43 protein-coding genes (2 of these 43 cut by a window edge) are annotated in these 57,671 nt (G+C 70.1%); 30 read left to right on the top strand and 13 right to left on the bottom strand.

What is annotated here, in order from left to right; genetic code table 11:
• The 6 genes from OHO83_RS14080 to OHO83_RS14055 all read left to right on the top strand — a co-directional run.
• Positions 1-566, top strand: the 3' portion of a protein-coding gene (locus OHO83_RS14080; RefSeq protein WP_330279565.1) for an ABC transporter ATP-binding protein. The gene continues 235 nt to the left of window position 1, outside the view; only the last 566 of its 801 coding nucleotides appear in the window; the start codon falls outside the window, past its left edge; it ends in the stop codon at positions 564-566.
• 3 nt (positions 567-569) lie between these two features.
• Complete coding sequence (locus OHO83_RS14075; protein WP_330279564.1) at positions 570-1,907, top strand: ABC transporter permease; 1,338 nt, start codon at positions 570-572, stop codon at positions 1,905-1,907.
• A gap of 139 nt (positions 1,908-2,046) precedes the next feature.
• The gene (locus OHO83_RS14070; protein WP_266675000.1) at positions 2,047-2,433 is read left to right on the top strand and encodes a cell division protein SepF; all 387 of its coding nucleotides are present in this window, start codon (positions 2,047-2,049) and stop codon (positions 2,431-2,433) included.
• Between the two features lie 278 nt (positions 2,434-2,711).
• On the top strand, positions 2,712-3,869 hold the full coding sequence (locus OHO83_RS14065; RefSeq protein WP_330279563.1) for an AAA family ATPase: 1,158 nt from the start codon (positions 2,712-2,714) through the stop codon (positions 3,867-3,869).
• Entirely contained in the window at positions 3,866-4,198 is a 333-nt protein-coding gene (locus OHO83_RS14060; RefSeq protein WP_227297874.1) for a nucleotide pyrophosphohydrolase, read from the top strand. The genes OHO83_RS14065 and OHO83_RS14060 overlap by 4 nt, the downstream gene beginning before the upstream one ends.
• 163 nt (positions 4,199-4,361) lie before the next feature.
• The gene (locus OHO83_RS14055; protein WP_266675003.1) at positions 4,362-4,835 is read left to right on the top strand and encodes a DUF6099 family protein; all 474 of its coding nucleotides are present in this window, start codon (positions 4,362-4,364) and stop codon (positions 4,833-4,835) included.
• Positions 4,836-4,911: 76 nt separating this feature from the next.
• On the opposite strand, the gene OHO83_RS14050 is transcribed toward OHO83_RS14055, so the two are convergent.
• A complete protein-coding gene (locus tag OHO83_RS14050) occupies positions 4,912-5,109 on the bottom strand; it encodes a hypothetical protein (protein WP_266675004.1) in 198 nt (65 codons plus the stop codon).
• 251 nt (positions 5,110-5,360) lie between these two features.
• A complete protein-coding gene (locus tag OHO83_RS14045; RefSeq protein ID WP_266675005.1) occupies positions 5,361-6,308 on the bottom strand; it encodes an LLM class F420-dependent oxidoreductase in 948 nt (315 codons plus the stop codon).
• 104 nt (positions 6,309-6,412) lie between these two features.
• Here OHO83_RS14045 and OHO83_RS14040 point away from each other — a divergent pair, with 104 nt between their 5' ends.
• From OHO83_RS14040 to argF, 4 genes are all read left to right on the top strand, one after another.
• Entirely contained in the window at positions 6,413-7,897 is a 1,485-nt protein-coding gene (locus OHO83_RS14040) for a 3' terminal RNA ribose 2'-O-methyltransferase Hen1 (protein WP_330279562.1), read from the top strand.
• On the top strand, positions 7,894-10,464 hold the full coding sequence (locus tag OHO83_RS14035) for a polynucleotide kinase-phosphatase (RefSeq protein ID WP_266675007.1): 2,571 nt from the start codon (positions 7,894-7,896) through the stop codon (positions 10,462-10,464). The genes OHO83_RS14040 and OHO83_RS14035 overlap by 4 nt, the downstream gene beginning before the upstream one ends.
• 75 nt (positions 10,465-10,539) lie before the next feature.
• Entirely contained in the window at positions 10,540-11,763 is a 1,224-nt protein-coding gene (locus OHO83_RS14030) for an arginine deiminase (protein WP_266675008.1), read from the top strand.
• A gap of 146 nt (positions 11,764-11,909) precedes the next feature.
• Positions 11,910-12,917, top strand: a complete 1,008-nt coding sequence (gene argF / locus OHO83_RS14025) for an ornithine carbamoyltransferase (protein WP_266675009.1) — start codon at positions 11,910-11,912, stop codon at positions 12,915-12,917.
• Positions 12,918-12,944: 27 nt separating this feature from the next.
• Here argF and OHO83_RS14020 read toward each other — a convergent pair whose 3' ends face one another.
• Positions 12,945-13,469 (bottom strand): ATP-binding protein, encoded by a 525-nt coding sequence (locus tag OHO83_RS14020; RefSeq protein ID WP_330279561.1) that lies wholly within the window; start codon positions 13,467-13,469, stop codon positions 12,945-12,947.
• 221 nt (positions 13,470-13,690) lie between these two features.
• Between OHO83_RS14020 and OHO83_RS14015 the strand changes: the two genes are divergently transcribed.
• Positions 13,691-14,518 carry an enoyl-CoA hydratase family protein gene (locus OHO83_RS14015; RefSeq protein WP_266558869.1) on the top strand — a complete coding sequence of 276 codons (828 nt, stop codon included), beginning with the start codon at positions 13,691-13,693 and terminating at the stop codon, positions 14,516-14,518.
• 2 nt (positions 14,519-14,520) lie between these two features.
• Positions 14,521-16,797 (top strand): bifunctional salicylyl-CoA 5-hydroxylase/oxidoreductase, encoded by a 2,277-nt coding sequence (locus tag OHO83_RS14010; RefSeq protein WP_329433718.1) that lies wholly within the window; start codon positions 14,521-14,523, stop codon positions 16,795-16,797.
• Here OHO83_RS14010 and OHO83_RS14005 read toward each other — a convergent pair.
• Both OHO83_RS14005 and OHO83_RS14000 read right to left on the bottom strand, forming a co-directional pair.
• Positions 16,781-17,602 (bottom strand): PaaX family transcriptional regulator, encoded by an 822-nt coding sequence (locus tag OHO83_RS14005; RefSeq protein ID WP_266675012.1) that lies wholly within the window; start codon positions 17,600-17,602, stop codon positions 16,781-16,783. The genes OHO83_RS14010 and OHO83_RS14005 overlap by 17 nt on opposite strands.
• Positions 17,603-17,606: 4 nt before the next feature.
• Positions 17,607-19,232 carry an AMP-binding protein gene (locus OHO83_RS14000; RefSeq protein WP_329433714.1) on the bottom strand — a complete coding sequence of 542 codons (1,626 nt, stop codon included), beginning with the start codon at positions 19,230-19,232 and terminating at the stop codon, positions 17,607-17,609.
• A gap of 143 nt (positions 19,233-19,375) precedes the next feature.
• Between OHO83_RS14000 and OHO83_RS13995 the strand changes: the two genes are divergently transcribed.
• Positions 19,376-20,506, top strand: coding sequence for an acyl-CoA dehydrogenase family protein (locus OHO83_RS13995; RefSeq protein WP_266675013.1), 1,131 nt, complete (start codon positions 19,376-19,378; stop codon positions 20,504-20,506).
• Complete coding sequence (locus OHO83_RS13990) at positions 20,503-20,907, top strand: RidA family protein (protein WP_266558861.1); 405 nt, start codon at positions 20,503-20,505, stop codon at positions 20,905-20,907. The genes OHO83_RS13995 and OHO83_RS13990 overlap by 4 nt, the downstream gene beginning before the upstream one ends.
• Positions 20,908-20,983: 76 nt before the next feature.
• Here OHO83_RS13990 and OHO83_RS13985 read toward each other — a convergent pair whose 3' ends face one another.
• The 3 genes from OHO83_RS13985 to OHO83_RS13975 form a co-directional block, all read right to left on the bottom strand.
• Positions 20,984-22,024, bottom strand: coding sequence for an NAD(P)-dependent alcohol dehydrogenase (locus OHO83_RS13985; protein ID WP_329437716.1), 1,041 nt, complete (start codon positions 22,022-22,024; stop codon positions 20,984-20,986).
• Positions 22,025-22,130: 106 nt separating this feature from the next.
• Entirely contained in the window at positions 22,131-22,892 is a 762-nt protein-coding gene (locus tag OHO83_RS13980) for an IclR family transcriptional regulator (RefSeq protein WP_330279560.1), read from the bottom strand.
• 54 nt (positions 22,893-22,946) lie between these two features.
• A complete protein-coding gene (locus tag OHO83_RS13975; RefSeq protein WP_266675016.1) occupies positions 22,947-24,275 on the bottom strand; it encodes an MFS transporter in 1,329 nt (442 codons plus the stop codon).
• A gap of 130 nt (positions 24,276-24,405) precedes the next feature.
• On the opposite strand from OHO83_RS13975, the gene OHO83_RS13970 reads away from it, so the two are divergent.
• Positions 24,406-25,338 (top strand): 2-hydroxyacid dehydrogenase, encoded by a 933-nt coding sequence (locus tag OHO83_RS13970; protein ID WP_330279559.1) that lies wholly within the window; start codon positions 24,406-24,408, stop codon positions 25,336-25,338.
• A gap of 15 nt (positions 25,339-25,353) precedes the next feature.
• Here the strand turns inward: OHO83_RS13970 and OHO83_RS13965 are convergent, their stop codons facing one another.
• Positions 25,354-26,883, bottom strand: a complete 1,530-nt coding sequence (locus tag OHO83_RS13965) for a helix-turn-helix domain-containing protein (protein WP_330279558.1) — start codon at positions 26,881-26,883, stop codon at positions 25,354-25,356.
• A 333-nt stretch (positions 26,884-27,216) separates the two neighbouring features.
• Here OHO83_RS13965 and acnA point away from each other — a divergent pair, with 333 nt between their 5' ends.
• Complete coding sequence (acnA, locus tag OHO83_RS13960; protein WP_330279557.1) at positions 27,217-29,934, top strand: aconitate hydratase AcnA; 2,718 nt, start codon at positions 27,217-27,219, stop codon at positions 29,932-29,934.
• Between the two features lie 142 nt (positions 29,935-30,076).
• Positions 30,077-30,727, top strand: a complete 651-nt coding sequence (locus OHO83_RS13955) for a dihydrofolate reductase family protein (protein ID WP_266675020.1) — start codon at positions 30,077-30,079, stop codon at positions 30,725-30,727.
• A gap of 18 nt (positions 30,728-30,745) precedes the next feature.
• On the opposite strand, the gene infA is transcribed toward OHO83_RS13955, so the two are convergent.
• The 3 genes from infA to OHO83_RS13940 form a co-directional block, all read right to left on the bottom strand.
• A complete protein-coding gene (gene infA / locus OHO83_RS13950; protein WP_266675021.1) occupies positions 30,746-30,970 on the bottom strand; it encodes a translation initiation factor IF-1 in 225 nt (74 codons plus the stop codon).
• Entirely contained in the window at positions 30,970-31,734 is a 765-nt protein-coding gene (locus OHO83_RS13945) for a GNAT family N-acetyltransferase (protein ID WP_330279556.1), read from the bottom strand. Before OHO83_RS13945 ends, infA begins: the two co-directional genes overlap by 1 nt.
• Positions 31,735-31,974: 240 nt before the next feature.
• Complete coding sequence (locus OHO83_RS13940) at positions 31,975-35,784, bottom strand: GH92 family glycosyl hydrolase (protein WP_330279555.1); 3,810 nt, start codon at positions 35,782-35,784, stop codon at positions 31,975-31,977.
• Positions 35,785-36,573: 789 nt separating this feature from the next.
• Between OHO83_RS13940 and ngcE the strand changes: the two genes are divergently transcribed.
• From ngcE to OHO83_RS13895, 9 genes are all read left to right on the top strand, one after another.
• Positions 36,574-37,980 carry an N-acetylglucosamine/diacetylchitobiose ABC transporter substrate-binding protein gene (ngcE, locus tag OHO83_RS13935; RefSeq protein WP_266675024.1) on the top strand — a complete coding sequence of 469 codons (1,407 nt, stop codon included), beginning with the start codon at positions 36,574-36,576 and terminating at the stop codon, positions 37,978-37,980.
• Positions 37,981-37,987: 7 nt separating this feature from the next.
• The gene (locus OHO83_RS13930) at positions 37,988-39,046 is read left to right on the top strand and encodes a carbohydrate ABC transporter permease (protein WP_329569420.1); all 1,059 of its coding nucleotides are present in this window, start codon (positions 37,988-37,990) and stop codon (positions 39,044-39,046) included.
• Positions 39,043-39,951: a carbohydrate ABC transporter permease gene (locus OHO83_RS13925; protein ID WP_266558836.1), complete on the top strand. Its 909-nt coding sequence runs from the start codon at positions 39,043-39,045 to the stop codon at positions 39,949-39,951. The genes OHO83_RS13930 and OHO83_RS13925 overlap by 4 nt, the downstream gene beginning before the upstream one ends.
• Before the next feature lie 278 nt (positions 39,952-40,229).
• A complete protein-coding gene (locus OHO83_RS13920; protein WP_227297903.1) occupies positions 40,230-41,429 on the top strand; it encodes an ROK family transcriptional regulator in 1,200 nt (399 codons plus the stop codon).
• Positions 41,430-41,550: 121 nt separating this feature from the next.
• Entirely contained in the window at positions 41,551-42,672 is a 1,122-nt protein-coding gene (locus OHO83_RS13915; RefSeq protein WP_330279554.1) for a sugar ABC transporter substrate-binding protein, read from the top strand.
• A 232-nt stretch (positions 42,673-42,904) separates the two neighbouring features.
• Positions 42,905-43,696 carry an ATP-binding cassette domain-containing protein gene (locus tag OHO83_RS13910; protein ID WP_227297905.1) on the top strand — a complete coding sequence of 264 codons (792 nt, stop codon included), beginning with the start codon at positions 42,905-42,907 and terminating at the stop codon, positions 43,694-43,696.
• Positions 43,693-44,979 (top strand): sugar ABC transporter permease, encoded by a 1,287-nt coding sequence (locus tag OHO83_RS13905; RefSeq protein WP_266675027.1) that lies wholly within the window; start codon positions 43,693-43,695, stop codon positions 44,977-44,979. Before OHO83_RS13910 ends, OHO83_RS13905 begins: the two co-directional genes overlap by 4 nt.
• Before the next feature lie 266 nt (positions 44,980-45,245).
• Positions 45,246-47,171, top strand: coding sequence for a 1-deoxy-D-xylulose-5-phosphate synthase (gene dxs, locus OHO83_RS13900; RefSeq protein WP_330279553.1), 1,926 nt, complete (start codon positions 45,246-45,248; stop codon positions 47,169-47,171).
• A gap of 149 nt (positions 47,172-47,320) precedes the next feature.
• Positions 47,321-48,811 (top strand): amino acid permease, encoded by a 1,491-nt coding sequence (locus OHO83_RS13895; RefSeq protein ID WP_330279552.1) that lies wholly within the window; start codon positions 47,321-47,323, stop codon positions 48,809-48,811.
• A gap of 35 nt (positions 48,812-48,846) precedes the next feature.
• On the opposite strand, the gene OHO83_RS13890 is transcribed toward OHO83_RS13895, so the two are convergent.
• Positions 48,847-49,935, bottom strand: coding sequence for an LCP family protein (locus OHO83_RS13890; RefSeq protein ID WP_266675030.1), 1,089 nt, complete (start codon positions 49,933-49,935; stop codon positions 48,847-48,849).
• Positions 49,936-50,266: 331 nt separating this feature from the next.
• Between OHO83_RS13890 and OHO83_RS13885 the strand changes: the two genes are divergently transcribed.
• From OHO83_RS13885 to OHO83_RS13870, 4 genes are all read left to right on the top strand, one after another.
• Entirely contained in the window at positions 50,267-51,394 is a 1,128-nt protein-coding gene (locus tag OHO83_RS13885) for a hypothetical protein (RefSeq protein ID WP_266675031.1), read from the top strand.
• A gap of 228 nt (positions 51,395-51,622) precedes the next feature.
• Positions 51,623-53,431 carry a stealth family protein gene (locus OHO83_RS13880; protein WP_266675032.1) on the top strand — a complete coding sequence of 603 codons (1,809 nt, stop codon included), beginning with the start codon at positions 51,623-51,625 and terminating at the stop codon, positions 53,429-53,431.
• A 46-nt stretch (positions 53,432-53,477) separates the two neighbouring features.
• A complete protein-coding gene (locus OHO83_RS13875; RefSeq protein WP_330279551.1) occupies positions 53,478-56,219 on the top strand; it encodes a bifunctional glycosyltransferase/CDP-glycerol:glycerophosphate glycerophosphotransferase in 2,742 nt (913 codons plus the stop codon).
• 21 nt (positions 56,220-56,240) lie between these two features.
• Positions 56,241-57,671, top strand: the 5' portion of a protein-coding gene (locus OHO83_RS13870; RefSeq protein ID WP_266675034.1) for a glycosyltransferase family 2 protein. It continues 45 nt past the right edge of the window; the window shows 1,431 of its 1,476 coding nt (coding positions 1-1,431); the start codon lies at positions 56,241-56,243; its stop codon lies off the right edge, out of view.

Raw genomic sequence — 57,671 nt, 5'->3', positions numbered from 1 at the left:
CCGACAGCGGCATCGTGATGGTCGACGGCGAGGAGATGACGGGCGGCACCGAGGCGGCCCTCACCAGGTTCCGCCGCCGCCGGATCGGCTTCGTCTTCCAGCAGTACAACCTGCTGCCGACGCTGACCGTCGCCCAGAACACCACTCTGCCGCTCCGGCTCGCCGGGCGCCGCGTGAACCGGGCCCGCGCCCAGGAGATCCTCACCCAGGTCGGCCTCGGCGACCGGCTCGGCCATCGCCCCGACCAGCTCTCCGGCGGCCAGCGCCAGCGCGTCGCCATCGCCCGCGCCCTCGTCACCGAACCCGCCGTGATCTTCGCGGACGAACCGACCGGCGCCCTCGACACCCGCAGCGCGCGCGACGTCCTGCGCCTCCTCCAGGAAGCCGTGCGCCTGCACGGCAGGACCGTCGTCATGGTGACGCACGACCCGGTCGCCGCGTCGTACGCGGACTCCGTGCTCTTCCTCGCGGACGGCCGCCTCGCGGGCGAGATGACCGCACCCACCGCCGACGCCGTGGCCGAACGCCTCGCGCACCTCGGCGACACCACGCCGGCGGGGGTGTGAGCCGTGTTCGCACTCGCCCTGCGCTCCGTCCGGCTGCGCCCCGGCCGCCTCCTCGCGACGCTCCTGTCCGCCTTCCTCGGCGCGGCGATCATCATGACATTCAACTCGCTGCACGACACGGCGGGCGCTCCCGGCGTCGATCACGTCAGCGCGGACACCCTCACCACCGCGGCGAGCGTCGTCGGCGGCTACGGCACCCTCCTCGTGTTCTTCGCCGTCGCCTCCACCCTGACCGTCAACGTCCGCCGACGCACCGACGAGATCACCCTCCTGCGCCACACCGGCGCCACCCCCGCCCAGATCAAGCGCATGATCGTCGGCGAGTCCGTCATCGTCGCCCTCGCCGGTACGGTGCTCGCCGCCGGGCCCGCCGTGCTCGGCGGCCACGCTCTGCTCGACGTGTTCAAGGACAGCGGCCAGGTCGCCGACGGCGTCGACCACGTCTTCGGTCCCGTCGCCCTCGTGTCCGGCCTCGCCGTCACCCTGCTCGCCTCCGCGGGCGCCGCGTTCCTCGCGGTGCGGCGCGCCACGAGGGCCGCCGCCGGAACGGGCCAAGGGCGCGGCAGGGCACGGAAGTTCGCGGCCTGGGGCGCGCTCGCCGGCGGCGCCGCCGGTGTCCTGAGCACCTTCGCGATGAAGGCCACCGACGCGGCCCTCATGGCGGCGCCCGCCTACGGCGCGATCCTGCTCTCCATCGGCTTCGCGCTCCTGTCCCCGGCCCTGCTGCGCGCCCTCCTCGGCCGCGCCGAACCCCTTCTCACCGCACTCACCGGCGCGAGCGGCTATCTGACGGTACGGAACATGCGGCAGCGTGCCGAGCAGCTCTCCGGCGTCCTGATGCCGCTGATCCTCTTCACCGGCATGGCCACGGCCACCCTCTCCATGCAGGCTGTCGAGAACGACGCGATCAAGGCGTCCGGTCTCGCCAGGTCCGTCGAGGACAAGAACCTGGAGACCCTCAACTTCGTGGTCGTCGGCATCATCGTCGTCTTCGCCTGCGTGATGCTCGTCAACACCCTGTACGCGGCGACCTCCTACCGGGTCCGCGAGTTCGGACAGCAGCGCCTCGCCGGAGCCACTCCGGGGCAGGTCCTCGGGACGGTCGCGGTCGAGAGCCTCGTACTCACGGTGACGGGTGTGTTCTTCGGCACGGTCGCGGGCCTCGCGGGAATCGTCCCCTTCACCGCCGTCCGCACCGACTCGGCCCTGCCCGGCCAGGTCCTCGGAATCTGGCTCACGGTCGTGGCGTCGGCGGCCACGGCGACGTTCGTGACCAGTCTGGGAACGGCCCGCAGGACCCTGCGCGTCAAGGCCGTGGACGCCGTCGCGATCGCCGCCTGACACCGGATCCGCCCGCCCGGCACGGTCCGCGCCCGCCACCACGGCGGACGCGGACCGTGTCGCTGTTGGGCTGAACGGGTGACTTGGCGTAAGAATGGCGGGTGCAGACAAAAGTACGAGCCCGGACGGGGTGGGGGCAGTGAACAGCCACGACGTCACTGACGAACAATGGGAAGGGCTCGCCCAGGTCGTACCTCTGCGCGGCCGTAACGCATGGCCGTCGGCGGTCGACCACAGGGCCGTTCCCGAAGCGGAGACCGAGACGCGGCGACGGTTCGTCGTGCTGCGGGTCAACGTGTTCGCGGACGCCCGCGAGGTCGCCGAGACCGTGATGACGGGCATCCCCGTGCTGCTCGACCTGAGCGGCGCCGAGTCCGATGTCGCCAAGCGCGTCCTGGACTTCAGCAGCGGCGTGGTCCTCGGCCTCGGCTGCGGCATGCACCGTGTCGACCGCAATGTCTTCCTGCTCGCCCCTCCCGGCACCGAGGTGCAGGACTTCGTGGCGGGGGCCGTTCCCCGGGCCTAGGGCCTGTCCGGCGGATCTTGTCGCGGGCGCGGGGTCTGGCACGCCGACCTGCGGCGTTGTCGTCGGTTGCCAACGCTCCGCGTTGTCGCCCTCCTCCGCCTTGCATCTCGACGCGCCAGACCCCGCTCACCAGCACAGATCAGCGCGGGCCCCCGAGCGCGACCTGATCCGCCGGACAGACCCCAGTCACCCGGCCCGGGCCTTCGGGTCCCCCGATCGTAGGAAGGTCCGCCCGGAAGAACGGTTCTCCGGGCGGAGTGCCGCCTACCGTCCGGGACATGACCTTGTTCGCGCGGGGCGGCGGTGCACCCCCGGCCCCCCAGAACCGGCCGAGCCTCACCGAACTGCGGCTCTCCGCCTTCGCCGCGCACCGGGGCGCCGGCTTCCCGCTCGGCCCGCTGACCCTCTTCGCCGGGCCGAGCGGCAGCGGCAAGTCCAGTGCCCTGAAGGCCTACGAAGGTCTGGCCCGGCTCGGCGGCGGCGCGGCCCTCGACGAGGTGTTCCCCGACCCGTCCGCCTGCGTCCCCGACCGGGCGCGGCCCGACGCGCAGCGACGCCGCGGCTTCCGCATCGGCTGCACCGTCACCGGGCCCGTCGGCCCGGTCCGCCTCGACCTCGCGATCCAGGCGGAGCCCGAACTGCGCATCGTCGGCGAACGATTGACCCGCGACGGCCGCACTCTCCTGGAAACCGCCCTGCGCGACCCCGGACGCCACGTCGTCCAGGCCGCCTGGCACACGGCGGGGGCGACCTCCGTGACCCGCGCGCCCCTGCCGGACGACCTGCTCGGCACGGCACTCCTGCCGCTGCGCGTCGCGGGCAGGACGGAAGGCCAGCGGCTCGTCGTCGCCGCCGCCGAACAGGTCGTGGTCGCCCTGCGCTCCGTCTTCTCCTGCGACCCCCGGCCCGACCGCATGCGCCGCCCCGCCCCGGCCACCGCCGACCGTCTCCGGAGCGACTGCGACAACCTCGCCGCCGTCCTGTGGCGCACACGCTCCGAGTGCGGCACCCGGCACGCGCTGCTCGTCGCCGCGGCCCGCGCCGGCTGCGCGGGACCCGTCGTCGACGTCCTGTCGGAGGACCTCGGCAACGGCACGGTACGGGCCGTGCTCGACCGCGGCGACGGGCTGCGCACCCCCGTCGACCGGCTCGGGGACGGGGAGTTGAGGTACCTGGCGCTCGCCGCCCTGGTCCTGCTCACCGGCCCCCGGGTGCTCGCGGTCGACACGGCGGCGGAGGTCCCCGAGGCGTACCAGACGCTCACCGTCCTTGCTGACGGCCTCGACCGCAGCCTCGACCCGCGCCAGCTGAGGGAGCTGACGGCGCTCGCGGTGCGGATGTGCGGACGTGGGCACATCCGGCTGGCGGGGGCGGTCGGCGACGGGACGTGGGTGGCACGGGAGCACGGCGCGGCGGTGGTAGACCTGGGGCCGTGACAGAACTTGATGTGGCGGGGCTGCAGCGCCGGCTGGCCCGATTCGCGGCGGCCAGGAACTGGGAGCAGTACCACACGCCGAAGAACCTGGTGGCCGCGCTGAGCGTGGAGGCGTCCGAACTGGTCGAGATCTTCCAGTGGTTGACCCCGGAGGAGTCGGCCGGCGTGATGACGGACCCGGACACGGCGCATCGGGTGCGCGACGAGGTCGCGGACGTCCTCGCGTATCTGCTGCAACTGTGCGAGGTGCTCGGGATCGACGCGCTGGCGGCCCTGTCGGCGAAGATCGACCGCAACGAGGACCGGTTTCCGGTGCCCGGGGAGGGCTGAGACCGGCTGCAGGGAGCCGCCCGACCGGTCTTGTCACTCTATGGAGTCACGAAATTATCAACATTGGACTCCGTGTCCACAGATTTCGGTCGTCCTCTGGCTTTTCGCCACCCGGACCCTCACTCTGGGTAGTGGTCAAGGGAGTTCAGGACGGGGGCTGCGCATGGACGCGGTGCGACTCATCAGGGCGAGCCGACGGGCCCTGGCGGAGAGCCAGGACGCGCCGGCCATCACGCGGGAGGCATGGCAGGCCCAGGCCCTCGCGCAAGCCATGGGGAACAGGCTGGCGAGAGAGGGCCCGCCGGAGCTGAGGGGGGAAGCGCTGGGACTGAGCGAGGCGGGCGGCAGAGGCTGCTCGGGCTCGGCGATCCCGGTCATCGGGTCGGGCGGCATACGGGCGGCGCAGCTCACGGAACTGCCGGAGGCGCACCAGGCGCTGATCGGTCTGGCCGCGCTGCTCGGCGAAGTGGGGATCGCCCTGGTGGGCATAGCCAGCGAGGCGGAGGAGGAGGGTGCCTACTGGCACTGCATGGACGCCATTGACGCCGCCGACGAATCACGCGACAGGGTCCTCGAGATAATCCGCCGGCTCGGCCTGCGCCGCGACACCATGTCGGAGCCGGACTCGGCGGCGTAGGGGCCACCAGTTGATGCCGCTGCGGCAGCGGCCTTCGGGGGCGCACCGGCACCGGTGCGACGCGCCCCCGGCGGGGTCAGAGGCGGTGGCCCTCGTCGGCGGACGGGGCGCCGGGTCCGGTGGACTGCTGAAGGTCGGCGTCGAGTTGCGACAGATCCGCGTTGAGCGCGGCCATCAGCTCTTCCATCTGCTGGAGCAGACCCTTGGGTGCGCCGTCCTCAACCGGTGCGGCCGGTTCGTGCACGACCTGCTCGGACATGGCTTCCTGGGACATGACGGCCTCCTCGGCCCTCGCCCTCCCCACGGGGGAGAGCAGGTGACGCAAGCGTCGCCCGGCCGCGGCAGCCGCCGCCGGTGCGGGTGCCGGGCGGTCCGGCTCCGCCCGAGCCAACGATCACTCGCGTGGCCGGTCACTGGCGCGCGCCCCGGCCACGTGCCCGGTTGACGGATATTCACCCGACAGGGGCGGGGCCGGAGCGGCCGGACCAGCGGAGCCGACGCTCAGCCGGGCAGCCGATCAGCTGCTCAGTCGGCCGGGTGGTGCGTGGGCCGGGAAAGCTGGGGCATCACCTCGGTGGCGATCAGCTCCAAGTGGTCCAGGTCGTCCAGGTCGAGCATCTGGAGATACATCCGCTGCGAGCCGACGGCCTGGTACGCGGCGATCCGCTCGACGACCTCGGCGGGCGAGCCGGCGAGCCCGTTCGCCTTCAGCTCGTCCACATCACGGCCGATCGTCGCGGCGCGGCGCCTGACGTGCGCGTCGGTCTTGCCGACGCACGCGACCAGGGCGTTGGAGTAGACGAGGCTGCCGGCACTGCGCCCGTGCTCCTCCGCCACCGCACGGACCCGCTTGAACTGCTGCTCCGTGTCGCTGAGCGACGCGAACGGGATGTTGAACTCGTCGGCGTACTGCGCGGCGAGCGCCGGGGTCCGCTTGGCGCCGTGCCCGCCGATCAGGACCGGCACCTTGTTCTGCGCCGGCTTCGGCAGCGCGGGGGAGTCCTTCAGCTGGTAGTACGTGCCGTTGAAGCTGAAGCGCTCTCCGACGGGCGTGCGCCACAGGCCCGTGACAATGGCGAGTTGCTCCTCGAGGCGGCCGAACTTCTCCTTGGGGAAGGGGATGCCGTAAGCCTCGTGCTCCGCTCCGTACCAGCCGGAGCCGAGGCCCAACTCCACGCGTCCGCCCGACATCTGGTCGACCTGCGCGACCTGGATCGCGAGGACGCCCGGGAGGCGGAAGGTGCCGGCGGTCATCAGTGTGCCCAGGCGGATCCGCTTGGTCTCGCGGGCGAGGCCGGCCAGCGTGATCCAGGCATCGGTGGGGCCGGGGAGCCCGTCGGCGGAGCCCATGTGCAAGTAGTGGTCGGACCGGAAAAACGCTCCATAACTGAGGTCTTCAGCGGCCTTCGCCACGCGGAGAAGTGTCTCGTAGGTGGCGCCCTGCTGCGGTTCTGTGAATACTCGAAGATCCATTCAGCCATCATGCACCGGTCACTTCTGGTGACCTTTTAGAACCGCAGCGTCCCCGGGGACAAATGCGTGGTCGGGGGCGGTACTGGCGGACCATACTCGGACGCGTGTTCCTGACGATCAGCACGACCGGCACCCCTGAACGCCCCGCGACCGACCTCGGGTTTCTGCTGCACAAGCATCCCGGCAACGCGCAGGCGTTCTCCACCTCGCACGGAACCGCGCACGTCCTGTACCCGGAGGCGTCCGCGGAGCGTTGCACCGCGGCGCTGCTCCTGGAGGTGGATCCGGTCGCGCTCGTGCGCCGCGGCAAGGGCAAGGGCCGTGGCGGCGCCCCCGACGCGGCGCTCGCGCAGTACGTGAACGACCGGCCGTACGCCGCCTCGTCCCTGCTCGCCGTGGCGATCGGCAGTGTGTTCTCCAGCGCCCTGCGCGGACAGTGCAAGGCCATGCCCGAGCGGGCCGGGCAGCCGATGCCGCTCCGTATCGAGGTGCCGGCGGTGCCCGCGCGCGGCGGGGCGGCGCTGGTGCGCCGGCTCTTCGAGCCCCTCGGCTGGGCCACGGTGACGGCCGACCCGGTGGCGCTCGACGAGCGGTTCCCCGAGTGGGGCGACTCGCGCTATGTACGTCTCGTCCTGGAGGGCGAGCTGCGCCTCTACGAAGCGCTGCGGCATCTGTACGTGCTGCTGCCCGTGCTCGACGACGCCAAGCACTACTGGGTCTCGGCCGACGAGGTCGACAAGCTGCTCCGGGCGGGTGAGGGCTGGCTGCCCACGCACCCCGAGCAGAACCTGATCACCAGCCGCTACCTCTCGCGGCGCCGGGCGCTCACCCGCAGCGCCATGGAGCGCCTGGAGCTGGTGCGGCTCGCCGACGCGGACGACACCGACATGGAGGACATCGACAACGCGGTCGACGAGGCGACGGACACCGAGGAGCAGCCCGTACCGCTGGCCGTCCAGCGGCGCGACGCGATCACCGCAGCGCTCAGGGCCGCCGGGGCCGGGCGCGTGCTCGACCTGGGCTGCGGACAGGGCCAGTTGGTGCACGAGCTGCTCAAGGACACCCGGTTCACCGAGGTCGTGGGAGTCGACGTGTCGATGCGGGCCCTGACGATCGCCGCCCGGCGCCTCAAGATCGACCGGATGGGAGAGCGCCAGGCCTCCCGCGTCACGCTCCTCCAGGGCTCGCTCGCGTACACCGACAAGCGGCTCAAGGGGTACGACGCGGCGGTGCTCAGTGAGGTCATCGAGCACCTCGACCTGCCCCGGCTGCCCGCACTGGAGTACGCGGTGTTCGGATCCGCGCGGCCGAGGACGGTCCTCGTGACGACGCCGAACGTCGAGTACAACGTCCGCTGGGAGACCCTGCCCGCCGGACACGTCCGGCACGGCGACCACCGCTTCGAGTGGACCCGCGAGGAGTTCCGTACCTGGTCGCGCACGGTGGCCGAACGGCACGGCTACGGCGTGGAGTTCGAGCCCGTGGGTCCCGACGACCCGGAGGTCGGCCCGCCCACGCAGATGGGCGTCTTCACCCTCACCGACCAGACCCTGGCCGACCCGAGCCCGAAGGAGGCGAAGGCCGCATGACCACCACCGGTTCCCACGCTCGTACGCTCCCCGTCACCGACCTGTCCCTCGTCGTCCTCGTCGGCGCCTCGGGGTCCGGCAAGTCGACGTTCGCGCGGCGGCACTTCAAGCCCACCGAGATCATCTCCAGCGACTTCTGCCGAGGGCTCGTCGCCGACGACGAGAACGACCAGAGCGCCAGCGGCGACGCGTTCGACGTGCTGCACTACATCGCGGGCAAGCGCCTCGCGGCCGGGCGGCTCACCGTCGTCGACGCGACCAACGTCCAGCAGGAGAGCCGCAAGCAGCTGGTCGACCTGGCACGGCAGTACGACGTGCTGCCCATCGCCATCGTCCTCGACATCCCCGAGGAGGTCTGCGCCGCGCGCAACGCGCAGCGCGCCGACCGCGCCGGCATGGCACGCCGCGTCATCTCCCGCCACACCCGCGAACTGCGGCGCTCCCTGCGTCACTTGGAGCGCGAGGGCTTCCGCAAGGTGCACATCCTGCGCGGCGTCGAGGAGGCCGACAGCGCCGAGGTCGTACGCGAGAAGCGCTACAACGACCTCAGGCACCTCACGGGCCCCTTCGACATCATCGGCGACATCCACGGCTGCGCTTCGGAGCTGGAGACGCTGCTCACCGGGCTCGGCTACGTGGACGGTGTGCACCCCGAGGGCCGCACGGCGGTCTTCGTCGGCGACCTCGTCGACCGGGGGCCCGACTCCCCGGGCGTCCTGCGGCGCGTCATGGCGATGGTCAAGTCCGGCCACGCGCTGTGCGTGCCCGGGAACCACGAGAACAAGTTCGGCCGTTACCTCAAGGGCAGAAAGGTCCAGCACACGCACGGGCTCGCCGAGACTGTCGAGCAGTTCGCGGGCGAGAGCGAGGAGTTCACGCAGGAGGTCGCCGAGTTCGTCGACGGCCTCGTCAGCCACTACGTCCTCGACGGGGGCAGGCTCGTCGTGTGCCACGCGGGCCTGCCCGAGAAGTACCACGGGCGCACGTCCGGGCGGGTGCGCTCGCACGCGCTGTACGGGGACACGACCGGCGAGACCGACGAGTTCGGCCTGCCGGTGCGCTACCCGTGGGCCGAGGAGTACCGCGGCAGCGCGGCCGTCGTCTACGGCCACACACCGGTCCCGCAGGCCACCTGGCTCAACAACACCATCTGCCTCGACACCGGCGCCGTGTTCGGCGGCAAGCTGACCGCGCTGCGCTGGCCGGAGCGCGAACTGGTCGACGTACCCGCCGAGAAGGTCTGGTACGAGCCGTCGAGGCCGCTGCGGACCGAGGCGCCCGGCGGCCAGGACGGGCGGCCGCTCGACCTCGCCGACGTGCACGGACGGCGGTCCGTCGAGACCCGGCACGCCGGACGCGTCGCCGTGCGCGAGGAGAACGCGGCGGCGGCCCTCGAGGTCATGAGCCGCTTCGCCGTCGACCCGCGCCTGGTCCCGTACCTGCCGCCGACCATGGCACCCACGGCGGCCTCCGGCGCGGGAGCCCGCGCCGGAGCCGCCGGTGAACACTTCCTGGAGCACCCCGCAGAGGCCTTCGCCCAGTACGCCGCCGACGGGGTTGGACGCGTCGTGTGCGAGGAGAAGCACATGGGCTCGCGGGCCGTGGCCCTGGTGTGCCGGGACGCGGCCGTGGCGCGCGAGCGCTTCGGCGTCCCGGAAGGTCCCACCGGCGCGCTCTACACCCGTACCGGACGGTCCTTCTTCGCCGACGAGCAGGTCACCGAGGAGATCCTCGGCCGGGTGCGCGCCGCCGTCACCGACGCGGGGCTGTGGGACGAGCTCGACACGGACTGGCTGCTGCTCGACACGGAGCTGATGCCCTGGTCGCTCAAGGCGTCGGGCCTCCTGCGCTCGCAGTACGCCGCCGTGGGAGCCGCGTCCGGTGCCGTGTTCCCGGACGCCATCGCCGGTCTGGAAGCGGCGGCGGCGCGCGGTGTCGACGTGGGCGAACTGCTCGGAAGGCAGCGTGAACGGGCCGCCGACGCGGCCGCGTTCACGGACGCCTACCGGCGCTACTGCTGGACGACGGACGGTCTTGAGGGCGTGCGGCTCGCGCCGTTCCAGATCCTGGCCGTGCAGGGCAGGTCGCTGGCCGCGCTGCCGCACGACGAGCAGCTCGCCCTCATCGACCGCATGGTCGAGAACGACGGCTCGGGGCTCCTGCAGACCACCCGGAGGCTCTTCGTCGACACCGCGGACGAGGCGTCCGTGAGCGCGGGTGTCGACTGGTGGCTGGAGATGACCGGGCGCGGCGGCGAGGGCATGGTCGTCAAGCCGGTCGAGGCGCTCACGCGCGACGGCAAGGGCCGGCTCGTACAGCCCGGCATCAAGTGCCGCGGCCGCGAGTACCTGCGGATCATCTACGGTCCCGAGTACACGCGCCCCGACCACCTGGAACGCCTGCGCGGCCGCTTCCTCGGGCACAAGCGCTCGCTCGCGATCCGCGAGTACGCGCTCGGTCTCGAGGCACTGGACCGGCTCGCGGACGGGGAGCCGCTGTGGCGGGTCCACGAGGCGGTGTTCGCGGTCCTCGCGCTCGAATCGGAGCCGGTCGACCCGAGGCTGTGAGAGCGCTGATGTGAGCCGCCACCCAGCTCCTCGATTGCACGGGCGCGGGCCGTCCGGCCGGGGAAGGATGGGTCCATGGGATTCCACGTCGACTCCGAGGCCGGGCGGCTGCGCCGCGTCATCCTGCACCGCCCCGATCTGGAGCTCAAGCGGCTCACGCCGAGCAACAAGGACGCGTTGCTCTTCGACGACGTGCTGTGGGTGCGGCGCGCGCGGCAGGAGCACGACGGGTTCGCCGATGTGCTGCGCGACCGCGGCGTGAGCGTGCACCTCTTCGGCGACCTGCTCATCGAGGCGCTCGCCATCGGGGACGCCAGGTCCCTGGTCCTCGACCGGGTCTTCGACGAGAAGGAGTACGGGCCGCTCGCCACCGACCACCTCAGGGCCGCCTTCGAGACGATGCCGGCCACGGACCTGGCCGAGGCGCTGGTCGGCGGCATGACCAAGAGGGAGTTCCTCGACCGGCACCCCGAGCCGACATCGGTCCGCTTCCACGCGATGGACCTCGACGACTTCCTGCTCGGCCCGCTGCCCAACCACCTGTTCACCCGCGACACCTCTGCCTGGATCTACGACGGCGTCTCCATCAACGCGATGCGCTGGCCCGCCCGGCAGCGCGAGACGGTCCACTTCGAGGCGATCTACCGGCACCATCCGCTGTTCCGGGACGCGGGCTTCCACCTGTGGTCGGAGGGGCAGGCCGACTACCCGTCCACGATCGAGGGCGGCGACGTCCTGGTGATCGGGCAGGGCGCCGTCCTCATCGGGATGAGCGAGCGCACCACTCCGCAGGCCGTCGAGATGCTGGCGCACAAGCTGTTCGCCGCCGGCTCCGCGCGGACGATCGTGGCCCTCGACATGCCGAAGCGGCGGGCGTTCATGCACCTGGACACCGTGATGACGATGGTCGACGGCGACACGTTCACGCAGTACGCGGGGCTCGGCATGCTGCGCTCGTACACCATCGAACCGGGCGTGGGGGAGCGGGAGTTGAAGGTGACCGACCATCCGCCGGAGCACATGCACCGGGCCATCGCCGCCGCGCTCGGCCTCAGCGAGATCCGGGTCCTGACCGCCACGCAGGACGTCCACGCGGCCGAGCGGGAGCAGTGGGACGACGGCTGCAACGTGCTGGCCGTGGAGCCGGGCGTGGTCGTCGCCTACGAGCGCAACGCGACGACGAACACCTATCTGCGCAAGCAGGGCATCGAGGTCATAGAGATCCTGGGCAGCGAACTGGGGCGGGGGAGGGGCGGGCCGCGCTGCATGAGCTGCCCGGTCGAGAGGGACCCTGTATAGAGCGGTGGTCCCCCGAACGCGGTGGTCCCCCGAACGCGTGGAGCGGTGGCCGCCGGAGCTGCACCCTGTATAGAAATGTGGAGTGTCGTATAGACTTCCAGCATCTCTGATGCCCTAGCCCTTTCCGCGTACCTCAGGAGCGCCCCATGGCGACAGTCCGTCCCGACCTCACCGGCCGCCACTTCCTCAAAGAGGTGGACTTCACCGCCGAGGAGTTCCGCGGCCTGATCGACCTCGCCGCCGAGCTGAAGGCGGCCAAGAAGGCGGGGACGGAGACGCGGCACCTCGCGGGCCGGAACATCGCGCTGATCTTCGAGAAGACCTCCACCCGTACGCGCTGCGCCTTCGAGGTCGCCGCGGCCGACCAGGGCGCTTCCACGACCTACCTGGATCCGTCCGGCTCGCAGATCGGCCACAAGGAGTCCGTACGGGACACCGCCCGTGTCCTCGGCCGGATGTTTGACGCCATCGAGTACCGCGGGGACAGCCAGACCGGCGTCGAGGAGCTCGCCGCGTACGCGGGCGTGCCGGTCTACAACGGCCTGACCGACGACTGGCACCCCACGCAGATGCTCGCCGACGTGCTCACGATGGTCGAGCACTGCAGCAGGCCGCTCGACCGGATCGCGTTCGCCTACCTCGGTGACGCCCGCTTCAACATGGGCAACTCGTACCTGGTGACCGGCGCGCTGCTCGGCATGGACGTACGCATCGTGGCGCCGCGCGAGTACTGGCCGGCCGAGGAGATCGTCGCGCAGGCCCGCAAGCTCGCCGAGACGAGCGGCGCCCGCATCACGCTCACCGAGGACATCCCCGAGGGTGTCGCGGGCGCCGACTTCGTGGTCACCGACGTCTGGGTCTCCATGGGGGAGCCCAAGGAGGTGTGGGCCGAGCGCATAGCGGCTCTCGCGCCGTACGCCGTGACGATGGACGTCCTGCGCGCCACGGGGAACGCGGACGTCAAGTTCCTGCACTGCCTGCCGGCCTTCCACGACCTGGGCACCAAGGTCGGGCGCGAGATCCACGAGACGTACGGCCTGGACTCGCTGGAGGTCACGGACGAGGTCTTCGAGTCGGAGCATTCGGTCGTCTTCGACGAGGCCGAGAACCGGCTGCACACCATCAAGGCGATCATGGTCGCCACGCTGGCCTGATGCCCGCCCCGGCAGGGGCGGGGCGTACTACTCAGGGCTCCTGCGCTGCGCCGGCACCGCGGGAAGGGTGAACCAGACCGCCTTGCCGGACGCGGTGGGGCGATGTCCGCAGGACGAGCTCAGGGTGCGGATGAGCAGCAGTCCGCGCCCGTGCTCCTGCCACGGGTCCGGCGCCTCGGCCGGACCGGGCAGGGTCAGGTCGCCGGGCGGCGCCGGGTCCCCGTCGTGCACCTCGACCTGACAGCCCGACGCCAGCAGCTCCACCACCAGCTCGATGGGGCCCGCCCCCGCCGCGTGCTCTACGGCGTTCGCCACCAGCTCGGCCGTGAGCAGCTCCGCCGTGTCGCTGTCGAGCGAGGGCGACTCGATCTCCGCCAGGGCCGTGCGCACCAGGGAACGCGCGACCGGCACCGCGGCCGCGGTGTGCGGCAGCGCGATACGCCAGGAGGTGGGGGCGGGCGGTGTGGGCACGGTGGGTCCGTTCAGGGTGCAGGTGTCCTGACAGGGGGTGACAGGGGCTGACAGCGGGGGAGCTGTCCTGCTTTCAACCATACGAATGGTAAGGCGTCGCTGGACAGAGCCCCCCGACACCCTTTCTGCGGGACGTTCGTCACGTGTCCCCTATGCGCTCCCTGCCCGGCCGCACGCCTGCCGTCGGGATCGCGTATCGCGCACTCGTGACGGAAGTCACGAAGCGGTGATAACTTCATGGAGTGACGTGCCTGACGCAGGCGCGCCGAACCTCCGCCCCCGCCCGAGGAGGCCGCACCGCCATGAGTCCCTTCACCGGCTCCGCGCCCCGCACCGACGACTGGCGGCATCTGAGGTACGCCGTCGACGACGGGGTCGCCACCGTCACCCTGGCCCGCCCCGACAAGCTCAACGCACTCACCTTCGGCGCCTACGCCGACCTGCGCGACCTGCTCGCCGAGCTGTCCCGCGAGCGCTCCGTGCGCGCGCTCGTCCTGGCCGGTGAGGGCCGCGGATTCTGCTCCGGCGGTGACGTGGACGAGATCATCGGCGCCACCCTCGCCATGGACACCGCCCAGCTCCTCGACTTCAACCGGATGACCGGCCAGGTCGTACGGGCCGTGCGCGAGTGCCCCTTCCCGGTGATCGCCGCCGTGCACGGGGTCGCCGCGGGCGCGGGGGCCGTCCTCGCACTCGCCGCCGACTTCCGCGTCGCCGACCCGAGCGCCCGCTTCGCGTTCCTCTTCACCCGCGTCGGCCTGTCCGGCGGCGACATGGGCGCCGCGTATCTGCTGCCCCGCGTCGTCGGCCTCGGCCACGCGACGCGTCTGCTCATGCTGGGCGAGCCGGTGCGCGCCCCCGAGGCCGAGCGCATCGGCCTGATCAGCGAGCTGACCGACGAGGGCCGGGTCGACGAGGCCGCGCAGGCCCTGGCCCGCCGCCTCGCCGAGGGTCCCGCCCTCGCGTACGCCCAGACCAAGGCCCTGCTGACCGCCGAACTCGACATGCCGCTGGCCGCCGCCGTCGAGATGGACGCCGCGACCCAGGCCCTCCTCATGAACGGCGAGGACTACGCCGAGTTCCACGCGGCCTTCACGGAGAAACGCGCGCCCAAGTGGCAGGGGCGGTGACCATGGGACCCCTGCGAGTGGCGGTCATCGGCGGCGGACCCGGCGGCCTGTACGCCGCCGCCCTCCTCAAGCGGCTCGACCCGCGCCGCGACATCACGGTCTGGGAGCGCAACGCCCCCGACGACACCTTCGGCTTCGGCGTCGTCCTCTCCGACGAGACGCTCGGCGGCATCGAGCACGCCGACCCCGTCGTCCACGCCGCGCTCCAGGCGGAGTTCGTGCGCTGGGACGACATCGACGTCGTGCACCGCGGCACCCGCCACACCTCGGGCGGCCACGGCTTCGCCGCACTCGGCCGCCGCAGGCTCCTCGAAATCCTCCACGAGCGCTGCCGGCAGCTCGGCGTCAACCTCCGCTTCCGCTCACCGGCGCCCCCGGCAGCGGACCTCGCCCGCGACCACGACCTGGTCGTCGCCGCCGACGGAGTGCGCAGCGCGACCCGCGAGGCGCACGCCGACGCGTTCCGGCCGCGCGTCGAGGAGCACCGCTGCCGCTACATCTGGCTCGCCGCCGACTTCGCCTTCGACGCGTTCCGCTTCGAGACCGCCGAGACCGAGCACGGCGTCATGCAGCTGCATGGATACCCCTATACGGGGGGCGACAGCACCGTCATCGTCGAGATGCGCGAGGAGGTCTGGCGCGCGGCCGGCTTCGACGCGCTCGACGCGCCCGAGTCCGTCGAACGCTGCGCCAAGATCTTCACCGAGGCCCTGGGCGGCCGCGCCCTCAGGTCGAACAACTCCGCCTGGACCGCCTTCCGCACGGTCGTGAACGAGAAGTGGTCGCACGGGAACATCGTCCTCGTCGGCGACTCCGCGCACACCGCGCACTTCTCCATCGGCTCCGGCACCAAGCTCGCCGTCGAGGACGCGCTCGCGCTCGCCGCCTGCCTCCAGGAGCAGCCCACCACGGCCGAGGCGCTCGCCGCGTACGAGGCGGAGCGGCGGCCCGTCGTCGCCTCCACCCAGCGCGCGGCCCGCGCCAGCCTGGAGTGGTTCGAGAACATCGGCCTCTATCTCGACCAGCCCGCACGCCAGTTCGCGTTCAACCTCCTCACCCGCAGCCGCCGCGTCACACACGGCAACCTGCGCCTGCGCGACCCCCGCTTCACCGAAGCCGTCGAACGCGACTTCGGCTGCCCGCCCGGCACACCCCCCATGTTCACGCCGCTGACCCTGCGCGATCTGACCCTGCGCAACCGCGTCGTCGTCTCCCCCATGGACATGTACTCGGCCCGGGCCGGCGTCCCCGGCGACTTCCACCTCGTCCACCTCGGCGCGCGGGCCCTCGGCGGCGCCGGACTCGTCATGACCGAGATGGTGTGCGTCAGCCCCGAGGGCCGCATCACCCCGGGCTGCGGCGGTCTCTACACCACCGAACAGGCCGCGGCCTGGCGCCGTATCACCGAGTTCGCGCACACCCAGGCCCCCGGAACGGCGGTCGGCGTCCAGCTCGGGCACTCCGGACGCAAGGGCTCCACGAAGCTGATGTGGGAAGGCATCGACGAACCGCTCGCGGAGGGGAACTGGCCGCTGGTCGCCGCGTCCCCCCTCCCGTACAAGCCGGGCAGCCAGACTCCGCGCGAGCTGACCCGGGACGAACTCGCTGACGTCCGCAAGCAGTTCACGTCCGCCGCCCTGCGCGCCGCCGACGCCGGCTTCGACCTCCTCGAACTGCACTGCGCCCACGGCTATCTGCTGTCCGGCTTCCTCTCACCGCTGAGCAATCAGCGGACGGACGCGTACGGCGGCCCGCTCGCGAACCGGCTGCGCTTCCCCCTGGAAGTCTTCGACGCCGTACGCGACGTGTGGCCCGGCGACCGCCCCATGACCGTCCGGATCTCCGCCACCGACTGGGCGGAAGGCGGCACGGACGCGAACGACGCCGTGGAGATCGCCCGCGCGTTCGCCGCGCACGGCGCCGACGCGATCGACGTGTCGACCGGACAGGTCGTCGCCGACGAGAAACCCGCGTACGGACGCTCCTACCAGGTGCCGTTCGCGGACCGGATCCGCAACGAGACCGGCATCCCGGTGATCTCGGTCGGCGCGATCTCCTCGTGGGACGACGTCAACTCGCTGATCCTGGCCGGGCGCACCGACCTGTGCGCCCTGGCCCGCCCCCACCTCTACGACCCGCACTGGACCCTGCACGCGGCGGCCGAACAGGGCTACACGGGTCCCGGTGTCGCCTGGCCGAAGCCGTACGAGGCGGGCAGCCGGCCGCCTCAGACCGGACGGCTGGACGCCCCCAAGCCCCGGCTCACGCTGGGTGGTTGAGGGTGGTGAACGCCGTCCCCGCGTCCCGCAGCCGCTCGTGCAGCGCCCGGAACACGCTCGCCGACCGCGTGCCCGGCCACCGCGCCGGCAGCAGCCCGGCGGGCAGCCCCGGGTCCGCGTACGGCAGATGGCGCCAGGAGTCGAGGGCGAGCAGGTAGTCCCGGTACGCCTCCTCCGGCGCGGCCTCGCCGGGGGAGCGGTCCTGCCAGGCGGCGAGCACCGGCGCGTGCTCGTCGAGGAAGGCCGCGTGCAGCGCGGCGAGACGGTCCAGGTCCCACCAGCGCGCGACCGCGTCGGCCGTCGCCGCGAAACCCAGGTGCTCGCCGCGGAACAGATCGACGTACGGGGAGAGCCCGAGGCGTTCCAGGGTGTGCCGGGTCTCCTCGTGCAGGCCCGCCGGGGCGATCCACACGCCGGGCGCCGCCGAGCCGAAGCCGAGCCCGGCCAGCCTCGAGCGCAGGACGTGCCGCTTGGCGCGCTCGGCCTCCGGCACGGAGAACACCGCGAGCACCCAGCCGTCCGCCTCGCCGGCAGGCGCCCCGTAGATGCGCCGGTCGCCGTCGTCCAGGAGCTGGCGCGCGGCCGGCGACAGCGCGTACCCGGCGGCGCCCGACGCCGTGCGCTCCGGCAGGAGCAGCCCGCGCCGCTTGAGGCGGGACACGCAGGACCGCACGGCGGGCGCGTCGACGCCCACCGCGCCGAGGAGACGGATCAGCTCGGCGACGGGCACGGGGCCGGGAAAGCCGCGCCCGTAGGCGCCGTAGAGGGTGACTATCAGGGACCGGGGAGTGTGGAGCTCGGACACGTGGTCACTCTAGATCGCCGGCGGAGCGCAGCCGGAACCGCTGGAGCTTCCCGGTCGCCGTGCGCGGCAGGGCGTCCAGGAAGACGATTTCGCGCGGGCACTTGTACGGCACCAGCTCGGCCTTCACGAACGCCCGCAGCGCGTCCGGGTCCCGGCGGGCGCCCTCGCGCAGTACGACGTAGGCGACCGCTATCTGCCCGCGCTCGTCGTCGGGGCGGCCCACCACCGCGGTCTCCGCGACGTCGGGGTGGCGCAGCAGCGCGTCCTCGACCTCGGGGCCCGCGATGTTGTACCCCGCCGAAATGATCATGTCGTCGGCGCGGGCGACATACCGGAAGTAGCCGTCGGGCTCGCGGACATACGTGTCCCCGGTGACGTTCCAGCCGCCGCGGACGTACGTCGTCTGCCGTTCGTCGGCGAGATAGCGGCAGCCGACCGGCCCGCGCACGGCGAGCAACCCCGGTTCCCCGTCCGGCACTTCGGCCCCGTCGGCGTCGATCACGCGCGCCTGCCACCCGGGCACGGGCACGCCCGTCGTCCCGGGGCGGATCGCGTCGTCGGCGGCGGAGATGAAGATGTGCAGGAGTTCCGTGGCGCCGATGCCGTTGATGATGCGGATCCCCGTCGCCTCGTGCCAGGCCCGCCAGGTCGCGGCCGGCAGGTTCTCGCCCGCGGAGACGCACCGCCGCAGCGACGAGAGAGCGTGCCCGTCGGTGCCGTCGAGGAGCGCCCGGTACGCGGTCGGCGCGGTGAACAGGACGGACACCCCGTGCTCGGCGATCGCGGGCAGCAGCTGCCTCGGCCCCGCCTGTTCGAGCAGCAGCGAGGAGGCACCGGCCCGCAGCGGGAAGATGACGAGCCCGCCGAGCCCGAACGTGAAACCGAGCGGCGGACTCCCCGCGAACACGTCGTCCGGCGTCGGCCGCAGGACATGACGCGCGAACGTGTCCGCGACGGCGAGGACGTCCCGGTGGAAGTGCATACAGCCCTTGGGGCGCCCGGTCGTGCCCGATGTGAACGCGATCAGGGCGACGTCGTCGGCGGCGGTCGCCACGGCCTCGTACGTCTCGGGCAGCCCGGAGCCGCGCCCGAGGAGGTCGTCGGGCCCCTCGCCGCCGAACGGCGTGACGCGCAGCCCGGGCACCTCGGCCTTCACCAGGTCGTCCATGACCCTGGCGTCGCACAGCGCGTGCGTGACCCGGGCGAGGGAGCAGATCGTCGCCAGCTCCTGCGACCGCGCCTGCGCGAGCACGGTGACGGCGACCGCGCCCGCCTTCATCACGGCCAGCCAACAGGCCGCGAGCCAGGGCGTGGTGGGGCCGCGCAGCAGCACCCGGTTGCCCGGCCGCACGCCCAGTTCGCCGCTGAGCAGATGCGCGATCCGGTCGACGCGGCGCAGCAGCTCCCCGTATGTCCACACCTCCCCGTCGCCCGTGCGGAACGCGGGACGGTCGGGGCCGAACCGTTCGACGGTGCGGTCGAGCAGCTCGGCCCCGCAGTTCAGTTGCTGCGGATAGTTCAGTTCGGGGAGGTCGAAGACGAGGTCGGGCCAGAGTTCGGGCGGCGGGAGATGGTCGCGCGCGAAGGTGTCGACGTGGGCCGACGTGTGCTGTGGCGGAGCGTCTGTCATGGCCGTGCGCCCCCTAGGAACGAAAGACCCTGCTTGTGGTGGGCTCGCGGAACGAGCGTATCGTGATGGTGACGACAGTCAACGGTCCGCGATACCGTGACTGAGCCGGCACGAGCCGCCGGCGAACCGGGAGGCGCCGACAGATGACCGCAAAGTCCGCAGCTCCGTCATTCTCGCTCGACCCAGCGCAGACCGCCTGGTGTGCCGAGCTGCGCGCGCTCGCCGCCGAGCGGCTCGTGCCCCTCGCCGAGAAGGGCGAACCGGGGAAGGTGAACCGGCCGCTGGTCGCCGAGCTCGGCCGGCTCGGCCTCCTGGAGCGGCTGTTCCGCTCCGGCGCCCTCGACCTGTGCCTGATGCGGGAGTCCCTCGCCCGCGCCTGCACGGAGGCCGAGACCGCGCTCGCCCTCCAGGGGCTCGGCGCGCACCCCGTGCACGCGTACGGCACCGACGCCCAGCGCGCGCACTGGCTGCCACGCGTCAGTGACGGCACCGCCGTCGCGGCCTTCGCGCTCAGCGAGCCGGGCGCGGGCTCCGACGCGGCGGCCCTCGCCCTGCGTGCCGAGCCCGACGGCACGGGAGGCTGGTGCCTCATCGGCGAGAAGACCTGGATCTCGAACGCTCCCGAGGCCGACTTCTACACCGTCTTCGCCCGAACGGCCCCGGACGCCGGAGCACGCGGAGTCACCGCGTTCCTGGTCCCCGCCGACCGCCCCGGACTCACCGGCACCCCCCTCGACATGCTGTCCCCGCACCCCATCGGCACCCTCGACTTCGACGCGGTCCCGGTCACCGCCGACGACGTGCTCGGCGAACCGGACCGCGGCTTCCGCGTCGCCATGACCACCCTGAACCTTTTCCGCCCGAGCGTCGGCGCCTTCGCCGTCGGCATGGCGCAGGCCGCGCTCGACGCGACGCTCGCCCACACCGCCCGGCGCGACGCGTTCGGCGGCAAGCTGAAGGACCTCCAGACGGTCGCGCACCAGGTGGCCGATCTCGCCCTGCGCACCGAGGCGGCCCGCCTCATGGTCTACGCGGCCGCGGCGGCGTACGACGCGGGCGCCCCCGACGTGCCGCAGCGCGCCGCGATGGCCAAGCTCCTCGCCACCGAGACCGCCCAGCACGTCGTCGACACCGCCGTCCAGCTGCACGGCGCCCGCGCCCTGCAACGCGGCCACCTCCTCGAACACCTCTACCGCGAGGTGCGCGCCCCCCGAATCTACGAAGGGGCGAGCGAGGTCCAACGCGCCATCATCGCAAAGGAGTTGTACGCGTGAGCGGCATCGAGCGGATCAACCCACCCGAACTCTCCCCGCCCACCGGCTTCTCGCACGCCGTCACCGCCACCGGGGGACGCCTCGTCTTCCTCGCCGGCCAGACCGCCCTCGACGCGGACGGCAAGATCACCGGCGACACGCTCCCGGAGCAGTTCGAGCGGGCCCTGACCAACCTCCTCACCGCCCTGCGCCACGCGGGAGGCACCCCCGACACCCTCGCCCGCGTCACCGTCTACGCCACCGACATCGCCGACTACCGCACCCACGCCCGCGAACTCGGCCGGATCTGGCGCGAGTCGGCGGGCCGCGACTACCCGGCGATGGCGGTGATCGGCACGACCCGCCTGTGGGACGAGCAGGCCCTGGTGGAACTGGACGGCCTGGCGGTCCTGCCCCACTAGGGCGGAGTCCGCCCGTCCCGGCCGGCGGACCCCGGCATGAAGAGCATGCCCGCACCCCGATGTGAGGCGCCGGCCGCTACTCCTGCGGCAGGATCACCGCGCGTCCGCGCACGGTCCCGTCGTGCAGCCGCTGGTAGGCGGTGGGCGCGGCGTCGATGCCGTACCTCTCCACGTGCACGGAGATGACCCCGGCCCGCGCCAGGTCGAGCACCTCCATCAGCTCGCTGCGGCTGCCCCAGTACGGCGCGGTCACCGACGCCTCGTACGGTGTGGTGCCGAAGCCGACCGCGAGGCTGCCGCCGCCGAGGCCGACGATGGTGACATCGCCCTCGACCGCCACGCAGCCGCCCGCCGTGGCCACCGTAGGCGCGGCCCCGACGAAGTCGAAGACCGCCTCGGCGCCCTTGCCGCCCGTCAACTCCCTTACGACAGCAACGGATTCGGCGTCCGAAAGGATCGCCTCATGGGCGCCCACCTCGCGGGCGAGCGCCAGTTTCTCCTCGTTCACGTCGAGCGCGATCACCCACGCCGGGGACAGCGCGCGCAGGAGCTGGATCGCGACGTGCCCGAGCCCGCCCGTGCCGATCACGACGGCCGTCGACCCCGGCACCAGCTTCGGCAGCGACCGCTTGATCGCGTGGTACGGCGTCAGACCGGCGTCGGTCAGCGGCACCGCCTGCACCGGGTCGAGGCCGCCGAGCGGCACGAGATGGCGGGGGCTGTCCACGACCATGTACTCGGCCATGGCGCCGGGCGCGCCGAGGCCGGGCGGGTAGATGCCGAGTTCCTTGGCGCGCAGACAGTAATTCTCCTTGCCCTCCGCGCACTTGGCGCAGGTGCCGCAGCCCCACGGTCCGTAGACGGCGACCGCGTCGCCGACCTCGACGCCCACCACCCCGTCACCCACCGCCGCGACCGTGCCCACGCCCTCGTGGCCGAGCGTGAGCGGCAGCGGGAAGCCCAGCTGCTGGACGGGCAAACTCATCACGGCGATGTCGGAGTGGCAGACACCGGCCGCCGTCATCCGCAGCAGCACCTGGCCGGGACCGGCGGTGGGCACGGGGATCCGCACGACTTCGGGAGAGGCACCCACCGTGCGGTACTGGACGGCCTTCATCAGCTCGGTCATCGTGCGTTCCTCCCGGGAGCGGTACGGGGGCCCGGTGGCCACCCTCCCCGGAATCCATGTCACCGGGCGGCGGCCGTCACACCCGGAGCCCCGCTCAGTGGTCCATGTGCGCCGCGATGTCCTCCGCGCACGCGCGCAGGGCCGGGACGTGCGCGCGCAGTTCGTCGGCGCCGGTCAGGGCGACGGCCGCGCCGAGCGAGACGGCGAGGCGCGGCGCCTGCCCGGGCGGCGGGGGCACGGCGACGGCGATCGACCGGACGCCGACCTCGTTCTCCTCGTCGACCTCGGCCCAGCCGCGCTCGCGCACGGCGTCGAGCTCCTCGCGGACCGCCGCCGGGTCGGTCACCGTGCGGGCGGTGACCGCGCCCAGGCCGGCCGCGAGCAGCTCGTCGCGCTCGCGCTCGGGCAGGCCCGCGACGAGGACCTTGCCGAGCGAGGTCGCGTGCCAGGCGTTACGGGTGCCCTCCGCGCTGCGCAGCTGAAGGTGCTGCGTGCCCTGCGCGGTGAGGACGAGCAGCACGTCCGCGTCGTGGAGGATGCCCGCGATGGCGGGCAGGCCCGTGCGGTCGGCGAGCCGGCGTATCGGGGCCGCCGCCGCGGAGTAGCCGGCCGGTGAGCGCTGGAATCCCCGCGACAGTTCGAGCACCCGGGCGCCCAGCGCGTAGCGCCGGGTGTCCTCGTCGTACGCCACGAACCGTTCGGCGGCGAGCCGGCCGAGGAGCCGGTGGGCGCTGCTGACCGGGAGCGCCGCGGCGCGGGCCGCGGCGCTCACCCCCAGGCCCGCGGGATGGTCGGCCAGCACGGTGAGGAGTCGCAGGCCCCGGCCGAGCATGTCGTCGCCGGACGTCGTGGTCACGCTGCTCGTCTCCCGTGTGCTGCGCCCGGACGCCGGGACCGGTCCCCGGCGCACTCAGGTGGTGGTGGCAGCGGTGGGCTGCCGGTTCACCGTACCCGGGCGGGGACCGGACGGACGGGGCTCGTGGACCGCCAGCATCAGCGCGGCCGAGATCAGCGCGCCCGCCGCCATGAACGCGAAGGCCCCCGCGTCCCCGAGCGACGTACCGCGTACCCAGCCCACGAGATACGTCCCGGCGAACGAGCCGAGCGCGCCGAACGAGTTGACGAGCGCCACCGCCGCGCCCGATACGCCCGCCGGGGCGAGCGTGGAGACGAGCGCGAAGTACGGGCCGTAGGGCGCGTACAGGCACAGGCCCGCCACCACGAGCAGCGCGAGCGCCACGGGGAAGTGGGACCCGGCCGCGTACGAGCCGAACAGGGCGAGGCCGCCGACGGCGAGCCACGGCCACACGGCCGCCTTGCGCCGCCCGCTGCGGTCGGACAGGCGCGAGTTGAGCAGCATCGCGACGACCGCGAAGGCGTACGGCACGGCGGTCAGCAGACCGGTGGCGCCGATGCCCTCGCCCGAGCCCTTCTTCACAATCGACGGCAGCCAGAAGATGAAGCCGTACATGCCGAACGACCAGAAGAAGTACTGCGCGGCCATCAGCAGCACGGGGCGCGAGCGCAGGACCTTGCCGTACTCCTCGCGCAGGTTCCCGGAGGCGGCGGGAGCGCAGGCGCGGTCCTCGCGCAGGACTTCCAGTTCGGCCGGGGCGACCCATGTGGCGTCCTCGGGGCGGTCCTTGACGAGCCGCAGGCAGAACAGGCCCCAGATGACCGAGGGCACACCCTCGACGATGAACATCACCCGCCAGTCGGTCACCGACACCAGCCAGCCCGACAGGGCGGAGAGCCACATCACGGTGACCGGATTGCCCAGGATGAGCAGGGTGTTGGCGCGGCCGCGCTCGCCGTGTGTGAACCAGCGGCCGAGCAGCATCACCATCGACGGCAGCACCGCGCCCTCGACGACACCGAGCGCGAACCGCACGGCGATCAGCTGCCCGGGGCTGCTCAGCAGGCCCTGCACCACGGCGAGCAGTCCCCACACCACCGTCGACCAGGCGACGAGCCGGCGCGCGCTGCGCTGCTCGGCGTAGATCGTGCCGGGGATCTGGAAGAAGAAGTAGCCGAGGAAGAACGACGCGGCGATCAGCGAGTCGAGGCCCGCGGACAGATGCAGCTCGTCGGCCATGCCGCCGGCGGAGGCGATCGCGTAGTTCGACTTGTCGAGATAGGCGAGCGAGTACGTGATGAACGCGACCGGTATCAGGTGCCGGGCACGGGTCGAGCTCCAGAAGCCGCCGGTGGACGGCCGGGAGGGCGACGGCGCTGTCATCCCTTGACCCCCTGTTTTCCGTGAGATGGAAAGTGTTTCACTGGGCGGGAAGACGTTACGAGGGAGTGGCGGCCGGGTCAATGGGTCGCCCGCACACCGCGACGGCAAGCAGCCGAAGGAGAAACCCGCGATGACCGATACCGACGTGCTCGTCCCCTGGCCGCGGCTCGACCAGCGCCACGGCCCCTGGCCCGACGGCGTCCGCGTCCACGTGTGGGACGGCGTGACGCCCGCGCCCGAACTCCCCCAAGACGTCCTGGGCGCCGTGGAGTTCTGGGTGATGCCCTATGCGGTCCCCGACGCGGACCGGCTGCTGCCCCGGCTCCCGCGCCTGCGCGCCGTCCAGTCACTCAGCGCCGGAGTCGAGAAGCTCCAGCCGCAGCTGCCCGAGGGCGTCACCCTGCACAACGGCCGCGGTCTGCACGACGCCTCCACCGCGGAGCACGCCCTCGGCCTCATCCTCGCGGCCCAGCGCGAACTGCCCCGCTGGGCCGCCGACCAGGTGGCCGGCCGCTGGGACCCGCACTTCACGCGCTCGCTCGCGGACAGCCGCGTCGCGATCGTCGGCTACGGCTCGATCGGCTCGGCCCTGGAGGCGCGGCTCCTCGCCTGCGAGGCCGAGGTCGTCCGCGTCGCCCGGCGCGCCCGCCCCGACGAGCGGGTCCACGCGATCGCGGACCTGCCCGAGCTGCTCCCCGGCCTCGACATCGTGGTCCTCGTCCTGCCCGAGAACCCGGCCACGGTCGGCCTGTTCGGCCCGAAGGAAATGGCCGCGCTGCCGGACGGCGCCCTCGTCGTCAACGTCGGCCGCGGCCGCACCCTCGACACCGAGGCTCTGCTCGCCGAGACCGTCACGGGCCGGCTGCGCGCCGCCCTCGACGTCACCGACCCGGAGCCCCTCCCGGAGGACCACGCCCTGCGCCACGCCCCCGGCGTCCTCATCACCCCGCACGTGGCCGGCGGTTCGGCGGCCTTCCGCCCGCGCGCCGAGCGACTGATCGTGGAGCAGATACGCCGATGGGCCGCGGAGGAGGAACTGCTCAACCTCTTCCCGCGGCCCTGAACGACGCCGGTCGCGTCAGATGTCCCGGAACGTCTCGATCTGTGCGCCGACGGAGTTGAGCCGCTCGGCCAGCTCCTCGTAACCGCGGTTGATCACGTAGACGTTGCGCAGTACGGACGTGCCCTCGGCGGCCATCATCGCGAGGAGCACGACGACGGCGGGGCGCAGTGCGGGCGGGCACATCATCTCGGCGGCGCGCCAGCGCGTCGGGCCCTCGACGAGGACACGGTGCGGGTCGAGCAACTGGAGGCGCCCGCCGAGCCGGTTCAGGTCCGTGAGATAGATCGCGCGATTGTCGTAGACCCAGTCGTGGATGAGGGTCTTGCCCTGGGCCGCCGCCGCGATGGCCGCGAAGAAGGGCACGTTGTCGATGTTGAGGCCGGGGAACGGCATCGGGTGGATCTTGTCGATCGGCGCCTCCAGTTTGGAGGGCCGGACGGTGAGGTCCACCAGGCGCGTACGGCCGTTGTCCGCGAAGTACTCGGCCGAGCGGTCGTGGTCGAGGCCCATCTCCTCCAGGACCGCGAGCTCGATCTCCAGGAACTCGATCGGCACCCGCTTCACCGTCAGTTCGGACTCGGTGACCACCGCGGCGGCCAGCAGGCTCATCGCCTCGACCGGGTCCTCGGACGGCGAGTAGTCGACGTCGACGTCGATCTGCGGCACGCCGTGCACGGTGAGGGTGGTCGTGCCGATGCCCTCGACGCGTATGCCCAGGGCCTCCAGGAAGAAGCAGAGGTCCTGGACCATGTAGTTCGAGGACGCGTTGCGGATGACGGTGGTGCCGTCGTGGCGGGCGGCCGCGAGCAGCGCGTTCTCGGTCACGGTGTCGCCGCGCTCGGTCAGCACGATCGGCCGGTCGGGGGAGATGCCCGCCTCGACCTGCGCGTGGTAGAGCCCCTCGGTCGCCGTGATGTCCAGGCCGAACCGGCGCAGCGCGATCATGTGTGGCTCGATGGTGCGGGTGCCGAGGTCGCAGCCGCCGGCGTACGGCAGCTTGAAGTGGTCGAGGCGGTGCAGGAGCGGGCCGAGGAACATGATGATCGAGCGCGTGCGGCGGGCGGCGGCGGCGTCGATGGCGTCCATGTCCAGGGCGGCCGGCGGCACGATCTCGAGGTCCACGCCGTCGTTGATCCACCGGGTGCGGACACCGATGGAGTTCAGGACCTCGAGAAGGCGGTAGACCTCCTCGATGCGGGCGACGCGGCGCAGGACCGTCCGGCCCCTGTTGAGGAGTGAGGCGCACAGCAGCGCCACGCAGGCGTTCTTGCTCGTCTTCACGTCGATGGACCCGGACAGGCGGCGGCCGCCGACCACGCGCAGGTGCATCGGACCCGAGTAGCCCAGAGAGACGATTTCACTGTCGAGCGCTTCGCCTATTCGGGCGATCATCTCAAGGCTGATGTTTTGGTTGCCGCGCTCGATGCGGTTGACGGCGCTCTGGCTGGTGCCGAGCGCCTCGGCCAGCTGCGACTGTGTCCAGCCCCGGTGCTGTCGGGCGTCACGGATGAGCTTGCCGATACGTACGAGGTAGTCGTCTGCCATGGCGGCAGGCTATCTCAGATATGAGATGACGCATTCCGGCAGGTCCATTGGGGTGACGGGTCGTCAACCGGCCCTGGTGGCGCGCCGGCGCGCGTGCGGGACGATGGGGAGGGCGGTCCGCCGGTGGCGCGGCGGGACGGCTCGGCGAAACCCGGGCATGACCAGTCCGGCCTCATGTATTAGAGTTATCTCGACATCGAGATATCTACAGAGGCACACCGCAGCCGCCATGCTCGGTAAGGGTTACCTAACTTAGCCTTACCTTAGCGGATCGGCGACCCCGTCGTGGCGGCAGGATGCGGTGGAACGCGCACATATATGAAGGAGACTGTCGTGTCGGCGAACAGCTTCGACGCCCGCAGCACGCTGCGCGTGGGCGACGAGTCGTACGAGATCTTCAAGCTGGACAAGGTCGAGGGCTCCGCGCGCCTCCCTTACAGCCTGAAGGTTCTCCTTGAGAACCTGCTCCGCACCGAGGACGGCGCGAACATCACCGCCGACCACATCCGTGCGCTCGGCAGCTGGGACTCCCAGGCCCAGCCGTCCCAGGAGATCCAGTTCACGCCCGCCCGCGTGATCATGCAGGACTTCACCGGTGTGCCCTGTGTCGTGGACCTCGCCACCATGCGTGAGGCCGTGAAGGAGCTCGGCGGCGACCCGGCCAAGATCAACCCGCTGGCCCCGGCCGAGCTGGTCATCGACCACTCCGTCATCGCCGACAAGTTCGGCACCGCCGACGCCTTCGGCCAGAACGTCGAGCTGGAGTACGGCCGCAACAAGGAGCGCTACCAGTTCCTGCGCTGGGGCCAGACCGCCTTCGACGAGTTCAAGGTCGTCCCCCCGGGCACCGGCATCGTCCACCAGGTCAACATCGAGCACCTGGCCCGCACGGTCATGGTCCGTAACGGCGTTGCCTACCCCGACACCCTCGTCGGCACCGACTCGCACACCACGATGGTCAACGGCCTGGGCGTCCTGGGCTGGGGCGTCGGCGGCATCGAGGCCGAGGCCGCGATGCTCGGCCAGCCGGTCTCGATGCTCATCCCGCGCGTCGTCGGCTTCAAGCTCACCGGTGAGCTCAAGCCCGGCACCACCGCCACGGACCTCGTGCTCACGATCACCGAGATGCTGCGCAAGCACGGCGTCGTCGGCAAGTTCGTCGAGTTCTACGGTGAGGGCGTCGCCGCCACCTCCCTGGCGAACCGCGCCACCATCGGCAACATGTCGCCGGAGTTCGGCTCCACCGCCGCGATCTTCCCGATCGACGACGAGACGCTGAAGTACCTGAAGCTGACGGGCCGCGACGAGCAGCAGGTCGCGCTCGTCGAGGCGTACGCCAAGGAGCAGGGCCTCTGGCTGGACCCGGCCGCCGAGCCCGACTTCTCCGAGAAGCTGGAGCTCGACCTCTCCACGGTCGTCCCCTCCATCGCCGGCCCGAAGCGCCCGCAGGACCGCATCGTCCTCGCGAACGCCGCCCAGCAGTTCGCCGTCGACGTGCGCAACTACGTCGTCGACGACGACGAGGCGGGCAAGGAGTCCTTCCCGGCCTCCGACGCCCCGGCGAACCACCCGAACGGCGGCCCGTCGAAGCCGGTCCAGGTGACCGCCCCCGACGGCTCGACGTACGAGATCGACCACGGCGCCGTCACCGTCGCCGCGATCACCTCGTGCACCAACACGTCGAACCCGTACGTGATGGTCGCCGCCGCGCTCGTCGCGAAGAAGGCCGTGGAGAAGGGCCTGACCCGCAAGCCGTGGGTCAAGACCACTCTCGCCCCGGGGTCGAAGGTCGTCACCGACTACTTCGACAAGGCCGGTCTGACGCCGTACCTGGACAAGGTCGGCTTCAACCTCGTCGGCTACGGCTGCACCACCTGCATCGGCAACTCGGGCCCGCTGCCCGAGGAGGTCTCGAAGGCGGTCAACGAGCACGACCTGGCGGTCACGTCGGTCCTCTCCGGCAACCGCAACTTCGAGGGCCGCATCAACCCCGACGTCAAGATGAACTACCTGGCGTCCCCGCCGCTGGTCGTCGCGTACGCCCTCGCCGGTTCGATGAAGGTCGACATCACCAAGGACGCCCTGGGCATCGACCAGGACGGCAAGCCGGTCTACCTGGCGGACATCTGGCCGACGGAGGCCGAGGTCAACGACGTCGTCGCCAACTCCATCGGCGAGGACATGTTCAACAAGTCCTACGCCGACGTCTTCGCGGGCGACGCCCAGTGGCAGGCCCTGTCGATCCCGACCGGCAACACCTTCGAGTGGGACACCGAGTCGACGTACGTCCGCAAGCCCCCGTACTTCGAGGGCATGACGATGGAGACCACCCCGGTCTCCGACATCACGGGCGCGCGCGTCCTCGCCAAGCTGGGCGACTCGGTCACCACCGACCACATCTCCCCGGCCGGTGCCATCAAGGCCGACACCCCGGCCGGCCAGTACCTCACGGAGCACGGCGTCCAGCGCCGTGACTTCAACTCCTACGGCTCGCGCCGTGGCAACCACGAGGTCATGATCCGCGGCACGTTCGCCAACATCCGCCTGCGCAACCAGATCGCGCCGGGCACCGAGGGCGGCTACACCCGCGACTTCACGAAGGACGGTGCCCCCGTCTCCTTCATCTACGACGCCTCGCGCAACTACATCGAGCAGGGCACCCCGCTGGCCATCCTGGCCGGCAAGGAGTACGGCTCCGGCTCGTCCCGCGACTGGGCCGCCAAGGGCACCGCGCTCCTCGGCGTCAAGGCCGTCATCGCCGAGTCGTACGAGCGCATCCACCGCTCGAACCTCATCGGCATGGGCGTCCTGCCGCTCCAGTTCCCGGAGGGCGCCTCGGCCGAGTCCCTCGGCCTGACCGGCGAGGAGACCTTCTCCTTCACCGGCGTGACCGAGCTGAACAACGGCTCGACCCCCCGCACGGTCAAGGTCACCACCGACACCGGTGTGGAGTTCGACGCGGTCGTCCGCATCGACACCCCCGGTGAGGCGGACTACTACCGCAACGGCGGCATCATGCAGTACGTGCTGCGCAGCCTGATCCGCAAGTAAGCGGCCGGCAGGGCAGTTGAGGGCCGCATCCCCGGCGACGGGGATGCGGCCCTTTCGCGTGTCCGGCAGCCGGGCCCGACGGCGATGAGTTCTCCTGGCCGGGGGAGTCTCCTCACTGTCATCCGTAATCCAGGAGGAACACGTGACGCAGCTGCTGAGGGTTCAGAACTTCAATGTCTCCGGTGACGGGTTCGGCGCCGGGGAAGGGCAGAGTCTGGAGCGGCCGTTCGGGCACGCAGACCCGGGGGAGATGTTCGCGTGGTGCGGCGCCACGGCGAGCTGGCCCAACCGCACCGATCCCGGCGGTAGCCGTGGCCTGGACGACTATCTCGTCCGCGACTTCCACCGCAACATCGGCGCCGAGATCATGGGCCGCGGCAAGTTCGGGCCGCAGCACGGGCCCTGGCAGGACCTGGAGTGGCAGGGCTGGTGGGGTGACGAACCGCCGTTCCACACGCCGGTGTTCGTCATGACCCACCACCCGCGGCCGTCGATCACCCTGTCCGACACCACGTTCCACTTCGTGGACGCCGACCCGGCCACCGTCCTCGAACAGGCGAAGACGGCGGCCCAGGGCAGGGACGTCCGGCTCGGGGGCGGGGCGAACGTGATCCGTCAGTTCCTCGACGCCGACCTCGTCGACACCCTGCATGTGGCGGTCTCGCCGGGCGTGAAGCTCGGATCCGGATCGCGCCTGTGGGAATCACCGGACGAGCTGCGCGACCGCTTCCACGTGGACATCGTGCCCAGCCCGACCGGCAACGTGACGCACCACTTGTTCTGGCGGAAGTGACGCGGTCAGGGTGCAGGATCAGTTCCGGTACCGGTAGATGATCCGGCCGCGCGTCAGGTCGTAGGGACTGATCTCCACGAGCACCCGGTCGAACGGAAGGATCTTGATGTAGTTCTTCCGGATCTTCCCGCTGATGTGCGCGAGCACCTTGTGCCCGCTCTCCAGTTCCACCTGGAACGTGGCGTTGCGCAGGCACTCGACGACGGTGCCCTCGAATTCGATACCGCGGTTGGTCTTCGTCATCAGTGAAGTACGACCTCCAGGTTGCTGCCTGCGCGCTCGGCGCCGAGGGTGTCGAAGAGGGCCGTCGCGGCCCGGTTGTGCTCGCCGACCTCGGCCGACACCGTCCGGATCCCGGACCGGTGCAGGGGGCCGAGGACTTCGGCGAGGAGCGCCCGCGCGATGCCGCGGCGCTGCCGGTCGGCCCGGACCGCGACGAGGCCGATCCGTGGCTGCCGCGGCACCGGCGCGACCCGGAGCAGCCCGACGTACCGGCCGGACTCCGCCGCCACCGCGTACTTCGTCGGGTCCACCACCGTCGCGTCGTCCAGGCGCGGCAGCACCTCGGCCGGCATCTCCCGCCATCCGACGGAGGCCTCGACCTCGTCCCGGATCACGCGGTCGAGCGCGCGCAGGGGGTCCTTCTCCGATGCGCCGAGGGGGAGGATCGTCACGCCCGACGGCGGCTGTGCCGCGCCGAGTCCCGTGACGCGCGGGTCGGTGGGCAGGAAGCACACCCACTCGCGGCGCCGGGCCGTGAAACCGAGGCGCTCCCAACGGGACCTGAGGTCCACGTCGGCCTCGTCGACCATCGTGTGGAGCGGCCTCGGCAGGTCGGCGAGCATGGCATCGGCGAGCAGGCCGAACGCCGTGTCGTGCCAGGAGTCGATGCTGAGGAAGAGCCGCCCGTCGTGCCGGGGCCAGGCCTCACCGGAGCCGACCACCTGGTCGTCCTCCAGCGCGTGCCACTGCCGGTCGGCGACGCGTTCGATCACTGTCGTCTTCATAGGTCTTTCCCTTCGGGATCGCTTTGTTCCAGCGCTCCCGGCGACCTATGTCAATCGCCCGACCGTGGGGAGGAGAGGAGCACCCACATGCGTACTGCGTTCATGGGTCCCACCTCCTCGGTCTGCATCACGGTTCGTGCCAGACAGTAAGCGGGCCGTCGGACCCCTGTCCACACAATTAGAGGCAACGACAACGCCGCTGAGCCTCACGGCTCAGCGGCGTCATCGGACGTCAGGGGGCTAGCTCAGCAGCTCCACCTCCGCCACCGTCGCGGCCCCACCGGTGAACACCAGCCGGTAGTGCTTGTACGAGCCCGGCTCGCTCACCGAGAACGCCCGGGTCTGCTTGTCCCAGGAGAAGGACTCGCCGGACCGCTGGTCCAGCGTCTTCCAGGACGAGCCGTCGGCCGAGGCCTCCAGCTTCCAGCCCGTCGGGGCCTTCGTCCTGTCGTCCGACGTCAGCGTGTACTGCACGGCCTTCGCGCCGTCCGCGCCGACCGGCAGCTCCACCGACTCCGCACTCGCGCTCGTGGCCGAGGAGTTGTCGAAGAGCGGCCCCGAACCCGTGATCGCGTCCTTGCGCGGCGACGGCACCTTGTCGTCCTGCGTGATGGAGACCGGCGCCGCGTTCTTGCCGGTGCCCCACTTCGACGGCTTCGGGCCCATCGCGAACTCCAGGACCCCGCCCTTCGCGACGACCGAGTGCGGCAGCGACGTCGACGTCCAGTTCTTGCCGTTGACCTTCAGGCCCTGCACGTAGATGTTCTTCGTGCTGTTCTCGGGAGCCTTGACGACGAGGTCCTTGCCGTTCTCCAGGTGCAGCGTCATCTTCGTGAACTGCGGGGAGCCGATGGCGTATTCGCCGCTGCCCATGACCAGCGGGTAGAAGCCGAGCGAGGAGAAGAGGTACCAGGCCGACTGCTCGCCGTTGTCCTCGTCGCCGTGGTAGCCCTGGCCGATCTCGCTGCCCGTGTAGAGCCGGGAGAGGACCTCGCGGACCTTCTCCTGCGTCTTGTACGGCTGGCCCGCCGCGTCGTACATGTACGTGATGTGGTGGCCCACCTGGTTCGAGTGGCCGTACATGCCCATCCGGACGTCACGCGCCTCCGTCATCTCGTGGATGACACCGCCGTACGAGCCCGCGACGTCGTTGGTCGCCGTCTCCGGGGTGGCGAAGAACGTGTCGAGCTTCTTGGCGAGGCCGTCGCGTCCGCCGTAGAGGTTGGCGAGCCCGCGCGAGTCCTGCGGGGCGGTGAAGGCGTAGCCCCAGGCGTTGGTCTCCGTGTAGTCGTAGCCCCAGATGCGCGGGTCGAACTTCGACGACTCGACGCGCCAGTCGCCCTTCTCGCTCTTGCCCTGGAAGAAGCCCGCCTTCGGGTCGAACATGTTCACGTAGTCGCGGGCCCGGTTGAGGAAGTACTCCGACTCCTCCTTGTAGTGCTTCTCGCCGGTCTTCTTGTAGAGGGCCTGGCCCATCTGCGCGATGCCGTAGTCGTTGAGGTAGCCCTCGAGTGCCCAGGACAGACCCTCGTGGGTGTCCGTGCTCGTGTAGCCGAGGAACGGCGACGTCTGCATCCCCTTGCGGCCCACGCCCGCCGCGGGCGGCACGACGCTCGCGTTCTTCAGAGCCGCTTTGTACGCGGCCTCCGCGTCGAACTTGACGCCCTTGACGTACGCGTCGGCGAACGCCACGTCCGACGACGTACCGGTCATCAGGTCCGCGTAACCCGGCGAGGACCAGCGTGAGATCCAGCCGCCGTCCTTGTACTGCTGCACGAACCCGTCGACGAGCTCGCCCGCCTTCTTCGGCGTCAGGAGCGAGTACGCGGGCCAGGTCGTGCGGTACGTGTCCCAGAAGCCGTTGTTGACGTACGGCTTGCCGTCGACGATCTTCGCGCCGGTGTGGGTCGGGGTGTCAGGACCCGGCATCGGCGAGAACGGCGAGGCGTACTGGTACTTCGAACCGACCTTCTCGAAGCCGGAGTTGGGGTACAGATACAGCCGGTACAGGGACGAGTAGAGGGTGGTGCGCTGGTCGGCCGTGGCGCCCTCCACCTCGACTTTGCCGAGGAGCTTGTCCCACTGCGCGCGGGCGCTGTCCCGCACGGAGGAGAACGACGACCCGGACGGCAGCTCCTGCGCGAGGTTCGCCTTGGCCTGGTCGATGCCTATCAGGGACGTCGCGAGGCGCAGGGTGACCGCCTTGTCGGCGCCCGGCTTGAAGCGGAGGTAGCCCTTGGGCCCGGTGGAGTCGCCGCCGGTGACCGGGGTGTCGAAGACGCCGTAGACGAAGAGCCGGGTCGCGCCCGCGGAGAGCCCGGACTTCACGTCCGAGTATCCGGTGACGATGCCCTTGTCCTTGTCGAGCGTGAGGCCCGCCTGGTCGGAGACGTTGTCGAAGATCACGCTCGCGTCGTCACCGGGGTAGGTGAACCGCAGCATCGCCGCGTGGTCGGTCGGCGTCATCTCGGCCTTGAGGCCGTTCTCGAAGCGCACCCCGTAGTAGTAGGGGCGGGCCGTCTCGTTCTCGTGCTTGAACGGCAGCGCGCGGCCGGTGCGGGAGGTGTCCGGGGTGCCGGACGCCGCCGACGGCATCATCTGGAACGTCTGCCGGTCGCCCATCCAGGGGCTGGGCTCGTGGCTGGCGCTGAACGCCTCCATCGTGGGGAGGTTGTCCGCGTTGTTGTCGCGGCTGTAGTCGTAGAGCCAGCTGAGGGAGCCGGCGTTGGTCACCGGCGTCCAGAAGTTGAAGCCATGGGGGACGGCGGTGGCCGGGAACGTGTTGCCGCGCGAGAAACCGCCGCTGGAGTTCGTGCCGCGCGTCGTGACCGCGTAGTCCGACAGATGCGCCTTCGGCGGCTCCGGCTTCGCGGCCTTCAGCGCGATGTCGTCGACCCAGCCGCGGAACTTCGCCGGGCCCTTCGGCGAGTCGTACGCCACCAGGATCCGGTCGACGGTCTTGCCGGCCGCGACCGAGCCGATGGACGAGGCGACGGCGTTCCACTGGTTGACATAGAGCCGCTTGGCCGCGCCCTGGCCCTGCGGCGTCAGCAGGCCGCCGTTGCTGTCGGTGGCCTTCAGGTCGCTCAGATAGGTGCCGTCGGTGAAGGCGAGGTCCACGGAGACGTTGGTGGCGTCGTAGTCGCGGTCGCCGTCCGCCATCGACGGGAAGATCTTGTACGAGAGCTCCGTGTCACGGGCGACTGCCACGTCGACGTCGAAGACCTTGTTGTACGAGTAGGCGCGTGAGTCGGCCTTGTGCGTGCCCGCGTAGCGCAGGGCCTTCTTGCCGGTGAAGCCCGCGCCCGCCTTGGCGGTGGGGGAGCCGCTGGGGCCCTTGTCGACGAGGGACAGCATGTCGTCGGGCGTGGGCGAGCCGGCGTCGGCGGTGGCCAGCTGGAGGTCGGCGAGCTGCGTGGCGTCGTCCGCGCCGTTGTTCTTGGTGACCTCGATCCGGAAGTGCTGGTACTCGGCCGGGTTCTGGAGGTCGTACTTCTTGGTCTGGAAGCGGTCGGCGAAGCTCTCCCCGGTGCGGGTGTCGAGCGTCGTCCACTCCTTGCCGTCGGTGGAGCCCTTGAGGGTCCAGTCCTTCGGGTCGCGTTCGGCGTGGTCGTTGGCCGATGTCAGGGCGTAGTTCGTGATCTTGGCCGGCGCGTCCAGGTCGTACTCGACCCAGGCCGTGGGCTCGAACGAGAGCCACTTGGTGCTGGACTCGCCGTCGGTGAGGTTCTCCTTGGTCTCACCGCCGCCCGAGTTCTCGTCGCTGGCGCGGACCTCCGTGACATGGCTGTTGACATTGCCCGGAAATCCACCGCTGTCACCGCCGTCGACCCCGGACGACCGCTTGGTGCCGTCCGCGGCGGTATCCACCGTGTTCAGCCAGGTGGGGGCGGGATCGCCCGTTTCGAACGAGGAGCTGAACTCGCGGTCGGCGCGCGGCTGTTGGCCGGGGGACGCGGCGGACGCCCCCTGGCCGGCGGCGACGAGCGCGAGTGAGGCCGCCCCCAGGGCGGCCGTGGACCTAAGTCTGTGTCTGGATCTGCCATGCATTCGCGAGCACCCTCCCGGCGCGAGACAACGTTGTCAGTTCGCAGCGCAGGGTCCAGTAGGGAGGTAAGTCGGCTGTGGTGTCAAGGGTGTTGGAATCGGCGTGTGCGGCGCGCGGGACGAGAAGACTGGCGCGACCATCCATTAAGCGAGGTCATCGGTCGTCCGGGGCACGCATGGGCCGCTCAAGGGCGCCTCATATATCCGAGAGGTCTCAACTCGGGAAAGAACGCCGTCCAAACCTGCATTCGATCTTGCCCAGTTTATGTGAAGTGGACTATACCTGTCGGCGTCTGCTCAGCCGTTTCCACCGGCCGCGGACAGCGCGGGGGGATGGGGGAAACGGTGAGGCGCGTATCCGAGCGCCATCGGCCGTGTGTTTCCGACCGATCCCGGCGTGTAGACATCAGGCACGACCCCAGCTTCACATCACCGCGGTGCCGGGGAGGATCCGGTTCACCGCCTGAGTCCTGGAGAAGGCGAGGACTTGAGCATGGGATCCACCCCCGGCGTAGGCCATCGCGATCTGATCGAGCGGAGCGCGACTGTCGCTCCAACCACGGCCCCGGCGACCGCTTTTCCCACATCACTCAGCTGATCACCATCGGTGCCGCTGAGCGGCTCCGAGACGACGGCGAAACGCCCCGATGTGCATCTCCGCCGACATTTCAGGCGGAGACCCACACCAGGACGCGCTCAAAGAGAAGTGCGGCAAGCACGGGGCCATCCCGGCCCGGCAGCCGAACACGCAGCAAACCCGTACAGATCCAATCGATCAGTGAGGATGCAGAGATGACCATTCGTGCCGGCTCTCTTGACAGGCGGACGCTCCTGCGCGGGGCGATCGCAACTGCAGCCATGGGTTCGTTCGCGGTTGCGTGTGGCTCTCCCTCCAGCAAGGACAACGGTGACGGCGGCCCGAAGGGCAAGAAGGGCGCCAAGAACCCGTTCGGTGTCGCCGCGAACTCCAAGGTCGACGCGGCCATTTTCGACGGCGGCTACGGCACCGACTACGTCGACTACACCAACAAGGTCGTCGGGGACCAGATCAAGGGTCTCAAGGTCCAGGTCAAGCCGGTCGTCGACATCGCCCCGGAGCTCCAGCCCCGGTTCGTCGGCGGTAACCCGCCGGACCTCATCGACAACTCCGGTGAGGACCAGATCGGCTTCCTCAGCATCCTCGACCAGCTCGAGGAACTCGACGACCTCTTCGAGGCCAACACGTACGAGGGCAAGAAGATCGCCGACATCGTCTACCCCGGCGTCAAGGCCCCTGGCACGTTCAAGGACAAGTTCGTTGCGCTCAACTACGTGATGACGGTGTACGGCGTCTGGTACTCGAAGACGCTGTTCGAGAAGAACGGCTGGACGCCGCCGAAGACGTGGGACGAGGCGCTCGACCTCGGCCAGAAGGCGAAGAAGAAGGGCAAGTACCTCTTCGTCCACGGCAAGGAGGCGGCGACCTACTACCGCACGCTCCTGATCGACTCGGCGATCAAGGAGGGCGGCGACGAGGTCCGGCTCGCGCTGGAGAACCTGGAGAAGGGCTGCTGGTCGCACCCGGCCATCCAGGGAGTGATCAAGGTCATGGAGACCATGGTCAAGCAGAAGATGTTCGTCCCCGGTGGCTCCGGCACCCAGTTCCAGAAGGCGCAGGCGATCTGGAGCAACGACCAGAAGGCGCTGCTCTACCCGTCCGGTGGCTGGATCGAGAACGAGATGAAGAAGGCCACCAAGGCTGACTTCCAGATGACCGGCTTCCCGTCGATGACGCTCACCGACAAGCCGAAGATGCCCTACGAGTCGCTGCGCGCGGCGGCCGGCGAGCCGTTCATCGTGCCCAAGCAGGGCAAGAACCCGGCCGGCGGCAAGGAAGTGCTGCGGGCGATGCTGTCCGAGAAGGCGGCCGCCAACTTCTCCAAGACGAAGCTGGCCCCGACGATCGTCAAGGGCACCGTGCCCGCCGACGGTTACGGATCGTCGGCCCTCGTCTCGCAGACGAAGATGCTCGAGGCCGCCGGCACCAACATCTTCACCTACAACTTCGTCGAGGCCTACGGCATGAACACCGACCAGCTGGTGCCGTGGAACTCGTTCCTCGCCGGCGACATCGACGCCAAGGGCCTGACCTCGGCGCTGCAGAAGATCTCCGACAAGATCCGGGAAGACGACTCCGTCGACAAGATCAAGGTCAGCTAGCACTGCGATGAAAGACACGACCACCACCTCCGACACCGCGAGCCGCCGGCCGACGCCGGCCGCTCGCGGTGGGCGGCCCCGACGCCGCAAGCTCACCTTCGACCGGGTGACGTTCTTCCTCGCGTTCCTCGGTGTCCCGCTGGCCATTTTCGTACTCTTCGTCCTGTACCCCTTTGTTCAGGCGATCTTCTGGGCGATGACCAACTGGCGCGGCTTCAGCCCGGACTACGACTTCATCGGGCTGGACAACTTCACCAAGCTGCTCGAGGACGACATCTTCCTGAAGGCGTTGCGCAATGTCGCGTTGCTGGCGGCCTTCGTGCCCTTGGTGACGTTGACGCTCGCCCTGGGGGTAGCGGTGGCCGTCACCCTGGGCGGGCCCAGCATCGGCCCCGTCCGAGGGATCCGGGGCGCGTCGTTCTACCGCATCGTCTCGTTCTTCCCGTATGTCGTGCCGGCGATCATCGTCGGCCTGATCTGGGCGCAGATGTACGACCCGAACGCAGGCCTGCTCAACGGCATCCTCACCAAACTCGGTCTTGACTTCGAGGAGTTCTCCTGGCTGGGCCAGGAGTCGACCGCGATGCCGGCCCTGATGTTCGTCATCGTCTGGGGGCTCGTCGGGTTCTACGCGGTGCTCTTCATCGCCGCGATCAAGGGAGTCCCTGCCGAGCTGTACGAGGCGGCCAGGATCGACGGGGCAGGCCGGTTCCGGATGACGATCTCGGTCACCCTGCCGGCGATCCGGGACAGCGTGCAGACGGCGTACATCTACCTGGGCATCGCCGCGCTGGACGCGTTCGTCTACGTACAGGCGCTGTTGCCGGGCGGTGGGCCGGCCAACTCGACCCTTACGATCAGCCAGGATCTGTTCAACACCGCCTTCCGGAAGGGGCAGTTCGGATACGCCACCGCGATGGGGGTCGTCCTCGCCGTGGTCACCCTGGTGTTCGCGGCGCTGGTGTTCGCCGTCAACCGCCTGACGGGCGGCGGCGAGAGCGAGGGCAAGAAGAAAGCGTCTGGGTTCAAGGCTCGGCGTGCCGGAGCCAAGGGAGGTGCCCAGTGAGCGCCATAGCCGCCGACCGGAAGCAGGCGAGTGACCGCAAGCCGGCGCGAGACCGGAAGCTGACGAGAGCCGTCGTGAGCAGCGACCGCAGGTTCGCGGCGCTCTCGCACGGCTTGCTGATCCTGTGGTCCGTGATCGTGATCGTGCCCATGCTGTGGGTGCTGGTGTCGTCCTTCAAGTCGACCAGCGAGATCCTGTCGTCGCCGTTCACGCTGCCGGATCACTGGAGGATCGAGAACTACGAGCACGCGTGGACCGACGCGAACATCGGGAAGTACTTCCTGAATTCGGTGATCGTCGTTGTCTCCGCGTTGTTCCTGGTGATGCTGCTGGGCGCGATGTGCGCCTACATCCTGGCCCGGTTCGAATTCCCCGGCCGCCGGCTGATCTACTACGTGATGCTCGCCGGGCTGACCTTCCCCGTCTTTCTGGCGATCGTGCCGCTCTTCTTCCAGTTGCAGAACTTCGGGCTGCTGAACACGCGTCCGGGGCTTATCCTCACCTATGTCGCGTTCGCGCTGCCGTTCACGGTGTTCTTCCTCTACGCGTTCTTCCGGTCACTGCCGCACGACGTGTACGAGGCCGCGCTGATCGACGGTGCCGGTGACTGGCGGGCGTTCTTCCAGGTGATGCTGCCGATGGCCAGTCCGGGCATGGCTGCGGTGGCGATCTTCAACTTCCTGGGGCTGTGGAACCAGTTCCTGCTCCCGGTGGCGCTCAACACCAACCAGGACAAGTGGGTCCTGACCCAGGGGATGTCCGCCTACGCGTCCTCGCAGGTCTACGACATCGACTACGGCGCGCTGTTCGCGGCGATCGTGGTCACGGTGGTGCCCGTACTGATCGTGTACATCATCTTCCAGCGCCGGATCGCCGGTTCGGTGTCGCAGGGCACCTTCCGCTGACACCCACCGTCGCGCCGTACGGCCGGCGCCATCATGTGACCGCTGCTTCACCCGTTGCGCACAGGGGTCCGGCCCCGGAGAGAAGTCTCTCCGGGGCCGGACCCCTGTGCGCTGCCGATGGAACCGATTTCCGTCAAGGGCTTGACGGCATGGGCCGATTCTGCGGAACTTGGAGTTCATAACTTGTACAAGGCCCGGTCACTCTCCGTGTGATGCGGGCCACGGACGGCTCACTCACGGGGGGCCGCCCGACAACGGGCTAAGGGTGGGATGAGTCAATGGAGACTCCGGGGTCGCAGTCGTCGCTGCATCGGGCCAATCTGGAGCGGGTCGTACGCGCGGTGCGGCTCGCCGGTTCGCTCACGCAGGCGGAGATCGCGAGGACGACGGGCCTGTCCGCGGCGACGGTCTCCAACATCGTCCGGGAGCTCAAGGACGGCGGGACCGTCGAGGTCACGCCCACCTCGGCCGGGGGCCGCCGGGCCCGCAGCGTCTCGCTCAGCGGTGACGCGGGCATCGTCATCGGTGTCGACTTCGGCCACACCCACCTGCGCGTGGCGATCGGCAACCTCGCCCACCAGGTGCTCGCCGAGGAGGCCGAGCCCCTCGATGTGGACGCCTCCGCGGCGCAGGGCTTCGACCGGGCCGAGGAGCTCGTCGAGCGGCTCGTGGCGGCCACCGGCGTGGACCGTACGAAGGTGGCGGGCGTAGGGCTCGGCGTACCGGGTCCCATCGACGTGGAGAGCGGCACGCTGGGCTCCACGTCCATCCTGCCGGGCTGGACCGGCACCAAGCCCGCCGAGGAGATGAGCAGGCGCCTCGGCGTGCCCGTGCACGTCGACAACGACGCCAACCTGGGCGCCCTCGGCGAGCTGGTCTGGGGCAGCGGGCGCGGCGTGAAGGACCTCGCGTACATCAAGGTCGCCAGCGGTGTCGGCGCCGGGCTCGTGATTGACGGGAAGATCTACCGGGGGCCCGGCGGGACCGCGGGCGAGATCGGGCACATCACGCTCGACGAGTCCGGCCCTGTCTGCCGCTGCGGCAACCGCGGCTGCCTGGAGACCTTCACCGCCGCCCGCTACGTGCTGCCGCTCCTGGAGTCCAGCCACGGCACCGGGCTGACCATGGAGTCCGTCGTGCGGCTCGCGCGCGACGGCGACCCGGGGTGCCGGCGGGTGATCGCCGACGTGGGGCGTCACATCGGCAGCGGGGTCGCGAATCTCTGCAACCTGCTCAACCCCAGCAGGGTCGTCCTCGGCGGTGATCTGGCGGAGGCCGGAGAGCTGGTCCTGGGGCCCATCAGGGAGTCCGTGGGGCGCTACGCGATCCCCAGTGCGGCGCGCCAACTGTCCGTCCTTCCGGGGGCGTTGGGCGGCCGCGCGGAGGTGCTCGGGGCGCTGGCCCTGGCACTCAGCGAGATGGGCGATTCGACCCTTTTGGACGGATCTCTGTCCGTGGCGGCACCTGCCTTCACTTAGAGAACGCATGACACCGTTGCCATCTCGTTAAGGATTTACTCCTTGACGCCGGGGTTGCGGCCGAGTTGACTTCCCGCTACCTCGGCCGCAACGTCGCGGCCTCGTCAGGGAGGTTTCTGAAGTGAACACGCGTATGCGTCGTGCCGCCGTTGCGTTCTGTGCCACTGGTATGGCCGTCTCTCTCGCCGCTTGCGGCAGCGCCAAGGAGTCCGGCGACAAGGACAGCGGCGACAAGGCGAGCTCGAAGAAGGGCGACGCGATCACCGTCGGCCTGCTGCTGCCGGAGAACCAGACCGCGCGCTACGAGAAGTTCGACAAGCCGATCATTGAGAAGCAGATCTCGACGCTCACCAATGGCAAGGGCAAGGTCGAGTACCTGAACGCCAAGCAGGACGCGACCGTCCAGTCGCAGCAGATCGACACGATGATCACCAAGAAGGTCGACGTGCTGATCCTGGACGCGGTCGACTACAAGGCCGTCGCCGGCGGTGTGAAGAAGGCCAAGGACGCGGGCATCCCCGTCGTCGCGTACGACCGCCTGGCCGAGGGTCCGATCGAGGCGTACACCTCGTTCGACAACACCGAGGTCGGCAAGACGCAGGGCGAGGCGCTGCTGAAGGCCATGGGCGACAAGGCCAAGCCCAGCTCCAAGATCGTCATGATGAACGGCGCGATCACCGACCCGAACGCGAAGCAGTTCAAGGACGGCGCGCTCTCGGTGCTCAAGGGCAAGGTGAACATCGCCAAGTCCTACGACACCAAGGAGTGGAAGCCGGAGAACGCCAACGCCAACATGGACGCCGCGATCTCCGCGGTCGGCAAGGACAAGATCGCCGGCGTCTACTCCGCCAACGACGGCATGGCGGGCGGCATCATCACCGCGCTCAAGGGCGCGGGCCTGAGCAAGCTTCCCCCGGTCACCGGCCAGGACGCCGAGCTCGCGGGTGTGCAGCGCATCGTCACGGGCGACCAGAACATGAGCGTCTTCAAGTCGTACCCGCAGGAGGCCGAGACCGTCGCCAAGATGGCCGTCGCGGTCGCCAAGGGTGAGAGCCTCGACTCCATCAAGACCGGCACGGTCGACAGCGGCACCGAGAAGGGTGTCCCGTCCGTGATCGTCCCGGTGGTCTCCCTGACCCAGGACAACATCAAGGACACGGTCGTCAAGGAGGGTTACTACACCCTCGACGACATCTGCACGGCCAAGTACAAGGCCGCCTGCGACAAGATCGGCCTGAAGTAACCAGGCCGGAGTCGCCTCGGCAACTCCCCGGTCCTGCACGGGACATGAGCGCACCTTGAAGGAGCGCCCCGTGTGAGCGCGTCCGGCGCCCCGCCGCCGACAGCCCCGCAAGCTCAACGGCGGGGCGCCGGACGGAACGACGTACGACAGCACCGTCCCTGCACGTACGCACCCCCCTCTCAGCCTTTTCTGTTCAACCTCCCGCCGGGTCAGGCCTTTGGCGGCGAAGGAGATGGTTCACGTGTCCGCTACGCCCGTGCTGGCGTTGCGCGGAGTCTCCAAGCGATTCGGTGCCGTCCAGGCGCTCACCGATGTAGAGCTTGAGGTCCACGCCGGTGAGGTGGTCGCCCTGGTCGGCGACAACGGCGCCGGAAAGTCCACCCTTGTCAAGACGATCGCCGGTGTGCACCCCATCGATGAAGGTGTCATCGAGTGGGACGGCAAGGCCGTCGCGGTCAACAAGCCGCACGACGCCCAGAACCTGGGCATCGCGACCGTCTACCAGGACCTCGCGCTGTGCGACAACATTGACGTCGTCGGCAACCTCTTCCTGGGCCGTGAGCTCAAGCGCCGCGGTGTCCTCGACGAGGTCGAGATGGAGCGCCGCTCCAGGGAGCTGCTCGACACGCTGTCGATCCGCATCCCGAGCGTGCGCATCCCGATCGCCTCGCTCTCCGGCGGTCAGCGCCAGGTCGTGGCCATCGCACGCTCCATGCTCGGCGAGCCCAAGCTGGTCATCCTCGACGAGCCGACGGCCGCCCTCGGCGTCGAGCAGACGGCGCAGGTCCTCGACCTCGTCGAGCGGCTGCGCGAGCGCGGCCACGCGGTCATCCTCATCAGCCACAACATGGCCGATGTGAAGGCCGTCGCCGACAAGGTCGCCGTCCTGCGGCTCGGCCGCAACAACGGCGTTTTCGAGGTCAAGACCACCTCGCAGGAAGAGATCATCTCCGCCATCACCGGCGCCACGGACAACGCCGTGACCCGTCGTGCGGCGCGCACCAACGCGGAGGCTCAGAAGTGAGCATCGAAAAGACCGACAAGCCGCAGGCCCCCGTGGACGCCCCGGCGGTCGCCGGCGACGCGAGTGTCGCCGTCGACCCCCGCCTCCTCGTGCGCGAGCAGGGATTCGCGGGCTACATAGGCGAGTTCAAGCGCAAGATGCGCGCCGGTGACCTCGGCGCCACCCCGGTCGTCATCGGCCTGATCGTCATCTGCGCGATCTTCCAGAGCCTCAACTCGGCGTTCCTGGGCGCGGAGAACCTCAACAACATCTTCGTCGCCATGGTCGCGACGGGCATGATGTCCGTCGGCATCATCTTCGTGCTGCTGCTCGGCGAGATCGACCTCTCGGTCGGCTCCGTCTCCGGTGTCTCCGCGGCGATCACGGCCGTGATGAGCGTCACCCACGGCGTCAACGAGTGGGTCGCGGTCCTCACCGCCCTCGCCGCCGGTGCCGTCATCGGCGCCCTGCACGGCTTCTTCTTCGCCCGGATCGGCGCTCCCGCGTTCGCCGTGACCCTGGCGGGCCTGCTGTTCTGGAACGGCTTCATGCTCCAGATCCTGGGCTCCAACGGCACGATCAACATCGACAGCGACGGCGTGGTCGGCAAGCTCACCACGTACTACTTCTCCGATGTCGCCGCCGCCTACGGGCTCGCGGTCGTCGCGGTCGCCGGCTACTTCCTGTCGGCCTTCCTCGGCAACCGGCGCCGCGAGGCCGCCGGGATCCCGTCCCGCCCGCTGAGCGAGCTCGTGCTGCGCACGGTGCTGCTCGCGATCGCGGCCTTCGCCGTGGCGATCATGTTCAACCAGTACAAGGGCCTGCCGCTCGCCGTGCTGCTGTTCGCGATCGTCCTGGTCGCCAGCGACTTCGTTCTGCGCCGCACCTCGTACGGCCGCAAGATCTTCGCGCTCGGCGGCAGCGTCGAGGCGTCGCGCCGCGCCGGTATCAACGTCACGGCGATCCGCGTCTCGGTCTTCGCCGTCGCCGGTCTGTTCGCGGCGGTCGGCGGCCTCTTCTGGGCCTCCAAGATCGCGGCGGCCAACCAGAGCGCCGGTTCCGGCGACCTCCTGATGAACGTCATCGCGGCGGCCGTCATCGGCGGCACCAGCCTCTTCGGCGGCCGGGGCCGCACCTGGAACGCCCTGCTCGGTGTGCTCGTGATCACGTCGATCCAGTACGGCCTGGCCCTCCAGGGCATCGCCACCCCGATCCAGTACATGATCACCGGTGGCGTGCTCCTCGCCACGGTCGTCATCGACTCGGTCACCCGCAAGACCCAGAAGTCGGCAGGCCGCGCCTAGGACCTCTCGTTCGGATCACGCTGGGCACCAGCCTGATCCGAACGACAGACCCTGGCGGTCGCGACGCTCCCTGGATCCTGTGCCCGGCGCCAATGACGACGCCGGGCACAGCCATGTCACGAGAGCGCCACCGAACGTGAGTACTCCTCGGGTACGGCCGATCGCGTGATGTACAACGCACAGCCCGGGCGCCGCGCGCCAAGGCGGAACATTAGACTCGACAGGCCCGGCAAAAGCTCGATCAGTTCTATCGCAAGGAGGCACGGGTGCCGCTGCTGACCCGCATCACGGGACCGCGCGATCTGGACCGGCTCAGCCTGGACCAGCTGGACCAGCTGGCCGGCGAGATCCGGACCTTCCTGGTCGACGCGGTATCCAAGACCGGCGGCCACCTCGGCCCCAACCTCGGCGTCGTCGAACTCACCATCGCGTTGCACCGCGTGTTCGACTCGCCGAAGGACCGGGTGCTCTTCGACACCGGTCACCAGTCCTACGTGCACAAGCTGCTCACCGGACGTCAGGACTTCGCCAAGCTGCGCACCAGGGGCGGCCTGTCCGGCTACCCCTCGCGCGCCGAGTCCGACCACGACGTGATCGAGAACTCGCACGCCTCCACGGTCCTCGGCTGGGCCGACGGCCTCGCCAAGGCGAACGAGGTGCGCGGCAAGGACGACCACGTCGTCGCCGTGATCGGCGACGGAGCGCTCACGGGTGGCATGGCCTGGGAGGCCCTGAACAACATCGCGGCCGCCAAGGACCGCCCCCTCGTGATCGTCGTCAACGACAACGAGCGCTCGTACGCCCCCACCATCGGCGGCCTCGCCAACCACCTGGCCACCCTGCGCACGACGGACGGCTACGAGCGGTTCCTGGCCCGCGGCAAGGACCTCCTGGAGCGCACCCCGGTCGTCGGCAGGCCGCTCTACGAGACCCTGCACGGCGCCAAGAAGGGCCTCAAGGACTTCATCGCCCCGCAGGGCATGTTCGAGGACCTCGGCCTGAAGTACGTCGGCCCCATCGACGGCCACGACATCGAGGCCCTGGAGTCGGCCCTGGCCCGCGCCAAGCGGTTCGGCGGACCGGTCATCGTGCACTGCCTCACCGAGAAGGGCCGCGGCTACAAGCCCGCCGAGCAGGACGAGGCCGACCGCTTCCACGGCATCGGCCCGATCCACCCGGACACCGGCCTGCCCATCAAGGCCTCGGCCGCCAGCTGGACGTCCGTCTTCGGCGACGAGATGGTCAAGCTCGGCCACGACCGCGAGGACATCGTCGCGATCACCGCCGCGATGCTCCAGCCCGTCGGCCTGAAGAAGTTCGCCGACGCGTTCCCGGACCGCATCTACGACGTCGGCATCGCCGAGCAGCACGCCGCCACCTCGGCCGCGGGTCTCGCCACCGGCGGGGTGCACCCGGTCTTCGCGGTCTACGCGACGTTCCTCAACCGCGCCTTCGACCAGGTCCTCATGGACGTCGCGCTGCACAAGTGCGGTGTCACCTTCGTCCTGGACCGGGCCGGCGTCACGGGTGACGACGGCGCCTCGCACAACGGCATGTGGGACATGTCCATGCTCCAGGTCGTCCCCGGGCTGCGCCTGGCCGCCCCGCGCGACGCCGAGCAGTTGCGCGCCCAGCTGCGCGAGGCCGTCCAGGTCGACGACGCGCCGACCGTCGTCCGCTACTCGAAGGGCGTCGTCGGACCCGCGGTCCCGGCCGTCGGCAAGGTCGGTGCCATGGACGTGCTGCGCAGGCCGTCCGCGGCCAAGCCGGACGTGCTGCTGGTCTCCGTCGGGGCGCTCGCCCCGATGTGCCTGGAGATCGCCGGGCTCCTCGACAAGCAGGGCATCACCACGACCGTCGTCGACCCGCGCTGGGTCAAGCCGGTCGACGAGGCGCTCGCGCCGCTCGCCGAGCAGCACCGCGTCGTCGTCACCGTCGAGGACAACTCCCGTGTGGGAGGCGTGGGTTCGGCCGTCGCGCAGGCCCTGCGCGACGCGGGCGTCGACGTACCGCTGCGTGACTTCGGCATCCCGCCGCGCTTCCTCGACCACGCCTCGCGCAAGGAGGTCATGGCCGAGATCGGCCTCACGGCCCCCGACATCGCACGTCAGGTCACCGGTCTGGTCGCCAAGCTGGACGGCCGCTTCGAGCGCGCGACGGCCACCGACGCGGTGGAGCCCGCGCGCGACTGACCCCCTCACAGGCTGCTCCATGGGCCGGTCCCGCCACCCCGCAAGGGTGGTGGGACCGGCCCATTCGCGTGAATGCGTCCGTGCCGGGGCATACGGAGCGAAAGCCCCCTCGATCATGTCGAGGACGACAATGCGTGGGAGGTACGACCGTGAGCAGCACCCTCTTCAGGACGAAGAAGGTCGAACAGTCGATCTTGGACACTGAGGAGCCGGAGCACGCACTCAAGAAGTCGCTGTCCGCTCTGGACCTCACCGTCTTCGGTGTCGGTGTCATCATCGGCACCGGCATCTTCGTCCTCACGGGCAAGGTCGCCAAGGAGAACGCGGGCCCCTCGGTGGCCCTGGCCTTCATCGTGGCCGGCGTCGTCTGCGGCCTGGCCGCGCTGTGCTACGCGGAGTTCGCGTCCACCGTCCCGGTCGCCGGATCCGCGTACACCTTCTCGTACGCGTCACTGGGCGAACTCCCCGCATGGATCATCGGCTGGGACCTGGTCCTCGAGTTCGCGCTCGGCACGGCGGTGGTCGCCGTCGGCTGGTCGGGCTACGTGCGCTCGCTCCTCGACAACGCCGGCTGGCATCTGCCCGTGTCGCTGAGCGGGCGGGACGGGGCCACGGGGTTCGGCTTCGACATCCTCGCCGCCGCCCTGGTCCTGGTGCTCACCGTCATCCTCGTCCTGGGGATGAAGCTCTCCGCCCGCGTCACGTCGGTCGTCGTCGCCATCAAGGTGGCCGTCGTCCTCATCGTGATCATCGCGGGGGCCTTCTTCATCACGGCCGACAACTACAAGCCCTTCATCCCGAAGGCGCAGGCGCAGGAGGCGGGCAGCAGCCTCCAGTCCCCGCTCGTGCAGCTGATGTTCGGCTACACGCCGACCGACTTCGGCGTCATGGGCATCTTCACCGCCGCCTCCGTCGTCTTCTTCGCCTTCATCGGCTTCGACGTCGTGGCCACCGCCGCCGAGGAGACGAAGAACCCGCAGCGGGACATGCCGCGCGGCATCCTCGGCTCCCTGATCATCTGCACCACGCTCTACGTGGCGGTGTCGATCGTCGTCACGGGCATGCAGAGGTACAGCGAGCTGTCCATCGACGCCCCGCTCGCGGACGCCTTCAAGGCGACCGGGCACCCCTGGTACGCGGGTGTCATCAGTTTCGGCGCCGCGGTCGGCCTGACGACGGTCTGCCTGATCCTCCTCCTGGGCCAGACCCGGGTGTTCTTCGCGATGAGCCGTGACGGGCTGCTGCCCCGCTTCTTCTCCGTCGTCCACCCGAGGTTCAAGACCCCGTACCGGCCGACCATCCTGCTCGGCGGGATCATTGCGATCCTGGCCGGGTTCACCAGCCTCAGCGAGCTCGCGGAACTGGTGAACATCGGCACGCTGTTCGCGTTCGTCGTCGTCGCGCTCGGCGTCGTCATCCTGCGCCGCACCCGCCCCGACCTGCCCCGCGCCTTCCGCACCCCCCTGGTGCCGTTCATCCCGATCCTGTCGGTGCTCGCGTCCCTGTGGCTGATGCTGAACCTGCCCGCGGAGACCTGGCTGCGCTTCGCCGCCTGGATGGTGATCGGCATCATCGTGTACTTCGTGTACGGGCGCTCGCACAGCCGGCTGGGACGGCAGGAGGAGGCGGGCGTGCAGTAGGGGGACGCGGTGCCCCGGACGGGCCTGACGCTCGGTCAGCCGCCCTGCGCCGGGGACTTCTTGGCGGACTCGGGGATCTCGCCGCCCGTACGGATCGCCTTCCACAACTGCGTGGCCTGGGGCTCGGCGGCCACCACGCGGTTGGGGTCCGCGGTGTCGTAGCGCACCGGCAGCATGATCGTCTCCATGGTGGCCGGGTCGACGCCGTGCATGCTGCGGCTGAACTCGGCCAGGGACTTCAACGACGCGAGGTCGGAGTCGGTGGTCAGCGACGAGGTGAGGCTGTCCGCGATCTTGAACGTCTTCGTCGGGCTGCCCAGCAGGTCCTGCTTCTTGACCTCGCCGAGCAGCGCGATCATGAACTGCTGCTGGAGGCCGATGCGCCCGAGGTCGCTGCCGTCGCCGATGCCGTGGCGGGTCCGCACGAAGGCCAGCGACTGGGTGCCGTTCAACTTGTGGGTGCCCGCGCTCAGTTCGAGGCCGCTGGACTTGTCGTGGATCGGCTTGTCGACGGTCACGGTGACGCCGCCTATCGCGTCCACGAGTCCCTTGAACCCGGAGAAGTCGATCTCCATGAAGTGGTCCATGCGGACCCCGGACATGTCCTCGACGGTCTTGACCACACAGGCCGGACCGGCGAGCGAGTACACGGAGTTGAACATGACGCGCTTGGCCGAGGGGATCTTGGAGCCGTCCGACTTGGTGCACTCGGGGCGGGTCACGAGGGTGTCCCGGGGGATGCTGACGGCGGTGGCCCGCGTGCGGCCCTCCGGTATGTGCATCACCAGCGCGGTGTCGGAGCGGGCGCCCGCGACCTTGCCGGTGCCCAGGTCCGCGTTGTCCCCGGCGCGTGAGTCCGAACCGAGGACCAGGATGTTCTGACCGCTGGTCGGGAGCTTCTCGGGACGGTTGTCGCCTATCGCCTTGTCGAGGTCGACCCCGCTGATGTTGCCGTTGAGATCGCTGTACAGCCAGTAACCCGTACCGCCGACGACGAGCGCGAGGACGAGCAGGGACAGGAGCACGATCCTGCCGGTCCGGCGCTTCTTCGGAGCCTTGCGGCTGCGCTTGCCGGGCGAGCTCCGGCGGGACGGCGGCACAGCGGTGCTCAGGTCATGGCTCATCGCGGGGTGTCCTCGCAACTAGTGCCCGATGGGCAGGGGCAGCAGACAGACCCAGGAGAACCGGGTCTGTGCCGCGCGGCTGACGCTTGGTTGGGACTGAACTATAGACATGTACTCGAAAACTCTTATGAGTGAAGTGCCCGGTTGGTCAGGGGAGCTGGGGCCGAGCGGGGCCGTCCCGGCGCGCTTCCGAACCCGCCGGAATGGCCGCCACCTGTGACTTTTGCCGAGTCGAGCGAACAGGGGGACGGTCGTTCGTACAGGCATATGATGTGTCGAATTCTGGAATGATCTGTGAACGCCGGGCTCGGCGCGGGAGGGGACGGCACACATGCGCGGTAGAGGTGCGCAGACGGTGGACCGGCGGACCCGATCCGGCGTCGACGTCGAGGAGCGGCCCCGGGCGGCATCCGCGGCGTCGGCCACGGGGTCGTGGCTGCTGCGGGGGAACGACGACCGTCTCGCGGTGTACGCGCTCGTCGACGGCGGCGTGAACCGCTGGACGGAGACCGCCGTCGGCAGCGGGCGCTGGACCCGGCCGGACTTCTTCCCCGTCGCGGGACTGACCTCCCTCACCGTCGCCCAGGGCGCGAACCGCTATGCGCACTTCCTCGGCCGCAGGGAGAAGCGGCCGAGCGGCGGCGCCGCGAAGGTCGACCTGCTCTACGCCGTGCAGTACCAGTCGGGACGGACGCTGGGGGAGTGGCGTTCCCTGGGCAACCCGTACCGCGAGGCGAGGGACGCGGCGACGCTCGGAGACCCCGCCGCCGCCGTCGACGGACAGGGCACCGTCCATGTCTTCGTCTCGGGCGGAGCCGGTGGCGTCATGCTGCGCCGGGAGTCCAGGAGCGGGGCGTGGGAGGCGTGGCAGGACCTGCGCGGCGGTGAGGTCGTGGGCGGACCCGCCGCCGCGGCGACCTCTGCCGGACTGGTCGAACTCCTCGCGCCGGGGCGCAGGTCGGTGATGCGCTGGGTGCAGATGGAGCAGGGTGCGGACCTGCGCCGTGCGCAGGACCTCATGCCTGCCCCGGTGCCCGGTTCGGCAGCGCTCCTGGAGACCGGCCCCGGGGTCTTCACCGCGTACTGGAGCGAGCAGAGCGGGACGGGCGTCTACGCGCAACGGCCCGGCGAATGGGCATTCCCCGTGGGCGGAGCCCCGGGGGAGGGACCCCATTCCACGCTCCGCGCGTTCGTCGACGGTTACGACTGCACGGTTCTGGCCCACCAGGGGCACGCGGGAACGGCCGTGCTCGGCGTCTGCGGCACCGGTGGCGAATCCGCCGGACTGTGGTGGACCGACACAGGAGTGACCTGTGCGGGCACTCCCGCTCTGGCGCTGGACGGGCGGGGGCGGGTCGTCATGGCGGCGGTCGCGACGGACGGCAGCGTTCTGGTGAGCCGGCAGCGTCCGGAGCCCGGGCTCACCCTGTCCGACTGGGACCGCCTGCCCGGCAATTGAGCCTTCCTCTACACCAAATTCCACTGCATGGCTAGGCCTGAAAAAGGTTGTACCGCCCCAAAGTGATGATCCTCACTCGCTAGGTGACGCTTAGTTGAAGCCTTGACCTGTACTTTAGGTAAAGGTCGTGTGAGAGTCCGGTGAATGCCCGGTAAGCGGGTCGTCGCGGTGGCGCAAGTGCCACGAGCCCGGGGGACGGGGCTGCAAAGTGGGGACGGTGGTTGCCTCGTGGGTGGGTCGGACAACCCTGAATCCGGTGCGCTGGTTTCGGCATACCGGTCCGCGGTCCCGGTCGGCGCCCGGCAGCGCATCGTCCGCGGTGTACCGACCCCGGTCCGCAAGGCCGTGAAGTCCTCGCTCAATGTGGCCGACACCGTCCGCTCCGCGACAGTCGTCTGGGCCATGGGGGGCAAGCGCAGGGCTCCCCGCCACAGCGCCGCCTACAGTCAGCGCGTCGTCCGTGTCGGGCGCCGCCACATGCGTGCGCTGACCGTCGCCGGTGCCACGGACTGGGCGGCTCGGGCCCGCAACCTGAACATCGTCGTCTCGGTCCTGGACGCGGCCGGCATCGACTACTTCTGCGTGCGGGGTACGGCCAACGGGCTGCCCGCCGTGGCCATCCCCGCCACATCCCGCCCGGCCGCCGAGGAAGTGCTCCAGCTGGCCTTCGAGCAGGCACCCGGCTACGTCGGTCCGGCCGGCGGCGACGAGGCGCGGATGGAGCCCGGCGACGACGAGCGGTCATGGCGCGCGCTGCGCAAGAACAAGGTGCTGCGGGTCGCTTGGTACGTGTGCGACCCGACGCAGCAGCTCGTCTTCGGCGCGGCCGCCGGCTGTGACCTCGAAGTGTGGGCCGAGCGTGAGGGGGAGCTGAGGGCCCCCCGCGCCAACCGGGTCATCGACGCCGTCCCGGTGGACGCCCCCCGCAAGTCGGCTCCCCAGCGACTCTTCAGCCCCATACCTCCCGCGTACCACACGGGCGATGCCCGCACGCTGCCCGAGTTCTCCGTCCAGCTCCCCGAGGACCACCAGTTCCCCATCGACGTCGTCTACACCTGGGTCGACGACTCGGACCCCGTCTGGCGGGCGCAGCGCGACCGGATGCGCCAGGGGTTCTCCGGGGACGAGCTGCACGAGCAGGCGGCCAACGACGCGCGGTACACCAGCCGTGACGAGTTGCGCTATTCGCTGCGGTCGCTCCATCAGAACGCGCCCTGGGTGCGCAACATCCACCTCGTGACGGCGGGGCAGGTCCCGTCCTGGCTCAACGCCCGGCACCCGAACCTCCGGGTGGTGGACCACCGGGAGATCTTCTCCAACCCCGCCGCCCTGCCCACGTTCAACTCCCATGCCATCGAGAGCCAGCTGCACCACATCCCCGGGCTCTCGGAGTGCTTCCTCTACCTGAACGACGACGTGTTCTTCGGGCGGCCGGTGACGCCCGCGCACTTCTTCCACCCGAACGGCATCACCAAGTTCTTCACGTCGCCCGCACTGATACCCGGCGGCGGAATCGCCTCGACCGATCTTCCCGTCAACGCCGCCGGGAAGAACAGCCGCTGGCTCATCGCCCAGAAATTCGGCACCGCCATTTCCCAGAAGATGAAGCACACACCGCACGCGCTGCGCGGGAGTGTGCTCCAGGAGATCGAGGAGACCTTCACGCAGGAGCACGCCGCGACCCAGCACTCGCGCTTCCGCTCCCCCGGTGACGTCCCGATCGCCTCGTCGCTGCACCACTACTTCGCCTACCACTCCGCGCGGGCGACCGTGGGCGACATCCAGTACCGGTACATCGACCTCTCGGCCGACCTCGCCGAGCGGCGACTGAACACGCTCCTCGCCCATCGGAACATGGACACCTTCTGCCTCAACGACACGGTCGAATCCGCCGATCCCGAGCGGCAGAAGGAAATGCTGGCGAGTTTCCTCGACGCGTACTTCCCGGTGCCGAGCCCTTACGAAGTCCCGGAACACGTCAACATTCTCGAACAGAGCGCGGATCTCGACGAACTCGTGAAGGCCGCCGACCGATGAGATCTCCGTCCCCCGTCGCACCGTCCGCGAATGGGTCCTGCCGAGCATGAATTCCTATGACGTCACGCTGGTCGTGCCGGTCTACAACGTGGAGCAGTACCTCCAGGAGTGCCTGGACTCCATCGAGGCGCAGACCGTCTTCGAGCGCTGCGAGGTCATCCTCGTCGACAACGGCAGCAGCGACGGTTCGTACCGGCTCTGCGCGGACTTCGCCCTTCGGCATGCCAACGCCACGGTGCTCGTGCGCCACGGGGGCGGCGCCGGAGCGGCGCGCAACCTCGGGATGGACCGCGCGACCGGTGCGCGCATCACGTTCTGCGACTCCGACGACGTGCTGCCGCCCACCGCTCTCGAACGCATGCTGGACGCGTCGCTCACCACCGGCGCTCAGGTCGTCGTGGGCGCGATGGAGACGTTCCCCAAGCCGACCCGCTGGGCCTGGAAGGACCACTTCGGAAAGGGCGACCGGACGTTCGCGAGCGTTGCCGAGGCGCCCGAGCTGGTGCACAGCGCGAGCGCCTGCAACAAGCTCTTCGACCTGTCCTATCTGCGTGCTCACCGCATCCGCTTCGCGGAGGGCGTCCACTTCGAGGACGCCTACGTCGGCGTCACCGCCCTCGTTCTCGCCACCCGACTCGCCCTGGTCGACGCGTGCGTCTACAAGTACCGCAAGCGCGCCGCCGGGAACTCGACCATGGACGCCATCTGGACCCGGCGGCAGAACTACTGGGACCACCTCCAACTGGTGGAGTACCTGCACGGACTGGGAGCGTCCGTCCCCGCACCGTCCCGGGCCGTGCTCGACCTCTTCCTCGTACGGAGTTACCAGGGCTTCGCGCTGCGGGCGCCCGACCTCTTCCAGGGGGCGGAGCTGGAGGAGATCTACGGGCGGTGCCGCGCCGTCTACTGGAACGTCTCCCCCGACGTGGTCGTCGCGGCCACGGCCGACGGTCGCCACCGGGTGGCCTACCACGCCTTCATCACCGGGGACTTCGGCCTCTTCGCCGACCGGGCGGCCAGGCTGCACCGGCTCTCGGTGCGCGACGGCCGGCCCCACTTCGCCGACAAGGTGCCGGACGGGCTGTCGTCGCTGGTCGAAGCCACGCCCTTCACTGCCCATGTGGAGCACGTCCGCCGCCTGCCCGGCACCAGGATGCTGCGCGTCTCCGGCCGGTTCGAGGTCTGCGGGATGCCGCTGGTCCGGCCGCTGCACGGCCGGCTCGGCCTGCGCGTGCGGGGGAGCCGCCTCAGCGCGCCCGCCACGCAGGTCCGCCGGCGCGACATGAAGAACCTGCGGCCCGACACGGAGTGGGGCGGCTTCACCGCCGACCTGCCCCTCGACGCCCTGCGGCCGGGCGTGCACGATCTCGAATTCGTCCTCGACGCCGAGGGTGGCCAGACGGTCACCCCGTGCCTGGTCGCAGCGGGCTACCTGCGCGGGGCGCGCGTCGTACGGCACCGGAGGACGAGGGTGGTGCCGCACTGGCGGGGGAGCAACCGGGCGATCCTCATGGTCTTCGGCTCCTCGCGCGGGCTCGCCCAGCGCATCCGTGGCGGCCTGCTCGCCAAGGACGCCAAGCACGTGCTGCGCAGACGGCCGTTCTGGAAGCAGCGGCTCGCCCGCCTGCTCACGAAGCCACTGTTCCTCGGCAGGGAGATCCGGCTGTTCGGCGAGCGCGGAGACACCGCGCAGGACAACGGCTGGCACCTCTTCCGCCACGAGCGCACCGCCGGGAAGCGCCGCGGGGCGTACTACGTCATCCGGGCCGGCAGTCCCGACCGTGCGCACCTGGCGGGCCTCGGGCATGTCGTCGCGCACAGTTCCTGGAAGCACAAGCTGCTGATGCTGCACGCGTCCGCACTGATCAACGCGTACGACATCGACACCTACATGCTCCCCGACGGCTGGGACCGGACCCGCTATCTCAAGCACCTGAACTGGCGGGTGGGCGCCCGCCGGGTGTTCCTCCAGCACGGCGTGACGGACAAGGACGTCAGCAAGGGCCTGCACCGCAACCGCACGGGCGTCGATCTCATTCTCGCGGTGAGCCGGCACGAGGGGGAGTTCCTGTCGGCCGAACTCGGCTACGAGGGGCAGGTGGCGGTCACCGGCTTCCCGCGCTTCGACGCGCTGGTACCCGACCGCGGCGGGCGCCGCATCCTGTTCATGCCGACGTGGCGCGCCTACCTGACCGTCCCCTCGTACAGCCGTGACGGCGGTGGCGGCGAGGCGAAGCGAGCCATGCAGGACCGTTTCCTCGCCTCCAGCTACCGGGACTTCATGGTCCGTTTCCTGAACGACCCGAACCTCCTGGCCGCGCTGGAACGGTACGGCTACACCCTGGACTTCCTGCCGCACTACGAAATGCGCGCGGTGGTGGGCGAGATGGCGCCGGGCCACGAGCGGGTCCGCATCATCGACCAGAACGAGATCAGCGTGCAGGACGCGATGCGCCGATGCGATCTCTTCATCACCGACTGGTCTTCCACCGCCTTCGACGTCGCCTACCTCGGAACTCCCCTTGTCTACGCGCAGTTCGACGCCGAGGAGTACTGGGACGGGCATTACCGAAAAGGGTATTTCGACGCCCACCGTGACGGCTTCGGACCGGTCGGGGAATCCGTCGAGGACGTGGTGGGCGAAGTGGTGCGCTACGTGCAGCGCGGCTGCGAAAGAGAACCTGAATACCTGCGCAGGGTCGAGAAGTTCTTCGAGCACCAAGACCAGCAGAACAACGTGAGGGCGTCGGAAGCGATCGACCGTCTCGTTCGGGGGCTGAATCATTGATGTGGCGTGTCAGGAGGAAGTATGTCTCAAGCCGGCCGTGACGTGACCGTCGTCGTGCCGTTCCGCGATGTCCAGAATTTCTTCTCCGAATTCCTGGCCTCGGTGGCGGCACAGACGGCCTTCTCGCGTGCACACGTGATACTCGTCGACAACGGCAGCACCGATCACTCGGTGGGTATCGCGAGTGAGTTCGCCGCTCTGTATCCCAACGTCGACCTGGTCGCGCAGCCGCACGGAAGAGCCGGCGACGCGCGGAACACGGGTATGGACATGGCCGCGACGCCGTACATCGTCTTCTGGGACGCCGACGACATCGTTCCCGAGCGGTCCCTGGAAGTTCTGCGGAACACCATCGTCAAGACCCGGGCCACTGTCGTCGTGGGCCGCGAGAAGCAGGTCCCGAAGCCCGTCAAGGCGCCGTGGCACAAGTACTTCGGCAAGAACGTCAAGACGGTGGACAGCGTCGTCGACATCCCCGACCTGATCCACTCGGCGTCCTGCTGGAACAAGATCTTCGACCTCGACCTGCTGCGCTCCCAGGGCATCCGGTTCGGCACCGCCACGGCCTTCGAGGACGCCTACGTGTCGATCCCCGCTCTGCTCCTGGCCGAGCGCATCTCGCTGGTCGACTCCCCCGTCTACGAGTACCGCAGGCGCGGCGACGGCACGTCCGTCATGGACACCCTCTGGGACCTCCCGCAGAACTACGCCGACCAGCTGGTGATGCTGGAGTACCTCGCGGCGATGCGCGAGCAGCTGACGCCGTACCAGCAGGAGACGCTGGAGAGGTTCCTCATCCGCAGCATGCAGGGCTTCCTGCTGCGGGCCCCGCGGGTCCTCAGCGAATCCGAGTGCCGGCAGCTCTTCGAGCGGTGCCGCGCGCTGTACTGGGGCATCACCTCCGAGTCCATCGCCCGCAGCACGAACGACACCCGGCACCGGCTTCCCTATCTCGCGCTGCACTTCGGGGACTTCGACCTCTTCTACCGCCCGGCCGCCGTCCTCGGCCCGATCTTCGGTCGTGAGGCGGACCTCTACGTCGACTACCCGGGCACGTCCTGGGCGCTGCCGCTCACGAAGGTCACCTCGGTTCCGGCCCGCATCGAGGGAATCTCCGCCGGCGACGGCGGGAGCGCGGTCGTCCACGGGCGGTTCTCGGTGAACGGGATTCCCGACGAACTGCTGGAGAAGATCGAACTGCAGGTCTGGTTCGAGCGGAGCGGCAAGACCCTTCCGGCGGTGAACCACGGGCAGGTCCACGACCAGGCCGGTCAGGGGGGAGCCGCCTTCAGCGTCACCCTCGACCCCCGGGAGTTCCCGGCCGGCACCTTCCCCGTACGGCTGGTGCTGTGCACCCGGGGCAGGAACGTCTCGCGGCCGTGCGGTGTGTCCCCGGGCGTTGTCCAGCAGCCCCCGGTGGCCGGTTTCCACGGCCTGACGCGCATCGCCGCC

The sequence above is a fragment of the Streptomyces sp. NBC_00569 genome (assembly GCF_036345255.1).
In the GTDB taxonomy this organism is placed as follows: Bacteria; Actinomycetota; Actinomycetes; order Streptomycetales; family Streptomycetaceae; genus Streptomyces.
This window is presented reverse-complemented; position numbering and strand designations above follow the sequence as displayed.

What these genes read in the sequence shown, in the direction of transcription:
- OHO83_RS14065 (WP_330279563.1), top strand. Translation starts at nt 2,712, where the DNA reads ATGACCTTGTTCGCGCGGGGCGGCGGTGCACCCCCGGCCCCCCAGAAC.
- OHO83_RS14055 (WP_266675003.1), top strand. Translation starts at nt 4,362, where the DNA reads ATGGACGCGGTGCGACTCATCAGGGCGAGCCGACGGGCCCTGGCGGAG.
- OHO83_RS14050 (WP_266675004.1), bottom strand. Translation starts at nt 5,109, where the DNA reads ATGTCCCAGGAAGCCATGTCCGAGCAGGTCGTGCACGAACCGGCCGCA.
- OHO83_RS14045 (WP_266675005.1), bottom strand. Translation starts at nt 6,308, where the DNA reads ATGGATCTTCGAGTATTCACAGAACCGCAGCAGGGCGCCACCTACGAG.
- OHO83_RS14035 (WP_266675007.1), top strand. Translation starts at nt 7,894, where the DNA reads ATGACCACCACCGGTTCCCACGCTCGTACGCTCCCCGTCACCGACCTG.
- OHO83_RS14030 (WP_266675008.1), top strand. Translation starts at nt 10,540, where the DNA reads ATGGGATTCCACGTCGACTCCGAGGCCGGGCGGCTGCGCCGCGTCATC.
- argF (WP_266675009.1), top strand. Translation starts at nt 11,910, where the DNA reads ATGGCGACAGTCCGTCCCGACCTCACCGGCCGCCACTTCCTCAAAGAG.
- OHO83_RS14020 (WP_330279561.1), bottom strand. Translation starts at nt 13,469, where the DNA reads ATGGTTGAAAGCAGGACAGCTCCCCCGCTGTCAGCCCCTGTCACCCCC.
- OHO83_RS14015 (WP_266558869.1), top strand. Translation starts at nt 13,691, where the DNA reads ATGAGTCCCTTCACCGGCTCCGCGCCCCGCACCGACGACTGGCGGCAT.
- OHO83_RS14010 (WP_329433718.1), top strand. Translation starts at nt 14,521, where the DNA reads ATGGGACCCCTGCGAGTGGCGGTCATCGGCGGCGGACCCGGCGGCCTG.
- OHO83_RS14000 (WP_329433714.1), bottom strand. Translation starts at nt 19,232, where the DNA reads ATGACAGACGCTCCGCCACAGCACACGTCGGCCCACGTCGACACCTTC.
- OHO83_RS13995 (WP_266675013.1), top strand. Translation starts at nt 19,376, where the DNA reads ATGACCGCAAAGTCCGCAGCTCCGTCATTCTCGCTCGACCCAGCGCAG.
- OHO83_RS13985 (WP_329437716.1), bottom strand. Translation starts at nt 22,024, where the DNA reads ATGAAGGCCGTCCAGTACCGCACGGTGGGTGCCTCTCCCGAAGTCGTG.
- OHO83_RS13975 (WP_266675016.1), bottom strand. Translation starts at nt 24,275, where the DNA reads ATGACAGCGCCGTCGCCCTCCCGGCCGTCCACCGGCGGCTTCTGGAGC.
- OHO83_RS13970 (WP_330279559.1), top strand. Translation starts at nt 24,406, where the DNA reads ATGACCGATACCGACGTGCTCGTCCCCTGGCCGCGGCTCGACCAGCGC.
- OHO83_RS13965 (WP_330279558.1), bottom strand. Translation starts at nt 26,883, where the DNA reads ATGGCAGACGACTACCTCGTACGTATCGGCAAGCTCATCCGTGACGCC.
- infA (WP_266675021.1), bottom strand. Translation starts at nt 30,970, where the DNA reads ATGACGAAGACCAACCGCGGTATCGAATTCGAGGGCACCGTCGTCGAG.
- OHO83_RS13945 (WP_330279556.1), bottom strand. Translation starts at nt 31,734, where the DNA reads ATGAAGACGACAGTGATCGAACGCGTCGCCGACCGGCAGTGGCACGCG.
- OHO83_RS13940 (WP_330279555.1), bottom strand. Translation starts at nt 35,784, where the DNA reads ATGCATGGCAGATCCAGACACAGACTTAGGTCCACGGCCGCCCTGGGG.
- ngcE (WP_266675024.1), top strand. Translation starts at nt 36,574, where the DNA reads ATGACCATTCGTGCCGGCTCTCTTGACAGGCGGACGCTCCTGCGCGGG.
- OHO83_RS13930 (WP_329569420.1), top strand. Translation starts at nt 37,988, where the DNA reads ATGAAAGACACGACCACCACCTCCGACACCGCGAGCCGCCGGCCGACG.
- OHO83_RS13920 (WP_227297903.1), top strand. Translation starts at nt 40,230, where the DNA reads ATGGAGACTCCGGGGTCGCAGTCGTCGCTGCATCGGGCCAATCTGGAG.
- OHO83_RS13910 (WP_227297905.1), top strand. Translation starts at nt 42,905, where the DNA reads ATGGTTCACGTGTCCGCTACGCCCGTGCTGGCGTTGCGCGGAGTCTCC.
- OHO83_RS13890 (WP_266675030.1), bottom strand. Translation starts at nt 49,935, where the DNA reads ATGAGCCATGACCTGAGCACCGCTGTGCCGCCGTCCCGCCGGAGCTCG.
- OHO83_RS13885 (WP_266675031.1), top strand. Translation starts at nt 50,267, where the DNA reads ATGCGCGGTAGAGGTGCGCAGACGGTGGACCGGCGGACCCGATCCGGC.
- OHO83_RS13875 (WP_330279551.1), top strand. Translation starts at nt 53,478, where the DNA reads ATGAATTCCTATGACGTCACGCTGGTCGTGCCGGTCTACAACGTGGAG.